We start from the raw sequence: 53,294 nt of genomic DNA, 5'->3' as shown, positions 1-53,294 counted from the left end.
CATCCGGTCAGTTTCTGGCTGATGCGGCGGGCGGCGCGGATCGACACGGTGACGCTGGTCAATCTGGTGTCCGAAACGCGGGCGGTGCCAGAGTTTCTGGGGCCGGATTGCACGGCCGGGCGCATTGCGCCGGCGCTGCTCGATCTGCTGGCACCGGGGCCGAAGCGCGCGGCGCAAGAGGTGGCAATGGCGCTGACGATGCAGCGTCTGGGCCAGGGGGGCACCCCGCCGGGCCTGCGCGCGGCGGCCTCGGTTCTGGCGGCGCTGTAGCGATTTTTCGACGAAAAATCGGGCGCCGGGGTCAGCGGCCGCGCCAGATCCAGCCGCCGCCCAGGATGCGGCTGCCTTCGGGGGCGTAGAAGACGCAGGCCTGACCGGCGCTGATCCCGTCTTCGGGATCGAGCAGTTCGACCTCTGCCTCGGTGGCCGAGATCGGCCGGATCACCGCCGGGCGTGGCGGCCGGGTGGAGCGGACCTTGACCTTGACCTGCCATTCGCCCTGGCTGTCAAACGCAGCGTCGCCCAGCCAGTTCACCTCGCGCAGCGGCACGGTGCGGGTGGAAAGCGCCTCTTTCGGGCCGACGATGACCTGCCGGCTTTCGGGGTCGAGCCGCACGACATAGATCGGTTCGCCCAGACCGCCGATGCCCAGCCCCTTGCGCTGGCCGATCGTGTAATGGATCACGCCGCGATGCGTGCCGACGACCTGGCCCGCCAGATCGACGATCTCGCCCGGTTCCGCCGCGCCGGGGCGCAGCTTTTCGATCACCGCGGCGTAATTTCCGTTCGGGACAAAGCAGATGTCCTGGCTGTCGGGCTTGTCGGCCACCGGCAGCCCGTATTTGGCGGCCAGTGCCCGGGTCTCGGCCTTGGACACCAGGTGGCCCAGCGGAAAGCGCAGGTAATCGAGCTGTTCCGGCGTGGTGGAGAACAGGAAATAGCTCTGGTCGCGGTTGGGATCGGCCGCGCAATGCAGTTCCGCCCCCGCAGCCCCCATCTTGCGCTGGATGTAATGGCCCGTCGCCATGCAATCGGCGTCCAGATCGCGGGCGGTGGCCAGCAGGTCCTTGAACTTCACCCGCTCATTGCAGCGGATGCAGGGCACCGGGGTCGCGCCCGCCAGATAGGCATCGGCGAATTCCTCGATCACCGCCTCGCGGAAGGTGTTTTCGTAATCCAGCACATAATGCGGAAAGCCCATGGTTTCGGCCACGCGGCGGGCATCGTGAATGTCGCGGCCCGCGCAGCAGGCGCCCTTTTTCGCCAGTGCCGCGCCGTGATCATAGAGCTGGAGCGTGACGCCCACCACGTCATAGCCCTCGTCCTTCAGCACCGCCGCCACGACGGAACTGTCCACGCCGCCCGACATGGCGACGACAACGCGGGTTTCGGACGGGGGCTTGGGCAGCCCCAGCGAGTTCAATGGCCGGTCGAGCATGATCTGGATCCAGGGCCGCGCGCTGCGGCAATTCTCCGGCAATATAGGAAAATGCTGCGCACTCTCAAGATGCGGCTTCACCCTTGCTTAAGCCAGATTGCCGAAACTTCACGAGGAAACGCAGGGGTCGGACAGCCGACGAAAGGGGTGGTGATGTATCTCAAACGTGTGGATGGGCCGCGGCAGGTGACCTTGCCGGACGGTTCGGTGCTGAGCCGGGCGGATTTGCCGCCCGAGGATACGACCCGATGGGTCGCCTCGCGCAAGGCGGTGGTGGTCAAGGCGGTGATCCATGGCCTGATCACCGAAAGCGAGGCGATGGAGCGCTATGCGCTGTCGGAGGAGGAGTTCACGCTGTGGCGCGCCGCGGTGGAGCGTCATGGCGAAAAAGCCCTGAAAGTGACGGCAATTCAGAAGTATCGACAACTTTAGATTGTTTTCCGCGTTCGCTATGCCACAGTAACCTGTGGTTAACCATTGGCCGCCAGTATGATTAACGACATGGGCGCTGAAGCGGAGACCTGGAATGCGCATTCTGCTGGTGGAGGATGATCCCACGACCTCGCGCAGTATCGAACTGATGCTGACGCATGCCAATCTGAACGTCTATTGCACCGATCTGGGCGAGGACGGGATCGACCTGGCAAAGCTGTATGATTACGACCTGATCCTGCTCGATCTCAATCTGCCGGACATGAGCGGGCATGAGGTGTTGCGGCAGTTGCGCCTGGCGCGGATCGACACGCCGATCCTGATCCTGTCCGGGTCCGACGATACCGACAGCAAGCTGAAGGGATTCGGTTTTGGTGCGGATGATTACCTGACCAAGCCCTTCCACCGCGAGGAACTGGTCGCGCGCATCCATGCGATCATCCGCCGGTCCAAGGGGCATTCGCAATCGGTGATCCGCACGGGGCGGGTATGCGTCAATCTGGATGCCAAGACGGTGGATGTGGATGGCAAGACCGTGCATCTGACCGGCAAGGAATATCAGATGCTGGAACTGCTGAGCCTGCGCAAGGGCACCACGCTGACCAAGGAGATGTTTCTCAATCACCTTTACGGCGGAATGGATGAGCCGGAACTGAAGATCATCGACGTCTTCATCTGCAAGCTGCGCAAGAAGCTGGCCGAGGCGACGGGCGGCCAGAACCATATCGAGACGGTCTGGGGCCGTGGCTATGTGTTGCGTGACCCGACTCCGGCCGATCTGGACCGCCGTCTCGCCATGGGGGCGTGATCGCTTTACCTCTTGCCCCGCCTCTCCTACATCTGGGGCAAAGGGGAGGGGCGCATGACCGAGACGACGCCGGTGACCGAGCTGACCGAGACCGAGGCGCAGGCCGAGCTGGCGCGCCTTGCGGCTGCGATCGCGCGCGCCAATATCGCCTATCACCGCGATGATGCGCCCGAGATCAGCGACGCCGCCTATGATGCGCTGAAACAGCGCAATGCCGCGATCGAGGCGCGGTTTCCGGGGCTGAAGCGGGGCGACAGCCCGACCGAACAGGTCGGTGCGGCGGTGGCCGAAGGTTTTGGCAAGATCCGCCACGAACAGCGGATGCTGAGCCTGGAAAACGGCTTTGACGACAGCGATGTGACCGATTTCGTGGCCCGCATCCGCAGCTATCTGGGCCATGAGGGCGATCTGGCCTTCACGGCAGAGCCCAAGATCGACGGCCTGTCGCTGTCGCTGCGCTATGAGGATGGATTTCTGGTGCAGGCCGCGACTCGCGGCGATGGCGAAACCGGCGAGAATGTGACCGAGAATGCCCGCACCATCGCGGATATTCCCCAGACCCTGACCGGCGCGCCCGCGCTGCTGGAGGTGCGGGGCGAGGTTTTCATGAGCCATGCCGATTTCGCCGCGATCAACAGTCGCGCGTCGGCGGCGGGCGACAAGACCTTTGCCAATCCGCGCAATGCCGCGGCCGGCAGCTTGCGGCAGCTGGACCCGGCGATCACCCGCGCCCGCCCGCTGCGCTTCTTTGCCTATGCCTGGGGCGCGCTGTCCGAACCGCTGGCCGCGACGCAATTCGAGGCCATCGCCCGGCTTGGCGCGCTTGGTTTCCAGACCAACCCCTTGACCCGGCTTTGTGCCAATGTGACCGAATTGCTCGATCAGTATCGCCGAATCGAGGCGCAGCGTGCCACGCTGGGCTATGATATCGACGGCGTGGTCTACAAGGTGAACGACCTTGGCCTGCAACGCCGGCTTGGTTTCCGCGCGGCTACGCCCCGCTGGGCAATCGCGCACAAGTTTCCGGCCGAACTGGCCTGGACGCGGCTGGAGGCGATCGACATTCAGGTGGGGCGCACCGGCGCGCTCAGCCCGGTGGCGCGGCTGGCCCCGGTGACGGTGGGCGGCGTCGTCGTCTCCAACGCGACGCTGCATAACGAGGATTACATCGCAGGCCGCGATTCCGCCGGCGCGCCGATCCGCGACGGCAAGGATATCCGCGTCGGTGACTGGGTGCAGGTCTATCGCGCCGGCGACGTGATCCCAAAGGTGGCCGATGTCGATCTGGCTCGCCGCCCGCCAGAGGCCGCGCGCTATGTTTTTCCCGAAACCTGCCCCGAATGCGGCAGCCCGGCCATCCGCGAGCCGGGCGATTCGGTGCGCCTTTGCACGGGCGGCTTGATCTGCCCGGCGCAGGCTATTGAAAAGTTGAAACATTTTGTCAGTCGCGGCGCCTTCGACATCGAAGGGCTGGGCGTGAAACAGATCGAGATGTTCTTCGCCGACAGCCTGCTGCCCGTGCGCGCGCCCGCAGACATCTTCACGCTTCAGGCGCGCGATGCGGGGAACCTCGCAAAACTCGCCAACCGCGACGGCTTTGGCAAACGCAGCGCCGAAAAGCTGTTTGCGGCCATTCATGACCGGCGCCGGATCGGGTTTGAACGCTTTCTGTTCAGCCTCGGCATCCGCCATCTGGGCGAGGTCGCGGCCAAGGATCTGGCGCGGCATTATGGCAGTTGGACAGCGCTGGCGGCGGCCATCGATGCGGCGCATCCAGCCGCGCTCTTGCATCTGAGGGCCGACGCGGCCGAGGCCGCCGAACGCGCTGCGGCGGCGCAGGCCGGGCGGCGCGCGGAGGTGGCGAAAACCCGCATGCAGATCATGGCGGAGGCCGCGCCGGAGGCGCGCGCGGCATGGGAAGAAATGCTGTCGATCGAAGGGGTTGGTGCGGTTTTGGCCTCGTCGCTGGTCACCACGCTGGGCGCCGGCGGGCATGAACGTCAGGCGGTTGAGGATCTGGTGGCGCAATTGACCGAGATCACGCCGCCCGAGGCGCGGGCGACGCAAAGCCCGGTCGCCGGCCTGACCGTGGTCTTTACCGGCACGCTGGAAAAGATGACCCGGGCCGAGGCCAAGGCGCGGGCCGAGGCGCTTGGTGCCAAGGTCGCGGGCTCGGTCAGTGCCAAGACCGATCTGGTGGTTGCGGGGCCGGGGGCGGGCTCCAAGGCGAAACAGGCCGAGGCGCTTGGTGTGCGGATCATCGACGAAGACGCCTGGATCGCGCTGGCGGGCGAGGCCTGATGAGCCGCCCGTCCGCGCTGTTCTCGCTGTTTGCCGATCTGGAAACGCTGGAAGGCGTGGGGCCCAAGACCGCGCGGGCCATGGCGGGGCTGGGGGTGGAGCGGCCGCGCGACCTGTTGTTTTTGTTGCCACATTCCGGCATCGACCGGAGCCGCCGTGCCTCGCTGCGCGAGGTGACGCCGCCCTGTGTGGCGACGGTAGAGGTGGTGGTGGGCGGTCATTTTCCGCCGAAATCGCGCGGACGGCCCTATCGCATCGCGGTGCGCGATGCGGCGCTGGAATTTCACCTCGTATTTTTTCACGCGCGCGGCGATTACCTGACCAAGCTGTTGCCGACGGGCGCGCGGCGGGTGGTGTCCGGCAAGGTGGAGCTGTTCGACGGCGTGGCGCAGATGGTCCATCCCGATCATGTCCTGCCGCCCGATGAGGCCGCCGACCTGCCGGATTACGAGCCGGTCTATCCGCTGGTGGCCGGCGTCACGCAGCGCGGGCTGGGCAAGGCGGTGCAGGGCGCACTGGCGCGGCTGCCCGATCTGGCGGAGTGGATCGACGGGCCGCTGAAGGCGCGTGAGGGCTGGCCCGACTGGGCCGAGGCGCTGCGCGCCGCGCATGCGCCGCAGGGCGCGGTCGATCTGGCGCCGACCGCGCCGGCGCGGCAGCGGCTGGCCTATGACGAGCTGTTCGCGCATCAGATCACGCTGGCGCTTGCCCGGCGCAATACCCGGCGCGGCAAGGGTCGGCCGAGTGTCGGGACCGGAGTCCTGCAAGGTCTGGTGTTGTCTGCACTGCCCTATGCGGCGACCGGCGCGCAGCGCCGCGCGGTGGCCGAGATCGCCGCCGACATGGCCGGGCCGCAGCGGATGAACCGGCTGCTTCAGGGCGATGTCGGTGCCGGCAAGACGCTGGTTGCCTTTCTGGCGCTGCTGGTCGCGGTGGAGGCGGGCGGGCAGGGCGTGATGATGGCGCCGACCGAGATATTGGCGCGACAGCATCTGGAGGGGCTGCGGCCGCTGGCCGAAACCGCCGGCATCCGGCTGGAGATCCTGACCGGGCGCGACAAGGGGGCCGACCGCGCTGCCAAGCTTGCGGCGCTGGCCGAGGGGCGGATCGACGTTTTGGTGGGCACCCATGCGGTGTTCCAGAAAGACGTGCTTTTCAATGACTTGCGCCTAGCCGTCGTGGATGAGCAGCACCGTTTCGGCGTGGCGCAGCGGATGGAGCTGGGCGCCAAGGGGGCGGCGGCGGATGTGCTGGTGATGACGGCGACGCCGATCCCGCGCAGTCTGGCGCTGGCCAGCTATGGCGACATGGATGTTTCGGTGCTGGACGAAAAGCCCCCCGGGCGCAAGCCGGTGAAAACGGTCCTGGTCACCACGCAGCGCATCGACGAGGTGGTGGCCCATCTGCGCAAGGCGCTGGCCGAGGGACGGCAGGCCTATTGGGTCTGCCCGCTGGTGGAGGAGAGCGAAACGCTTGATCTGGCCAGTGCCGAGGCGCGGTTCCAGCATCTGCGCGCGGCCCTGGGCGACCGGGTCGGGCTCGTGCATGGCCAGATGCCGCCCGCCGAAAAGGATGCCGCCATGGCGCGTTTCGTGGCGGGCGAGACGGCGGTTCTTGTGGCGACCACGGTGATCGAGGTGGGGGTGAACGTGCCCAATGCCTCGATCATGGTGATCGAGCGGGCCGAGATTTTCGGCCTTGCGCAATTGCACCAGCTGCGTGGCCGGGTCGGGCGTGGCGCGGCGCAATCGACCTGTCTGCTGATGTATCAGGCCCCCCTGAACGAGGGGGGCGAGCGGCGGCTGACCACGCTGCGCGACACCGAAGACGGTTTCCGTATCGCCGAGGAGGATCTGGCGATGCGCGGGGCGGGCGATCTGATCGGCACCGCGCAATCGGGCCTGCCGCGATTCCGAATCGCGGATCTGGAACGTCAGGCCGCCTTGATGGACATCGCGCAGTCCGACGCGCGGCGCCTGCTGGCCGATGACCCGGACCTGACTGGCCCGCGCGGGCAGGCGGTGCGCAATCTGCTATGGCTGCTGGATCAGGACCGGGCGATCCGGCTGATCTCGGTCGGCTAGGAAATTCAATCACTTGTGAACCTTGCTCTGAGGGAACCCCGGCGGCAGTTCGGGCGTTGTTCTCATGTGTTCCGAAATGTTCTGCAAAAGTTCTTTACATATCGTGAACGATATGAGAACAATGAGGCAACAAACACAGAGGAGGTTGCGATGCTGAAGGAAGTGAAAGCCATCTTCGCCCGGTCGTCCACGCTGCTGGAAGATGCCGTCGGCACCGCTGCCATCTTTGCGCTTTTGATCATCGGGCTGCATCTTCTGCCCGCATCTGTCTGATTTTGCCCGAGTTTCTGCCTGCGGTCTGACTTCGGCCCGCATCGACCCCAAGCGATGCCGCATCGCGTCACTGTCCCGACGCCGCCTGCCTTTCAGACACGCCACTGCCGCCGCGAGCCTGCTCGCGGCGGTTTTTTCATGCCGCGCCGGCGGCCTCCATCGCGGCGATCAGCGCATCGAGCGCCAGCAGGATCGAGGCATGGCGGTTGCGATAGTCGCGCGCCGCGATCAGCACCGCATAGCCGTCAAACGGTGCGTCAGGGGGGGGGCCGTTTTCGGCCAGCATGTCGGCCAGGGCTGCGCGGGCGGTGACCAGTTCCGCCCGGCTGCGGCCCGGTGCGACGGCGCCCAGCACGGCGGCCGAGGCCTGGCCAAGCGCGCAGGCGCGCACCTCTTGGGCGAATTCGGCCACGCGGCCATCACGCAGCACCACATCGGCGGTGATGGTCGAGCCGCAAAGCGGCGAGCGGCGGCTGGCGCTGCCTTGCGGGGCGGGCAGGCGGCCCAGATGCGGGATCTGCGCGGCCAGGGCCAGAAGCTGCCCGGAATAGAGTTTCACCAGATCGTCGCTCATGCTTTCCTCCGGGCGCGCAAGGGCCTAGATAAGCTGCCAAGCCGCGCTTTGCAAAGGAGCCGATCATGGCCTTCGACCCGACCCGCCTGAAATTCGATGCCAATGGCCTGATTCCGGCCATTGCGCAGGATCATGCCTCGGGCGAGGTGCTGATGATGGCCTGGATGAATGCCGAAAGCATCGCGCGCACGCTGGAGACCGGCAATGTGACCTATTGGTCGCGGTCGCGTCAGGCCTTCTGGGCCAAGGGCGAGACCTCGGGCCATGTGCAGCGGCTGGTGGAGTTGCGGATTGATTGCGACCGCGACTGCCTGCTGCTGAAGGTCACGCAGGAAGGCCCAGCCTGCCACACCAACCGGCGGTCCTGTTTCTACACGCTGGTCCAGGGCGATGCCGAAGTGATCACAGCCGATCCAATCTGCTGAGCCGGTCGGCCGTCGCGGGCATCCGCGCCAGGCTGCGGCCAAGATGGTCGCGCCATTTCGGGCCGCGCGACAGGGCGTCGGCATAGGCCTCGGCCAGCTCATCGGGGCGGTCTTCGGCCAGGGCCTCGATCAGGAAGGCGGCCTGACGGCGGTCTTTTTCGGACTTCAGCGCATCGGGCCCGCCGCGCCGCCGGTCGGCCACGATCAGCTTGTGGATGGCAAAGGCCTCGGGGCGCGGGATCTGGATCAGGATGCCGGAGCGATAGAGCAGCGCGGCGGGAATGGGATTTGCAATCAGATAGTTAAGGAAATGCAGCGACTGCGCCGAAATGCCGAGCGCGGGCAGGGGGCGGATGTCTTCGTCAGGGCGGAAGGACGGGGTGAGGAATTCGACCAGCGTATCCGAACGGGTCTGCTGCCAGCGCCAGACCGCATCGCGGTGCAGGCTCGGCACCGGGGCAAAATCCAGCTCCTGAAAGGTTTGCGCCAGTTGATCCTCGACCTGATCGCCAAGCGCCAGCGACAGGCGTTCGAACTGGGCGATATCCAGATCGCCGGTCTGCGCCGTATCGTCAAAGCTGTAGCGCAGCCCCAACTCTCCCTCATAGAGCCGGAAGGCATGGGTGCCGACAATCGTGCCACCCAGGCGGAACACACCAAGATCCGCCATGGCCTTGAGAATCGCGCCGAAACGCGCCTCGACCGGCAGGAAATCTTCGCCGCGCAGCAGCCGCACCAGGCGGGTGCGATGCGCGGCGCGGGCTTTTGCCTCAGCCTGCAAACGGGCGCGTTCGGCTAGGTCGGCGGCAAGTTCGGGGCTGTCCTCGCCGATATAGCGGCGGCGCACGGTGGTGCCGGTGCGGCGCGTCTCATACCAATAGGCGCGGCCATTGGCGCGGGATTCGCGCATCACCGACCCGCGGATTTCGGTGACGCGATCCGATTTCAGGCTGCGCAGCAGATCGTGATAGGCGCTGTGGGCGAGGGTGGAGTGACGCTCTGGCATGGCTCTGTACTACGTTTCAGGAAAGTGTAGTCCAGAATTTGTGTACTACACAAATTTATTTTGTAGTACACGGCGACCGCAAAGAAAAACCGCGCGAGGGTTGCCCCCCGCGCGGTCCTTGTCGGATCGGAAGATCACTCGTCCGAAGCGGCGGCGCCGACTTCGTCGAAGAGTTCCGCGATCTCGAACTCGGCCGCGGCTTCGGCTTCGGCCGCGAGTTCCTGGATCGACTTGCCCGAAGCTTGCAGTTCGGCTTCTTCGACCGAACGGGCGACGTTGATCGTGACGCGCACCGAAACCTCGGGGTGCAGCACGACGGTCACCGAATGCAGGCCCAGATCCTTGATCGGACGGTCCAGCACGACCTGGCCACGCGCCACGGTGAAACCGCCCTCGGTCGCGGCTTCCGCCACGTCACGGGTGGTGACCGAACCGTAGAGAGCGCCAGCGTCAGAAGCCGAGCGGATGACGATGAAGGCCTGACCGTCGAGCTTGGCGCCCACGGCTTCGGCTTCTTTCTTCGTCTCCAGGTTCTGGACTTCCAGCTGGGCCTTGCGGGCCTCGAAGCCTTTGATATTGGCTTCGGTGGCGCGCAGCGCCTTGCCTTGCGGCAGCAGGAAGTTGCGGCCGTAGCCGTCCTTCACCTTCACCACATCGCCCATCTGGCCCAGCTTGGCCACGCGCTCAAGAAGGATCACTTGCATGTCAGCTCTCCTTATTTCACGGCATAGGGCAGCAGGGCGAGGAAGCGGGCGCGCTTGATGGCCTGAGCCAGTTCACGCTGCTTCTTGGCCGAGACGGCGGTGATGCGCGACGGCACGATCTTGCCGCGCTCGCTGATGTAGCGTTGCAGCAGACGCACGTCCTTGTAGTCGATCGCCGGGGCATTGTCGCCCGAGAAGGGGCAAACCTTGCGGCGGCGGAAGAAGGGTTTGTTCGCCATGATGATGGTCCTTTCCCTGTCAGATCAACGACGACGGTCGCCGCCGAAGCTGCGCTCACGGCGTTCGCCGCGCTCGCCTTCCGGGCGGTCACCACGGTCGCCACGATCACGCTCGTCGCGCTTCTGCATCTGCACCGACGGGCCTTCGGCATGCGCATCGACCTTGATGGTCAGCACGCGCATCACGTCGTCATGCAGGCGCATCAGGCGTTCCATCTCCTGCACGGCAGCGGCGGGCGCGTCCGATTTCAGGAAGGCGTAATGGCCCTTGCGGTTCTTGTTGATCTTGTAGGCCATCGTCTTGACGCCCCAGTATTCGTGTTCAACGACCTTGCCGCCGTTGTCCGCGAGGACCGTGGTGAAATGTTCGATGAGACCTTCGGCCTGCGCGTTGGACAGATCCTGACGCGCGATCATGACATGCTCGTAAAGCGGCATGTAAGCTCCGTATCACAGGGCGCATTTCATAGGGCGGGCCTTTTCGCCTTCCGCGGCCCGTCCACGAGAGGCTGCGCCGGTTCATGGGTCATGCGGAAGGATGGGCGTCCTTAGACGAAAAGCCGCGGCCGGGCAAGGCATCATGCGGGGGCGGGGCGCAGGGCGTGGCCGATCTGCCGCTGAAATCGCCTGACAGGGCGATGTTATCGCTTATCCGCGCGGATTAGGGCTTCTGAGGGAACCAGACCGCCGCTGTGCGTTGTCTTGCATGATTCGCGAAAAGGAGCGGAAATGAGACGGATTTTCATCACCACGACGGCGCTGTCGATCGCGCTGACCTCCATCCCGCTGCCGCCGGCCAATGCGCAGGAGCGGGTGAGGATCGAGGGGCAGTCCGTGCTGTGTCTGCCCGACAAGACCACGAAATGCCCCAAGGGCGAGATCTGCGTCGTCGCCATTGACCCGAAGAATTGCGAGCGCAATGCCAAGCGCAAGCTGAACGCGCTGGAGGAAGCCCGCGCCGCCAAGGCTGCCGGCAAGGCCGCCGAGGAAAAACCCGCGAAACCCGCGAAACCGGCCAAGCCCGCCGCCAAACCCGCGGCCAAGCCGGTTGCGCCTCCGGGCGGGGGGCACTCGGATCAGCCCGATGCGGTGCAGCCCGCCGAAAAGCCCGTCCAGCCCTGGGCGCAGCCGGCTGCGAAACCCGCCAAGCCCGCGAAACCCGCCAAGCCGGCGGAAACGGCCAAGCCCGGCTTCTCGACCGATCAGCTTGTGGTCAAGGGCGGCATGCCGGTCGTCGTGCCGGCCGAGGGCGAGGCCCCGCCGCCGAAAGAGGCGGTCGATGCGCTCAGCGATCTGCTGACCACAGACAAGCCGTCGGCCAAGCCGGGGGCCAAACCCGGCGCGCAGACCGATCTTCAGTCGGGTGACCAGCCCGCCACGCCGCGCAAGCGCAAGAAGCCCGCGGCGGGCGATGTGCGCGCCGGCAAGACCGGCGATGGCGGGCAGGTGACCGAACGGGTGGTCACGAAATCCGACAGCCGCAGCTCGGACGAGGATTTCGACACCGCCGCCGCGACCTCGCAATCCGAAACGCAGGCCCGCAAGAAGCGCGGCGGTCTTTCGGATCTGGAAAAGGCCGGGCTGGTCGCGCTTGGCGCGCTGGCCGTGGGGGCGCTGCTCAAGAACGGCAATCGTGTCGTGTCGAACAGCGGCGACCGCGTCGTCGTCGATCAGGGCAACGGCAATCTGGTGGTCTACAAGGACGATGACACCCTGCTGCGCCAGCCGGGCAGCACGGTGCGCACCGAAACCTTCGCCGACGGGTCCAGCCGCAATATCGTCACCCGCGAGGATGGCGTGCAGATCATCACCGTGCGCGATGCCGCCGGGCGGGTGCTGCAACGGCTGCGCGTCGATCCGAACGGCCGCCAGACGCTGCTGATCGACGATCTCAGCCGCGAGGAGGAAGTGCCGGTCGATGTCAGCCGCCTGCCCGTTGCGCCGGAGGGGGGCTATACCGTCTCCACCTCGGGCAGCGATGCGGCGCTGCGGGCCGAGATGGCCAAGCTGCGCGCGGCCGAGGCGGGCCGGGCCTTCAGCCTGTCGCAGATCCGCGATCTGCAACGGGTGCGGGCGCTGGCGCCCACGATCGACGTGGCGCCGATCATGTTCGAGACCGGCTCGGCCGCGATCCAGCCCAGCGAGGCGCGCAAGCTTGACGAACTGGGGCGCTTCATGGCCGATCTGGTCGGGCAGAACCCGAGCGAGCTGTTCCTGATCGAGGGCCATACCGATGCCGTGGGCGGCGATGCCTACAACCTCGCGCTGTCGGACCGCCGGGCCGAAAGCGTGGCGCTGGCGCTGACCGAATATTTCGGCGTGCCGCCGGAAAACATGGTGGTGCAGGGCTATGGCGAAAGCGAGCTGCGCATCGCGACCGAGGCGGAAGAGCCGCGCAATCGCCGCGCCATGGTGCGGATGATCTCGCCGCTGATGGGGCAGTTGTCGATGAACTGACCCCGGGCGACGACCGGAACCTGAAATGCGAACGGGGGCCGCTGGCCCCCGTTTTCGTCTGTCTGTGATCTGGCGCTGTTATTTCGGCGCGATCATCATCACCATCTGCCGGCCTTCCAGCTTGGGCATGGATTCGACCTTGCCGGCTTCGGTCACATCGCCGGCGACACGGTTGAGCAGTTCAAGCCCGAGTTCCTGGTGCGCCATCTCGCGGCCGCGGAAGCGCAGGGTGATCTTCACCTTGTCGCCTTCGCCCAGGAATTTCAGCACGGCCTTCATCTTGACGTTGTAGTCATGATCGTCGGTGCCAGGGCGGAACTTGATTTCCTTGATCTCGATGATCTTCTGTTTCTTGCGGGCTTCGGCCTCGCGCTTCTGCTGTTCATACTTGAACTTGCCGAAGTCCATGATCTTGCAGACCGGCGGCTCCGCATTGGGCGAGATCTCGACCAGATCGAGCCCGGCCTCCTCGGCCATGGCCATCGCGCGCGACGGGGTCACGATGCCCACATTCTCGCCATCGGCGCCGATCAGGCGGATTTCAGGTGCGCGGATACGATCGTTCACACGGGGGCCCGTCTCGCGCTGCGGCGGGGCGTTGTGGGGTCTGCGGGCTATGGCCTTGATCCTTCTGCCATTGGAAACTGCGGGCGCAAAATAAGGCCCGCGGGCGCGCAGTTCAACCGGATTCGCCATGGCGCCGGCATTCGCGTGCCGGCTGATGCAGACTGCGGCAATTTCCCCGCGGGAAAATCGGTCTTGCCCCTTTCAATCGCCGGTTCGGCCTGCCATTTCAAGGCCAGCGCGTGTTGAGACGCGGCAGGTAAGGAGTTTTCCCATGAACAGCAAGGTCATCATCGGCGGTGTCGTGATCGCGGCGGCGGCTGCCGGCTATTATCTCTTTGGCCAGAACGGCGCCGAAGTCGCGAAAGAGGCGACCGAGGCCGCGACCCAGGCTGCGGATACCGCGACCCAGGCCGCCGAAACCGCCGTGACCCAGGCCGCCACCGCGACCGAGGCCGCCGCCGATGCCGCCGCCGGCGCGGGTGAGGCTGCCGTTCAGGCCGCGACCGAGGCGACCGCCGCCGCCGGTGCCGCCGCGACCGAGGCCGCCCAGGCCGCGACCGAGGCCGCCGGCGCCGCCACCGAAGCCGCCACGCAAGCGGTGGAGCAGGCGGCCAGCACCGCCACCGCCGCCGCGACCGAGGCGGTGACCGATGCCGCCGCCGCCGCGACCGAAGCCGCGCAGACCGCCGGTGACGCGGCCTCTGCCGCCGCCGATGCCGCCGGCGATGCCGCCGTGGCCGCGACCGAGGCTGCCGGCGACGCCGCCGCCCAGGTGACGGCCGATGTGACCCAGGCCGCGACCGAGGCCGCCAATACCGCCACCGAAGCCGCGGGCGATGCCGCGACCGCCGCCGCCGATACCGCCGCCGCGGTGACCGAAGCCGCCTCCGACACCATGTCGGCGCTGGATCCGGCGCATTTCGACCCGGCCAAGATCACCGGCCTGATCGACGCCTCGGCGCTGGACGATGGCACCAAGGCCGCGCTGAAAGCCGCGGTCGATGGCGCGGCCAAGAACCCCTCGCTGGTCGAGGCCGCGGTCAAGCAGGTGAAAGCCGCGCTTGGCATGTAAGGCGTGAAACAGGAAACGCCGCGAGGAAACTCGCGGCGTTTTCTTTTGTATCAGGCTCTTGCGGGGCGATCTTGATGTAACGGATCAGACGCCGTCGCCGACAAAGGCCTTTTCCACCACATATTCGCGCGGTTCGGAATTGGCGCCTTCACGCAGGCCGAAGCTTTCCAGCACCGCCATCACATCCTTGTTGAAGGCCAGGCTGCCGCAGACCATGGCGCGGTCATGTACCGGGTCCATCGGCGCCAGGCCCAGATCGGCAAAGACCTTGCCCGAAGTCAGGTTGTCGGTGATCCGGCCGGTGTGATGGAACTCTTCGCGCGTGGTCGTGGGGTAGTATTTCAGCTTGCCCGCCACCATCTCGCCGATCAGCGGATCGTCCTGCAACCCTCCCACCAGTTGCCGGCCATATTCCAGCTCGGCCACGGTGCGACAGGTGTGCATCATCACCACCTCGTCGTATTTCTCATAGGTCTCCGGGTCGCGCATCAGGCTGGCAAAGGGCGCGATGCCGGTGCCGGTGGCCAGGAACCACACCCGCTTGCCCGGCAGCAGCGCGTCATGCACCAGCGTGCCCACGGGTTTCGGGCGCAGGATGATCTCGTCGCCCGGCTGGATATGTTGCAGCCGCGAGGTCAGCGGGCCGTCCGGCACCTTGATCGAATAGAATTCCAGCTCCTCGTCCCAATTGGGCGAGGCGATGGAATAGGCGCGCAGCAGGGGTTTGCCATTGTCGCCCAGCAGGCCGATCATCACAAACTCGCCCGAGCGGAAGCGCAGGGTCTGCGGGCGGCTCACGCGGAAGGAAAACAGGGCATCGGTCCAGTGCTTCACCGACAGCACGGTTTGCGCATCGGGCAGGTGGACCTTGGTCGCGGCGGTATCGGACACGGGTTTTTGCTCGGTCATGGAATATCGATTCCTGAATATGTCACGCAGAGGGGCAGGGAAAGCCCGAAATCAGGCGCGCAGCCGCGACTGATAGTCATGGGCACGCCAGTCGGCGCGGAATTTCCACTGCTCTTCGGGCTGGCGGGCGGCCAGGGCATCGGGGATCTCGACCGAATCGAACCCCACCCGGCGGGCCATGCCGTATTGATCGGCGATGACAGGGCCAAGCGCGCGCAATTCGCCCGCATAGCCCATCATCCGCAGCCGCCGCGCCACGGTAAAGGCGCGGCCGTCGTTGAAGGCCGGAAAGGAAACCCGGATCAGTGCGATGCCATCCAGCTGGCCCTCCAGCACCGACGGGTCGTCGGTATGGGCGATGTCCAGTGCGGTGGCGCCGGCGCGGGCGTCGAGGCCGGGGTTCTGGCTGTCGGCGACGGGGGTGAAGCCGGTATCGGTGACGATCACGCTCATGCCGCGTTCTCCTCGGAAATCGGGCCGCGCACGGCCTTGCCGTTGATGAAATGGATGCCGCATTCGGTCTTGGCGCTGCCACGCCAGCGACCGGCACGCGGATCCTCGCCGGGTTTCACCGGGCTGGTGCAGGGGGCGCATCCGATGGAAGGATAGCCCTTGGCCACCAGCGGATGCCGGGGCAGGCGGTTGTTGACGATATATTCCTCAAGATCCTCGCGGCCCCAATGGGCCAGCGGATTGACCTTGATGCGCGTCTCGCCCTCGGCCTCGAAGAAGTCCACCTCTTGCCGCGTGGCCCCCTGATAGCGCTTGCGCCCGGTGATCCAGCCGTCGAAATCCTTCAGCGCGCGTTCCAGCGGTTCCACCTTGCGGATGGCGCAGCAGGCATCGGTGTTGAACTGATGCAGCGTGCCGTCGGGATCGTCGAATTCGACCTTTTTCGGATGCGCCCGGATGGTGCGGATATCGCAGAGCGCCAGCTTTTCGGCCAGCTCGCGCTGATAGTCGAGGGTTTCCTGAAACAGCATCCGCGTATCGACGAACAGCACCGGGGTTTCCGGCGCGATGACCGAAACGAGGTGCAACAGCACCACCGATTCCGCCCCGAACGACGACACCAGCGCCACGCGTCCCAGATCGGGGTCGCTCAGTGCGCGTTCCAGCACGGCGGTCGCGCCGTGATGGCGATAGCGGGCATTCAGCGCGGCGACCCGTTCGGCCACCGTGCCGATCGGCCCGGATGTGTCACGCGGCATCCCGTGTTCCTTCCGCCGGATATAGGGCCGCCTTGAAGGGCGGCAGGCCGACCCGGCGATAGGCCTGAAGGAAGGTTTCCTCCGGTCCCTCGCGCAGCGCCAGATAGGCCGCGACGATGCGCTCGATCGCGGGCACGATCTCGTCATAGGCAAAGCCGGGGCCGGCGCGTTCGCCGATCACCGCATCTTCGGTGCCATCGCCGCCCAGGGTGATCTGGTAATTCTCCACCCCGGCGCGGTCCAGCCCCAGAATGCCGATATGGCCGACATGATGATGGCCGCAGGCATTGATGCAGCCCGAGATCTTGATCTTGAGCGGCCCGACATCGTGTTCCAGCTTCAGGTCGTTGAAGCGACTGGCGATTTCCTGCGCGACGGGGATCGCGCGGGCGGTGGCCAGCGCGCAGTAATCCATGCCGGGGCAGGCGATGATGTCAGAGATCAGCCCGACATTGGCGGTGCCAAGCCCGGCCTGCATCAGCGCGGCATGCACCGCCGGCAGGTCCGATTTGTGGACATGCGGCAGGATGACGTTCTGTTCGTGGCTCACGCGCAGCTCGTCATGGCCGTAACGCTCGGCCAGATCGGCCATGACGCGCATCTGGTCGGCGGTGGCGTCGCCCGGGGTCTGGCCATGTGCCTTGAGGCTGATGGTGACGATGGCATATTGATCGTTGCGATGCGCCGCCAGGTTGGTATCGGCCCAGGCGCGGAACACCGGATCGGCCTTGTAGAAGGCGTCATAGGCATCGACCGGCGCATTGCGGAAGGCGGGCGGCGCGAAAGCGGCGCGGATATCGGCCAGCAGCGCCTGATCGTTGCCGCCAAACAGCGGCCGCAGCTCGGCAAAGCGGGCCTCGATCATCTCGGTGATCGCCTCCTTGCCGGTCTCGTGCAGGGTGATCTTGATGCGCGCCTTGTATTTGTTGTCGCGCCGGCCCAGCGTGTTGTAGACGCTCAGCACCGCCTCGACATAGGGCAGCAGATCCTCGACCGGCAGGAAGTCGCGGACGGTCATCGCCACCATCGGAGTGCGGCCCAGACCGCCGCCCACCAGCACCTGAAAGCCGGTCTCGCCCGCAGCATTCTTCACGATGCGCAGCCCGATATCATGCGCGGCCGTCACGGCACGGTCATTCGGCGCGCCGGTGATGGCGATCTTGAACTTGCGCGGCAGGAACTGGAATTCCGGGTGGTCGGTGGACCATTGGCGCAGCAGTTCCGCATAGGGGCGCGGATCCTCGATCTCGTCCGCCGCGGCGGCTGCGAAATGATCCGAGGTCACGTTGCGCACGCAATTGCCGCTGGTCTGGATCGCGTGCATCCCCACATCGGCCAGCGCCGCCAGCATCCTGGGCACGTCGGGCAGTTTGGGCCAGTTGAACTGGATGTTCTGCCGCGTGGTGAAGTGGCCATAGCCCTTGTCCCAGGTCTGGGCGATATGGGCCAGTTGCCGCATCTGGCGCGGGTTCAGCGTGCCATAGGGAATGGCCACGCGCAGCATATAGGCGTGCAGTTGCAGATAGAGCCCGTTCATCAGCCGCAGCGGACGGAATTCGTCCTCGGTCAGGCTGCCGTCGATGCGGCGCGCGACCTGCTGGGTGAATTGCGCCACGCGGGCGCGCACGAAGGCTTCGTCGAATTCGGAATAGCTGTACATGCCTGGCTCTGCGCTGCGCGGTGGTTCAGATCAGCTCGGCCTGCTTGCCGAGAAAATAGTTCGACGGGCCACGGGTGCGGAACACCTCGCGGAAATGGGTGGGCTCGGGGCCGGCCTGGCCGGTCTGCGCATCGGCGAGATAGGCGCCGACCACGATATTGCCCTGCGCCACCGCATGCGCGAGCCGCATCTGGGCCTGCGCCTCGTCGGCGATCAGCTCCGCCTCGTCATGGCGGCGGGTCCAGCGGTTGTCGGCGGTCAGATAGACGACATCGCCCTCGATGAGCGCGTTGGCGGTCACGACTTTGGGGGTGAAGCGGGCCATGGCAACTCCTGCGGCTTTTTCCGGCGGAAATTCTGCCTATCATATAGGACATTTTCCCGGATTCTGACCAGATACCCCTTGCAGATAAGGAAATATGTTCCATTCTGCCGGGGAAGTGGAACAGGGTTCCCGAGTGAGAGGGGAAAACGGAATGACGGCCCGGCTGGACGAGATGGATCGGAAAATCCTTGCGGAACTGCAAGAGGATTCTGCCCAATCGCTCGATGAAATCGCCCGCAAGGTGGGGTCGTCCAAGACCCCGGTCTGGAATCGGATCAAGCGGATGAAGGAAACCGGGGTGATCACCCGGCAGACCGCGGTGCTGGACCCCGAGGCGCTTGGGCTGGAGGCGTGTTTCTTCGTGCTGATCCGCACCTCGGAACACGAGGCCGACTGGCAGCGCCGCTTTTTGCAAACCCTGCGCGACCGGCCCGAAGTGCTGGAGGCGCACCGCCTGGCGGGCGATATCGACTATATCCTGAAGGTGCGGGTCAAGAACGCCCGCGCCTATGACCAGTTCTATCAGGCGCTGATCGCGCAGGTGAAGATCCACAATGTGACGGCGCTTCTGTCGATGGAGGAGATCAAATCCACCACGGCGCTGCCGCTGTAGACCGGGCAGGGGGGCTGTCTGCCCCCCAAGGCCCTGCGGGCCTTCCCCCCGAGGATATTTTTGAACAGATGAAAGGGGCGCAAGCGCTTTTGCCCTTCAGCTGTTCCCAAATATCCTCAGGGGGTGAATGGCCGTGAGGCCAGAGGGGGCGCGAGCGCCCCCTAGCCGGCGCGCACCATCAGGCGGGTCAGCCCGTGGAAGTGATAGACATCGCCATAGGCGGGAGCTTCGGCAAGGCGGAGGCCGGGCAGGCGGTCGAACAGGATCGGCAGGGCGACCTGCATCTCCATGCGCGCGAGCGGGGCGCCGACGCAGAAATGCGCGCCGGCGCCAAAGCTCGCATGGGGGCGGATCGGCCGGTCGGGGCGAAAGCGGCCGGGCTCGTCCCACTGGGCGGGGTCGCGATTGGCGGCGGCGAGCAGCAGTTGCACCTCGGTCCCCCTGGCGATGGTGGTGCCCATCACCTCCACCTCCTCATAGGCCCAGCGGGTGAAGATGTGCAGCGGCGGGTCGTAGCGCAGACATTCCTCGACCGTTGCCTCGATGGCCCCGGGGGCGAGGGCGCTGCGGGGCGTGGCGGTTTCCAGCAGGGTCTTCACCGCATTGCCCAGGCTGTGCACCGTCGCCTCATGCCCGGCATTCAGCAGCAGGATGCAGGTGGTGATGAGCTCATCGGTGGAAAGCTTTTCGCCCGCCTGTTCCGCCGCGATCAGCGCTGTGATCAGGTCGTCGCGCGGGCTGTCGCGGCGATCCGCGATATAGGCGCGCAGGAAGCTGACAAAGGCCTCGGTCGCGGCGACGGCGGCATCTTCGCGCGCGCGGGTGCGGCCGGCCATATACATGCCGACCATGGCATTCGACCAGCGCAGCAGGTCATCGGCCATCGTCTCGGGCACGCCGAGCAGCCGGGCGATCACGGTCACCGGCAGGCGTTGGCCGAAATGGCGCAGCAGGTCGAATTCGCCTGCGGGCAGGCTGTCGATCAGATCGTGGCAAAGTTGCGTGATCTCGGGCGCGAGGGCGGCGATGCGGCGCGAGGTGAAGGCGCGCAGCACCAGTGCGCGCAGGCGGGTATGGCGCGGCGCCTCCAGTTCCAGCATGGAATGCGCCTCGACCGCGTAAAAGGGCGCCAGATGGTCGGGGATCGGGGGGCGCTTGTCGGCGGGGATCTCGCGGCCAAAGCGGCGGTCGCGGAAAATGGCGTTCACCGCCGCCGCGTTGCCGGTGGCGATCCGGTCGTAATCGGCCCAGAGGAAGAACGGCCCCGCCGCGCGGGCGCGTTCGTAGAAAGGGTAGGGGTTCTGCACGAAGGCGGGGTCGGTGGGCGATTGGGTCAGGCGTTGCATGGTCAATCCGTCGAAAGGGCGCGGCGCGCGGCGGGTGGTCTGCTTTGGGCCACCAGCACGCCAAGCGCCACGATGAGCGCGCCAAGTGCCTGGAGCCAGTTCCACGGCTGGCCCAGCAGGAACAGGAAGACCATCACATAAAAGGGCGCGGCATTGATGTGCAAGGCGCCGACGCCCACGCCCAGCGATCCGATCGAGGCGATCCACAGGAGTTGCGACAATGCCATGGCGCAAAGCCCGTAGACCGCCAGCGCGCCCCATTCCACCGCGCCCATGGCGGCCAGGTCGGGGGCGGGGCCGCCGACGGCCAGGCTGATCGCGGCGACGATGGCGCTGGCCAGTGCCGCGCCGCCGATGGTGAGCGCGGTCTGGCCCAGCGGGCTCAGCCCCGGAAGCACCGTGACCGACCAGCGTGAACCGAGCGTATAGAGCGTGATCGAGCCGAGTGCCGCCAGCGCCCCGGCCCCGAGATCGAGCGCACCCATGGCGGCGCCATAGGTCACCAGCCCGCCGACCAGCGACAGCGCCACCCCGGCCAGCATCGCGGCGGTCAGGCGGCGGCCCTCGGTCACGGCCTCGATCGTCAGGCCGACAACCGGCATCGCGGCGGAGACGACCGCGACGGTGACCGCGTCGGTCCGGGCCTGCGCCACGACCAGCAGCACCGCCCCCGCCGCCAGCACGCCGCCGATCCACAGCCCGTGCCCCCAGGGCGCGCGCCGCGCCGCACCGCGTTCCACCAGCAGCCAGAGCGGCAGCAGGACCAGCGCGGCCACCCCCATGCGCGCCGCAGTTAGGACCAGCGGCGGCAGTGGGCCGATCAGGAAATCGGCGGCCGGCAGGCCCATGGCCCAGACCAGCATCGACAAGAGGCAGAGAAGATTGGCGGTGGCGGGGCGCAAGGGGCACCTATGGCAGGAAACCCCGGCAAGATGCCGCCCGCGCCGGGCGCGGGCTGATCTGTTTGCGACCTGCGATGTCGTGCCGTGGCTCAGGCCGCCGCGAGTGCCGCGACGATCTCGCCGAAATCGGCGGCTTTCAGGCTGGCGCCACCGACCAGCGCGCCATCCACATTGGCCAGCGCAAAGATCTCGGCCGCGTTGGAGGGCTTGACCGATCCGCCATACAGCAGGCGCACGCCGGCCGCCTCGACACCGATCCGCGCGGTCAGGTCGGCGCGCAGCGCGGCATGAACCTCGGCGATTTCGGCCAGCGTCGGGGTGCGGCCGGTGCCGATGGCCCAGACGGGTTCATAGGCCAGCACCAGATTGGCGGCGGTCGATCCGCTGGGGACCGAGCCACGCAACTGTGCGCCAACCACCGCGAGGGTCTGCCCGGCATCGCGTTGCGCCTCGGTCTCGCCCAGGCAGACCACGGCGACCAGACCGGCCGCCTGGGCGGCCTCGGCCTTGGCGCGCACCAGCTCGTCGCTTTCGCCATGATCGGCGCGGCGCTCGCTATGGCCCAGGATCACATGATCGGCGCCGGCCTCGCGCAGCATCTCGGCTGCGATGTCGCCGGTATGCGCGCCGGAGGTCTTGGGGTGGCAATCCTGCCCGCCGACATGCAGCGCCGTGCCCTCGGCCAGGGCCGCCATGCGGGCGATCAGCGTGGCGGGGGGGCAGAGCAGCATGTCGCAACCCGGCGCGGGATGGGCGGCCAGCAGCGCCGTCACCTCGGACAGCGCGGGGCCGGTGCCGTTCATCTTCCAGTTGCCTGCCGCCAGTTTCCGCATGATCCGCCCCTCCGCTTGCTGTGCCCGCGTTATAACAGGGCGCGCGGCGCGAGGGAAGCGAAAGCTGCCGCGGTCAGGCGGCGGGATCGTCCTTGAACTTGATCGATTCGCCGCAGCCGCAGGCCTCGGCCACATTGGGATTGTTGAAGCGGAAGGCCGATTCCAGCGCGGAAACCTGATAGTCGATTTCGGTGCCGATCAGGAACATCTGGGCCATGGGTGCGATCATCACCCGCGCGCCATCCTGTTCCACGACCTCGTCCAGCGGGTTCACCTCGGTCACATAATCCATGGTGTATTCCATGCCGGCGCAGCCGCCCTTCTTGACGCCGATGCGCAGCCCTTGCGAGCCCTGGCGCGCCATCAGCCGCGCGATCTGGGTCGCGGCGGCGGGGGTGAGGGTGACGGCCTGCTTGCCGGGAATGCCGAACATGAGGGGATCCTTATGCTATGGCAGAAAGATAGGTTTTCGTGCGGCCCACCTCAAGGGGGGGTCACATGAAACCCAGTTCCAGCCGCGCCTCGTCGGACATCATCTCCATCCCCCAGGGCGGGTCGAAGGTCATGGCCACCTGCACCGATTTCACGCCCGGCACGGCCTCCACGGCATCGGCGACCCAGCCGGGCATCTCGCCCGCCACGGGGCAGCCGGGCGCGGTCAGGGTCATCACGATGTTCACGTCGCTTTCCGGCGCGATTTCAACGGTATAGACCAGACCGAGGTCAAAGATGTTGACCGGAATCTCCGGGTCGAACACGGTGCGGCAGGCCTCGACCACGCTTTCATAGAGCGGGTGATCGGTGGTGGAGGGCTTGATCAGCGGGGCGCCTTCCAGCGGCGGGGCTTGCTCGGTCATCTCGATCTCGCGTTTAGTTGACCGATTATATAGGAAATCCGGCGGCCAAGGTCCAGTGCCTGCGGCATCAGAGCAGTTTCGCCGCCCAGCCGCGCCGCCGCAGCGCCCAGACCACAAGGCAGGAACCCGCCACCGCCAGCGTCCAGACCAGCGGGCGCCAGCTGGGATCCTTGAGGAAAGTGTGGCGCAGCATCAGCGCGACAAAGGCCACATGCACGAAATAGATGCCGCTGGCGTAATCGCCGATGCGGCGATCGGCCACCGCACCGGGCCATTGCAGCGCCGCGATCATCAGCGCCGGCGCCGCGATGGCCAGCGCGATCAGCGTGTCATGCGGCAGGCCGCGCGGCGCGGTATAGGCGACGGCGACCGATTCCAGCGGCACCATGAGGCTGGCCAGCAGCGCCACGATCAGAACCGGCCCGCGGGGCAGGGTCTCGGCCAGCCGCAGCCGCCAGATCAGCGCGCCGATCAGCATATAGGGCAGGCACAGCACCAGCGCGTTGCGATGCGCGGGCAGGGGGTCTTGCAGAAAGGCGATGTCGATGCGGAACCAGTCCCAGGCCTGGCCATAGAACAGGACCAGCCCCGCCCCCAGCGTCAGCGCGGCCAGCCCCGCCAGCCGCCGCGCCGGCCAATGCGCGATCGGCAGGATCAGCGCCGCCGCCATCGCCATGCCCGACAGATACCACAGATGCCAATAACCGAAGACCAGCATCCGCAGGTTCTGCCACCAGTTCTGGTTGATCAGCGCCGACCAGTAGATCGGCAGGTACAGCAGCATCCAGATCAGATAGAGCGTGACCGCCCGCCGCAGATAGGCGCCGCCGCGGCCCTTTTCGACCGCGGCTTGCAGGAAATAGCCGTTGAACAGCAGAAAGACCGGCACGCCAAGGCGATAGATGCCGTCGCCGGTGAGCAGGAGCGCGGTGCGCCCCAGCTCGCGGAAGGGGTTGGCATGGATGCCCACCACCATCAATGCCAGCGCAAGCTTCAGCAGGTCAACGGCGCGGCTGCGCCCCGGCGCGGTCATCTCAGGCTCCGGTCAGATCCTCAGAACGGGATTTCGTCATCCATGTCGTTGCGGCTGCCGCCACCGCCCGAGCCGCCGCCGAAGCCGCCCTGATTGCCGCCGCCATAACCGCCGCCGCCACCGCTGCGCCCGCCGCCATAGCTGCCGCCCCGGCCGCCGCCGCCCGAGCCGCCCTCGTAATCGCCGCCGCCCTGATCGTAATCGACGCTGCCACCGCCGCCTTCGCCGCGCCCGTCAAGCAGCGTCAGTTCCCCGCGATAGGGGCGCAGCACGATTTCGGTCGTGTAGCGGTCCTGGCCCGACTGATCCTGCCATTTGCGGGTTTCCAAGGCGCCCTCGATATAGACTTTGGAGCCCTTTTTCAGATAGCGCTCGGCGATATTGGCCAGCGGTTCGGAAAAGATCGCCACCGAATGCCATTCGGTGCGTTCCTTGCGCTCGCCCGAGTTGCGGTCGCGCCAGGTCTCGCTGGTGGCGATGCGCAGGTTCACCACCTTGCCGCCGTTCTGGAAGCTGCGCACCTCGGGGTCGCGCCCCAGATTGCCCACGATGATGACCTTGTTGACCGAACCTGCCATGCGCAGCGCCCCCCGATTCTCTTGTCCGGCCAGTCTGGCCCGACCCGGTTAACCATTGGTGTATTCCTCTAGCAGCGGTCGGCGGCGCTGACAACGCGGCGTGGGGCATGGCGGGACTTTGCCACGCCGCCGGCCGAGCGGGCAAAACCGCTGGCAGCGGCCCGCAGATCGGTTATAGTCGCGCGCAAGAAACCGCTTTCGGGGGACGGATGCGTCGGACGGCTGTGACGATTGCCTTGCTTGTGTCGCTGATCGCGGCCCCGGCCATGGCGGAAGGGCTGCGCCTTTCGGGGTCGAGCAAATCGCGCGCGACGCTGTTCCGGTCGCAGACCGCGCTGCTCGACGGGCGGCTGGCGAAACAGTATTCCGGTTCGACCCGGCTCAAGCCCAATGCGCCCAAGCTGGAAGAGGCCGCCGCCCCCACGGCGACGCCGGCCTATCGCGGCGCCTACAAGGGACAGTATCTGGAGATCGCCAAGGCCGCCGCCCGCAAGCATGGCGTGCCCGAGGATCTGTTCCTGCGGCTGGTGCAGCAGGAAAGCGGCTGGAACCCCAATGCGGTCTCGCCCAAGGGCGCGACGGGCCTTGCGCAACTGATGCCGCAGACCGCGCGCCTGTTGCGGGTCGATATTAACGACCCCAATCAGAACCTTGAGGGCGGGGCGCGCTATCTATCCATGATGTATGGGAAATTCGGCAATTGGCGGCATGCGCTGGCCGCCTATAATGCCGGGCCGCTGGCGGTGGAAAAGCATGGCGGCATCCCGCCCTATGCCGAGACCAAGAATTACGTCAAGGTGATCTACGGTAGCTGATCCACGCCGGCAGAGGCGGGAAAAAGGGGCCTTGCGGCCCCTTTTGTCATGCCAGAACGCCGTCGGCGCCGATGCGGGTCTTGCCGCCCAGATAGGGGTGCAGCACCGCGGGCAGATCGACAGAACCATCGGCCTGCTGGCCGTTTTCCAGCACCGCGATCAGGCAGCGCCCGACCGCAAGGCCCGAACCGTTCAGCGTATGGACGAAGTCCGGCTTGCCGCCCGCCGCACGATAGCGCGCATTCATCCGCCGCGCCTGGAAATCGCCGCAGACCGAAACCGAGCTGATCTCGCGATAGGTGTTCTGGCCCGGCAGCCAGACCTCGAGGTCATGGGTTTTCGTCGCGCCGAATCCCATATCGCCGGTGCACAGCACGATGGTCCGATAGGGCAGGCCCAGCTTTTCCAGAATCGCCTCGGCGCAGCGGGTCATGCGTTCATGTTCGGCAAGGCTGGTCTCGGGGGTGGTGATCGACACCATCTCCACCTTCTCGAACTGGTGCTGGCGCAGCATGCCGGTCGTGTCCTTGCCGGCCGAGCCGGCCTCGGAGCGGAAGCACTGGGTATGCGCGGTCATGCGGATCGGCAGCGCGCTTTCCTCCAGGATGTCGCCGGCCACGGTATTGGTCAGCGTCACTTCCGACGTGGGCACCAGCCACCAGCCATTCGTGGTCTGATAGCTGTCTTCGGCGAATTTCGGCAGCTGGTTGGTGCCATACATCGCCTCTTCCTTGACCAGAACCGGGGTCCAGGTCTCGGTCAGGCCATGTTCGTTCACATGGGTATCGAGCATGAATTGCGCCAGCGCGCGATGCACGCGGATCACCGCGCCGCGCAGCACCACGAAACGCGCGCCCGACAGTTTGGCGGCGGTGGCGAAATCCATCCCCGGCTTTACCCCGGCGATGTCGAAATGTTCCTTGGGCGCGAAATCGAGCGTGCGAGGTGTGCCCCAGCGGCGCAGTTCCACATTGCCGGCCTCGTCGGCACCCTCGGGCACTTCGGGCAGCGGGCTGTTGGGAATGCGCATCAGCATGTCGCGCAGTTCCGCATCCTTTTCGCCCGCCCGCGCCGTCATCGCGGCGACCTCGGCCTTTTTCTCGGCCACCAGGGCGCGGAGGCGTTCGAATTCGGCATCGTCGCCGCGCGCCTTGGCGGCACCGACCTCTTTCGAGGCGGCGTTCTGCGCGGCCTGCGCGGTTTCAGCGGCCAGGATCGCGGCGCGGCGCGCCTCGTCCAGCGCCAGCACCTCGGACGACAGCGGCGACAGGCCCCGGCGTGCCAGAGCGGCATCGAACTGGTCAGGGTTTTCGCGGATCGCGCGGATGTCGTGCATGATGTCACCTTTGAATTGCAGGTGCCCTTCCATGCAACATCGGCCGCGCCATGTGAAGCGGAAAGCGGCCGTTCAGGCGGCGTGCGGCTTGCCGTAAAGCCCCAGATGCGCGTCGCCCCAGACCTTCAGCGCCTGCAAGACCGGCTCCATGCTGCGGCCCAGCGGCGAGAGCGCGTAATCCACCCGCGGCGGCACTACGGCAAAGACGGTGCGGGTGATCAGCCCGTCTTCCTCCAGTTCCCGCAACTGGTTGGTCAGCATGCGCGGGGTGACATTGGGGATCAGGCGGCGGATCTCGCCAAAGCGCAGGGTGCCGTCCAGCAGGTGATACAGGATGATCGACTTCCATTTGCCGTCGATCAGGCCGATCGCGGCTTCGACCGCGCAGCCCGGCGCGCAATCGAAGCGGGAATGGCGGGCCTTGGCCATGACAGTATCCTTTTCGATAGTATGGGCTGCATTTGTGCGTATTGCCGAATTCGCATGTTAGGCGCAGTTTCGCTGCCGGACAACATCAGAAGGAGCGCGGCCATGAAAGCCGTCGGTTATCAGACGCCCGGTGCCCTGGACCGGCCCGAAGCCTTGATCGACATCGACCTGCCGATGCCCGCGCCGGGGCCGCAGGATCTGCTGGTCCGGGTGGCGGCGGTGTCGGTCAATCCGGTCGATACCAAGGTGCGCAAACGTGCGACCCCTGCGCCGGGCCAGTGGCAGGTGCTGGGCTATGATGCGGTCGGCACCGTCACCGCGACCGGCGCGGCGGTGCAGGGCTTCGCGCCGGGGGACCGGGTGTTTTACGCGGGCGACATCACCCGGCCCGGCGCGAACAGCGAATTTCATCTGGTCGATGCCCGCATTGCCGCCCGCGCGCCGCAGCGCCTGTCGGATGCCGAGGCGGCGGCGCTGCCGCTGACCGCGATCACCGCCTGGGAAATGCTGTTCGACCGGCTGGAGATCGCGCGCCCGGTGCCGGGGGCGGCGCGGGCGGTCGTGATCATCGGCGCGGCGGGGGGCGTGGGCTCGGTCGCGGTGCAACTGGCGCGCGCGCTGAGCGACGTCACCGTCATCGCCACCGCCTCGCGCCCCGAAACGGCGGATTGGGTGCGCGATCTGGGCGCGCATCATGTGCTGGATCACAGCCAGCCGCTTGCGCCGCAGGTCGCGGCGCTTGGTCTGGGCGCGCCGGGCCATGTGTTTTCGATCACCCAGACCCATCAGCACCTGGCCGATGTGGTGGAGTTCATCGCGCCGCAGGGCCGGTTCGGCCTGATCGACGATCCCGATCAGCTGGATATCCTGCCGTTCAAGCGCAAATCCGTCTCGGTCCATTGGGAATCGATGTTCACGCGCTCCACCTTCCGCACGCCCGACATGGGGGAACAGGGCCGGCTGCTGGCCGAGGTGGCGGGGCTGATCGACAGCGGGCGCCTGCGCTCGACCCTGGCGGAGCGGATGGCGCCGCTGAACGCCGCCACCCTGCGCGCCGCGCATGAACGGATCGAATCCGGCCGCACCCGGGGCAAGATCGTGATCGAGGGCTTCTGACCGCGCGCTTCACATCCCGGTCAGGCGACCCGGGCCGCGCCTTGCCAAGCTGGCAGGGCGCGGATAGGGTGCGCCGCAATCTGGCCACCCCGCCCGCGGGCGGCCTTGTCGCGCAGTCCACGAGTCGCGCAGTCAACGACCGGAAGGAAGATCCATGTTCATCACCCCCGCCTTCGCCCAGGCTGCCGGAAATGCCGGCGCCGCCTCTGCCTTTACCAGCTTCGTGCCGCTGATCCTGATCTTCGGGATCATGTATTTCCTGATGATCCGCCCGCAGCAGAAAAAGATGAAGGAACATCGCGCCATGGTCGAGGCGCTGCGCCGTGGCGACCAGGTGCTGACCCAGGGCGGCATCATCGGCAAGGTCGTCAAGGTGCATGACGATGGCGTGCTGGAGGTCGAGATCGCCCCGAATGTGGTGGTGAAGACCCCGCGCTCGACCATCGCCCAGGTGATGAACAAGACGGAACCGGCGGCCTGATCCGCCGCCCTACGGGACATCCGCGATGACCGACACGCCGATCTGGAAGACGCTTCTGGTCTGGGCCATCGTGGCCCTCAGCCTCGCCTTTGCGGCGCCCAACCTGTTCTATGACCGGGTGGAGCAGCATAATGACGCGGCTGCCGCGATCGAAAAGGCCGGCGGCAGCGCCACGCCCGATCAGGCCGCCGCTCTGGCGCAATGGCCGGATTGGGCGCCCTCGGGCATCGTGGCGCTTGGCCTCGACCTGCGGGGCGGCGCGCATCTTCTGGCCGAGGTGAAGGTCGCCGATGTCTATGCCGCGCGGATCGACGCGCTCTGGCCCGAGGTGCGCGATGCGCTGCGCGATCTGCGCGACCAGGTCGGCAATGTGCGCCGCCAGCCCTCGCCCGAAGGGGTGCTGCGGGTGGCGATCTCCAACCCTGCCGGGCTTCAGGCCGCGGTGGAAAAGGTGCGCACGCTGGCCACGCCCGTGGTCAGCCTGACCGGGCTTGGTTCCAACGATATCGAGGTCAGTTCCGACAATGGCGAGATCGTCGTGCAGCTGTCGGAGGCCGAGCGTGTGGCCACCGACCAGCGCACGATCCAGCAAAGCCTCGAGATCATTCGCCGCCGGGTGGATGAGGTCGGCACGCGCGAACCCACGATCCAGCGTCAGGGCGAGGATCGCATCCTGATCCAGGTGCCGGGCATCGGATCGGCGGCGGAACTGAAGACGCTGATCGGCACCACCGCCAAACTGACGTTCCATCCGGTGGCCCGCGTCACCGCCGATGCCGGCGCACGCCCCGGCCCGCGCGAGATGCTGCTGCCGGCGATGGACGAGCCGAACACCTATTACCTGGTGGAAAAGACCCCGGTCGTCACCGGCGAGGATCTGACCAATGCGCAGCCCGCCTTCGACCAGAACGGCCGCCCGGCGGTGGAATTCCAGTTCGACCCGACCGGTGCGCGCAAGTTCGGCGACTATACCGCCAACAATATCGGCAAACCCTTTGCCATCGTGCTGGACGATCAGGTGATCTCTGCCCCGGTGATCCAGAGCCACATCCCCGGCGGGCGCGGCATCATCACCGGCAGCTTCACCGTCGAGGAAAGCACCGAACTGGCCGTTCTGCTGCGTGCAGGCGCCCTGCCGGCCGAGATGACCTTCCTTGAGGAACGCACCATCGGCCCCGAACTGGGCGCGGATTCGATCCGGGCGGGCGAGGTGGCGGCGCTGGTGGCGACCGCGCTGGTCGCGGCCTACATGATCGCAAGCTACGGCCTGTTCGGCACCTTCGCGGTGCTGGCGCTGGCGGTGAACATCGCGATGATCTTCGCCATCCTCTCGACCCTCGGCGCCACGCTGACCCTGCCGGGCATTGCCGGCATCGTGCTGACCATGGGCATGGCGGTGGATGCCAACGTGCTGATCTATGAACGCATCCGCGAGGAATTGCGGGCCGGCCGGTCGCCCGGCGCGGCCATCGACGAGGGCTTTGGCAAGGCGCTGTCGGCCATCGTCGATTCGCAGCTCACCGGGCTTTTGACCGCGGTCATCATGTTCTTTGTCGGCACCGGCCCCGTGCGCGGCTTTGCCGTGACGACCGGGATCGGCATCCTGACCTCGATGTTCACCGCCGTCTATGTGACGCGGGCCATCGTCGCGCTCTATATCGGGTGGCGCCACCCGAAGACCATCATCGTCTGAGGAGGGCGCAGCATGGCCTTTCGTCTGAAACTGGTTCCGACCGAAACCAAGATCGACTTCTTCCGCTGGCAATACATCACCTTCGGGGTGTCGGTGGCGGCGGTGATCCTCTCGCTGCTGTCGGTGCTGTTCATCGGGCTGAATTTCGGCATCGACTTCAAGGGCGGCACCACGATCCGCACCGAAAGCACGCAGGTCGTGGATGTCGGCGCATATCGCGGTGCATTGTCCGATCTCGGCTTGGGCGATGTCTCGATCACCGAAGTCTTCGACCCCTCGTTCCGCCCCGATCAGCATGTCGCCATGCTCCGCATCGCCCCGCAAGAGGGCTATGAGGCCGTGACCCCCGAGGTCATCGCCCAGGTGGAGGCCGCGCTTCTGGCCGTGGACCCGGCGATCACCTTCCCCTCGGTCGAAAGCGTCGGGCCGAAAGTTTCGAATGAACTGATCTGGAAGGCGCTGCTGGCGGTCTTTGCCGGTTCGACCGGGATCTGGATCTATGTCTGGCTGCGCTTTGAATGGCAATTCGCCGTGGGCTGCGTGGCCGCGCTGATCCATGACGTTGTGGTCACCGTCGGGGTGTTCTCGATCTTTCAGCTCAAGTTCGATCTGACCATCGTCGCGGCGCTGCTGACGATCCTGGGCTATTCGGTGAACGATACGGTGGTGATTTTCGACCGGCTGCGCGAGAATCTGCAAAAATACAAGCAGATGCCGCTACGCGACCTGATGAACCTCACCACGAACGAGACGCTGTCGCGCACCATCATGACGGCGACGACGACCTTCCTCGCGCTGACCGCGCTCATCATCTTTGGCGGTGACGTGATCCGGGGCTTTGTCTTCGCCATGCTGTTCGGGGTGGTGATCGGCACCTATTCCACGCTCTATGTCGCCAAGAACATCGTGCTGATGCTGGGCCTCGACCGCACCGAGAAGACCAGGAAGGAACGCGCCAAGGGCGATCACGAATTCGCCAATATCGACGCCTGACGGGGAACGCGGGCGATGCGGCTGACCGAGATCGAATATGGCGCGGCCCTGCCGGTGGAAAGCTATGGCCCCGGCTTTTTCCGCATCGGGGGCAAGGTGTTGCGCGGCCCGGTGATCATCACGCCGCGCGATGCCGGCCCCTGGGGCGGGCTGGACGATCTGGCGGCGCTGCTGGCGCTGGCGGGCGATGTGGATGTGCTGTTTCTGGGTATGGGGGCCGAAATCGCCCATGCGCCGGCCGATCTGCGCGCCGGACTGGAACAGGCCGGCATCGGGGTGGAGGTCATGTCCTCGCCCGCCGCCTGCCGCACCTATAACGTGCTGCTGAGCGAGGGGCGGCGCGTCGCCCTCGCGCTGCTGCCGGTCTGACAGGCGCGCATTGTCGCAGGGCCGGGCTTTGCCTCGGCCCGGCGGATCGGCTAGGGAAGGGCATGGAGTTCATCGTTTCCGATCTGGCGGTGGCGCGCGGCGGCATCTGCGTGCTGGAGGGGGTCAGCCTGCGGCTGGCGCCCGGGCAGGCGCTGGTGCTGCGCGGGCCGAACGGCATCGGCAAGACCACGCTGATGCGCACACTGGCCGGGCTGCAACCGGCGCTGCGCGGCACGATCTCTGCCCCGCCCGAAAGCATCGCCTATGCCGCCCATGCCGACGGGCTGAAATCGACGCTGAGCGTGGCCGAGAATCTGGGCTTCTGGGCGGCGGTGCATGGCATGGCCGGGGTCGAGGCTGCGATGGCGCGGATGAACCTCACCGATCTGGCCGATCGCCGGGCCGCCAATCTGTCGGCCGGGCAGAAGCGGCGGCTGGGGCTGGCGCGGCTGCTGGTCTCGGGGCGGCCGTTCTGGCTGCTGGATGAACCGACGGTCAGCCTCGACACCGCGTCGGTCGCACTTTTCGCCGAGGTGGTGCGCGCGCATCTGGCCAGCGGCGGCGCCGCGCTGATGGCAACCCATATCGACCTTGGCCTGGCAGAGGCGGGCCTGCTGGACCTCACGCCCTTCAAGGCGACGGGGGCGGTGCAGGCCGCGCAGGGCTTTGACGAGGCCTTTGCATGATCGCCCTTCTGCTGCGCGACCTGCGCATCGCCTTTCGCGCCGGGGGCGGCTTTGGCCTCGGGCTCGCATTTTTCCTGCTGGTGGCGGTGCTGGTGCCGCTGGGCGTCGGCCCCGAAGGCGGCACGCTGGCGCGCATCGCGCCCGGCATCCTGTGGGTGGGGGCGCTGCTGGCCTGCCTGCTCAGCCTCGACCGCATCTTCGCGCTGGATTTCGAGGATGGCTCGCTCGATCTGCTGGCCACCGCGCCGATCCCGCTGGAGGGGGTGGTGGCGGTGAAGGCACTGGCGCATTGGCTGGTGACGGGGCTGCCGCTAGTCATCGCGGCGCCGGTGCTGGGGGTGCTGCTGCACCTGCCGGAGGCCGGCTATGGCTGGCTGGTGGTCTCGCTGCTCCTCGGCACGCCCGGCCTGTCGGCGATCGGCGCCTTTGGCGCGGCGCTGACCGTGGGGCTGAAGCGCGGCGGGCTCTTGCTCAGCCTGCTGGTGCTGCCGCTTTATGTGCCGACACTGATCTTCGGCGCCGAGCTGGTCAAACGCGGCGCGGCGGGCATGGCGGTGCAGGTGCCGCTGCTGCTGCTGGCGGGCATCACGCTGGGGGCGGCGGCGCTGCTGCCCTTTGCCTCGGCGCTTGCGCTGCGCATCAATCTGCGGTGAGGTCATTGACCACGCCGCCCCGACACATCTAACGAGGGCCCATGTCGCTCTGGGAATATGCCAATCCGAAGAAATTCACCGAGACCACCGCGCGGGTGCTGCCGGTGGTGGTGCCGCTGGCCGGGGCCTGCCTGCTGGCCGGGCTGATCTGGGGCTTTTTCTTCACGCCTGAGGATTACAAGCAGGGCAGCACGGTCAAAATTCTGTTTCTGCATGTGCCGGCCGCGATGATGGCGGTGAATGCCTGGATCATGATGCTGGTCGCCTCGCTGGTCTGGATCGTGCGGCGGCACCATGTCTCGGCGCTGGCGGCCAAGGCGGCGGCGCCGGTGGGCATGACCTTTACCCTGGTCGCGCTGGTGACCGGCGCGCTTTGGGGCCAACCGATGTGGGGCACCTGGTGGGAATGGGATCCGCGGCTGACCTCGTTCCTGATCCTGTTCCTGTTCTATCTGGGCTATATCGCGCTCTGGCAGGCGGTGGAGAACCCCGATACCGCGGCCGACCTGACCGGCGTCCTCTGCGTGGTCGGATCGGTCTTCGCGGTGCTGAGCCGCTATGCGGTCAAGTTCTGGAACCAGGGGCTGCATCAGGATTCGACCATCATGAAAGTGGGCGAGAAAGACCCGCTCGACCCCGCCTATTACTGGCCGCTGATCTTTTGTCTGGCGGGGGTGGTGCTGATGTTCGTGGCGCTGGTCCTGCTGCGCACCGTGACCGAAATTCGCCTGCGCCGCCTTGCGGTGATCGAGGCGCGGGAGAAATTCGAATGATGCCCGAACTGGGGAAATATGCCTTTGCGGTGCTGTCCTCCTATGCCGTGTCGCTTGGGCTGATCGGCGGGTTGGTGGCGCTGTCGGTCTGGCGGTATGCCCGGGTGAAACGGGCGCTGACGGCGGCCGAGGCGCGGTTGGCAAAGGGGAAACGGGCATGAGCGGGCGCCTTCTGTTCTTTGTGCCGCTGGCGGTGATCGCGCTGTTTCTGGGGGCCATTGCGCTGCCCAAGCTGCTGCAACTGGCAGGCAGCCCGGAATCCAATCAGGAACTGCCCTCGACCTTCATCGGGCGTCCGGCGCCGGTATTGCCGGAAACCGGGCTCGCCGGTATTCCACTGTTGAAGCCGGAGGATCTGCGCAGTGGTCAGGTCACCGTGGTCAATTTCTGGGCCAGCTGGTGCCCGCCCTGCCGCGCCGAACATCCGGTGCTGAAGCAGATGGCGGCCGATGGGGTGCGGGTGGCCGGGCTCAACATGATGGATCGCGACGATGACGCGCTGAAATACCTGACCGAGGAGGGCAACCCCTTCTTTGCCATCGCGACCGACCCCAAGGGCCGCAACCGGGTGGAATGGGGTGTCACCAACCCGCCAGAGACCTTCATCATCGGTGGCGACGGCACGATCCTGTTCAAGTTCATCGGCCCGCTGGTCGGCACCGATTACGAACGGCGCTTCAAGCCCGCGCTGGCCGAAGCCCTGGCTCAGACCCAGAGGTAAAGCAGACCGACCGCAACGATCAGCGCCGCCTCGACCGGGCCGGGCCAGAGTGTGACCCGCGGCAGGGGGCGCGGTCGCTGGTCCAGGCTGCGCTGATCGGGGATATGGGGCAGGGCGGTCGGCATCTCGATCTCCTTTTGTTCCCATTCACCTTGCGTGATTCCCATGAACGGGAACTTAACGGGAACACGGCAGCGTCTTGCCTCGCCCCGCACCGGCATGAGAGATTGATCCATCTCGACAGGATGGGGGCACGCGATGGGGGCCTATCACGACAGCTTCCGCCCGGCGGACAAGGCGATGGAATCTGCCTTTATCGCGGTGCTGGCGGCGGGCGGGGCGGGATGGCTGGGCTGGAAATTGTCCTGGCCGTGGATCCTCGACCTCGATCACCCGGATTTCAACCCGCTGGTCCTGCTGGAAGGGCTGCTGATCGGCGTCGCGCTGTATCAGGCGGGCAAGGCGCTGCGCTGGTTCCTGCGCGCGCGACGCTTTGGCACGGCGGACCTGCATCTTGCGGGGCAGAGCCCGGCGCCGATGGGCGGGGCCTTGCGCGGTGAGGTGCGGCTGGGCCGCCCGGTTGCTGTGGAGGGCGACTGGACGGTGACGCTGACCTGTTTCGACCTGCATGAAAGCGGCGATTCCGACAGCGATGGCGGCAGAACGGCGCGCGACAGCTTTCCGGTCTGGTCACGCAGCCAGACCGTCGCGGCGGGGGACGGGCCGACCCGGGCGGTGGCCTTTGATTTCACCTTGCCCGGCTCTGTCGGGCCAAAGCCGCAAAGCCGCAGCCGGCCGGGTGCGAGCTTGCGCGCCTCGGTGCATCTGCCGGGGTTCAAACGGGGGATTGCCGTCAATGCCCCGCCGGTGGCGCGCTACTGGGTGCTGCGCCTGTCGGCGCCGACCCGGGGCGCCGATTTTCAGGCCGAGTTCACGGTGCCGGTGCAGGACTGACCGCGCCATGAAAAAAGGCCCCGGATTGCGCCGGGGCCTTTTGCTTGTCTGGGGGCTGATCAGCCCTGCGCGAGGTTGCGCAGGACGTAATGCAGCACGCCGCCATTCTCGACATATTCGATCTCGATCGCGGTATCGATGCGGCACTTGATCTGGATCGTCTTTTCGCTGCCATCGGCGTAGCGGATGGTGCAGGGCACCAGCGAGAGCGGCTTCAGATCGCCTTCCAGCCCGCCGATCGACACGACCTCATTGCCGGTCAGGCCCAGCGACTTGCGGGTGTCGCCATTGGTGAACTCGAAGGGGATCACGCCCATGCCGACGAGGTTCGACCGGTGGATCCGCTCGAAGGATTCCGCGATCACGGCCTTGACGCCCAGAAGTGCGGTGCCCTTGGCCGCCCAGTCGCGCGAGGAGCCGGCGCCGTATTCGATGCCGCCAAAGATGACCAGCGGGGTGCCCTCGGCCTGATAGGCCATCGAGGCGTCATAGATCGAGGTCTGCGCCCCGTCCGGCCCTTTGGTATAGCCGCCCTCGACGCCATCCAGCATCTCGTTCTTGATGCGGATATTGGCGAAGGTGCCGCGCATCATCACTTCGTGATTGCCGCGACGCGCGCCGTAGGAGTTGAACTCCGACACCGGCACCTGACGGTCGGTCAGGTATTTGCCGGCCGGGGTGGTGGCCTTGAACGAACCCGCGGGGCTGATGTGGTCGGTGGTGATCATGTCGCCCAGAAGCGCCAGAACGCGGGCGCCAGAGATGTTCTTGATCACGCCCGGGGTCTTGGACATGCCCTGGAAATAGGGCGGGTTCTGGATATAGGTCGAGGAGGCGGGCCAGTCATAGGTCTCGCGCTCGGTGACCTTCACCGCCTGCCACTTTTCGTCGCCCTTGAAGACATCGGCATATTTGGCCTGGAACGCCTCGCGCGTCACGACCTGATGCACGATATCGGCGATTTCCTTGTTGGTCGGCCAGATGTCCTTGAGATAGACCGGCTTGCCGTCTTTCGACGTGCCGATCGGCTCCGACGTGATGTCGATATTCATGTCGCCGGCGATGGCATAGGCCACGCAGAGCGGCGGCGAGGCCAGGTAGTTGGCGCGCACGTCGGGGGAGATACGGCCCTCGAAGTTGCGGTTGCCCGACAGGACAGCGGTCGCGACCAGATCGCCCTCGGCAATGGCCTTGGAGATCTCGGGTTGCAGCGGGCCGGAATTGCCGATGCAGGTGGTGCAGCCATAGCCCGCCAGGTTGAAGCCGACATAGTCGAGATCTTCCTGAAGGCCGGCGGCATTGAGGTATTCCGACACGACCTGCGACCCGGGGGCGAGCGAGGTCTTCACCCAGGGCTTGCGGGTCAGGCCCAGGGCGCGCGCCTTGCGTGCCACAAGCCCGGCGCCGATCAGCACATAGGGGTTCGACGTGTTGGTGCAGGAGGTGATGGCGGCGATCACGACCTTGCCCGAGGACAGTTTGTAATCCTGCCCGTCCACCGCGACCTCGACGCCCATCGGACGCTTGAAGCTGGCTTCCATTTCCTTGGCGAAGCCGGATTTGGCATCGGTCAGCGGCAGGTAATCCTGCGGGCGTTTCGGGCCCGAGATCGCCGGCACGATGCTGCCCATGTCGAGTTCCAGCGTCGAGGTATAGACCGGATTGTAATCCGCGCCGCGCCACATGCCGTTTTCCTTGGCATAGGCTTCGACCAGGGCGATGCGGCTTTCCTCGCGGCCGGTGTTGCGCATGTAGCGCAGGGTCTCATTGTCGATCGGGAAGAAGCCGCAGGTGGCGCCGTATTCGGGGGCCATGTTGGCGATGGTCGCGCGGTCGGCCAGCGGCAGGTGATCCAGCCCCTCGCCGTAGAATTCGACGAACTTGTTCACCACGCCATGCTTGCGCAGCATCTGCACGACCTTCAGCACGAGGTCGGTGGCGGTGGTGCCTTCGACCATCTGGCCGGTCAACTTGAAGCCCACGACTTCGGGGATCAGCATCGAAACCGGCTGGCCCAGCATCGCGGCCTCGGCCTCGATCCCGCCGACGCCCCAGCCCAGAACGGCCATGCCATTGACCATGGTCGTGTGGCTGTCGGTGCCGACCAGCGTATCCGGGTAGGCCACTTCGTCACCGTTCTGGTCCTTGTCGGTCCAGACGGTCTGCGCCAGATATTCCAGGTTCACCTGATGGCAGATGCCGGTGCCGGGCGGCACGACGCGGAAATTGTTGAACGCCTTCTGACCCCATTTCAGGAAGACGTAACGCTCCATGTTGCGTTCGTATTCGCGGTCCACGTTCATCTGGAAGGCGCGGGGATGGCCGAATTCGTCGATCATGACCGAGTGGTCGATGACCAGATCAACCGGGTTCAGCGGGTTGATCTTCTGCGCGTCGCCGCCCAGGCCGATGATGCCGTCGCGCATCGCGGCCAGATCGACCACGGCCGGCACGCCGGTGAAATCCTGCATCAGCACGCGGGCCGGGCGATAGGCGATCTCGCGCGGGTTCTTGCCGCCCATCTTGCCCCAGTCGGAGAAGGCCTTGATGTCGTCAACGGTGACGGTCTTGCCGTCCTCGAAGCGCAGCATGTTTTCCAGCACCACCTTCAGCGCGGCGGGCAGGTTCGCGAAATCGCCCAGACCGGCGGCTTCGGCGGCGGGGATCGAGTAATAGGCAACCGACTGACCGCCGGCGGTCAGGGTCTTTCTCGTTTTGCTGCTGTCGTGTCCGACGGTGACGGTCATCTGTCGCCTCCTGGCTGTGGCTCGGAAATTCGGGCTCGGAAATCTGGGCTCGCGGGAAACCCCCATAGCGGTGTGCCGCATTGCGGCGCGCCCTGCAAGGGAATCTCTGCGTGCTTTGTATGCAATTGTATGCCGAAAATCCAGCACCTTTTGTGCCCGCGCGCGAAGGATCGCCTGTGCCGGCCGCGCCACCCTGTCCAAAGGGGCGGGTTGATCACTGCCCGGTGCCGGGCTATCGCAAAACCTTGATTGGTTCCCCCGTGCCGGGGCGGTTAGAAGGGATGGGCAGTAGGGGATATGACAGCATGACGTTCTCGCCGATCGGCGCAGCCTGCGGGCTTTGCATCACCTTTGCCGCCGCCGCCTCGGGCGTGCAGGCGCAGGAGCAGGCGATGGATGCCAGCCTGCCATCGCCGGTGGTGTTGGAGCTTTATACCTCGCAGGGCTGTTCGTCCTGTCCGCCCGCCGACGCGCTGCTGGCCGAACTGACGGGCGATCCCGGGCTGATCCCGCTGGCGCTGCATGTCGATTACTGGGATTACATCGGCTGGGCCGACAACTTCGCCAACCCGCATTACACCGAACGGCAAAAGGCCTATGCGCGGGCGGCAGGCAGCCGGATGATCTATACGCCGCAAATGATTGTCGCGGGCACCCGCCAGGTCGAGGGCAATGACCCCGAGGCCGTGGCCTCGGCCATCGCCGAGGCGCGGCGCACGCCGTCGGGCATCGCGCTCAAGGTGGTGCGGCAGGGCGACGGGCTGCATGTCCGGGCCGAGGCCGCGCCGGGCAGCGGGCCGCTCAAGCTGCAACTGGTGCGCTACAAGCCCGAGGCGACCATCGACATCGCGCATGGCGAAAATGCCGGGCGCAGCGTCACCTATCGCAATATCGTGACCGAATGGCAGGCGGTCGCCGACTGGCCGGGCACGCCGCCGCTCGACATGGTGCTGCCCGCACCCGGCGATGCGCCGACGGTGGTTCTGCTACAGGGCGCGGCGCCGCTGGGCGGGCCGGGGGCCATCGTCGCGGCGGCGCGGGTCGAATAGGTCAGACTTTCCAGCGTTTGTGGATCCAGAACCACTGGTCCATGTGCTGCCGCACATGCGCCTCCAGATGGTCGTTCAGCGCCTGGGTCATCGCCTCGGCGGTGCTGTGCGGCACCGGCGCATCCACCAGGATGTCAAAGCTCAGCCCGTCGGGCTGGCGCGTGGCATAAGAGGGGATCAGCAGCGCGTCATATTTCAGCGCCAGCTCCGCCGCCGACAGCGCGGTCAGCGCGTCATGGCCAAAGAATTTCAGCCGCACCCCCAGCTTCATGTGCTGGTCCTGCACGATGCCCAGCATGCCGCCCTTGCGCAGATAGCGGATCATCTCGGCCATGCCCTGCCGGCCACGGGCGAAAAGCGGCGTGCCGATGCGCGAGATCGCGGCGACGTAATGGCGGTTGAAGTAACGGTTGGTCATCGGGCGATACAGCCCGCCGATCTGAAAGCCGCGCGCGATCAGGGCGGCGCGGCTGGCATCGTAATTGCCGAAATGCCCGGTCACCAGCACCACGGGGCGCCCCTCGGCCCGGGCCTGTTCCAGCGCGGCCAGACCCGCCCCATGGATCGGCATCGTCTTGGCGCGTTCCAGGAATTCCTGGCCCGAATACATCTCGATGATGCTGCGGCCGACATTGTCGGGCACGGCGCGGCAGAGGCGCGCGACCTCGGCCGCGGGCATGTCGGGAAAGATGCGGTGCAGATTGTCGCGGATGCGCCGGGTATAGCCCGCCAGCGGTGCCACGATCCGCGCGAAGACCCAGCCGCAAATCGGCACCCGCCGTTCATAGGGCAGGAACAGCAGCACGCCGATCAGCCCGCGCAGAACCAGGTTCTGCACCCAATGCGACAGGTGAAAGGCGGGGCGGGTCGAAGGTTTCATGCTGTTGCGGCGCGTTGCGCCCTGGTTTCGCGGTGCCAGACATAGACACCCGCCCCCGCGATCACAAGGGCGCCGAGCAGGGTATAACGGTCGGGCCATTCGTCGAAGATCAGGATGCCCCAGGCCGTCGCGAACAGGATGCCGACATAGCCGAAAGGCGCGATGGCCGAGGCCTCGGCCAAGGTAAAGGCACGGATCAGGAAGAATTGCGCGACCGAACCCAGCCCGCCGATCACCAGAAAGCCCCAGAGATCGGACAGCGCGACCGGGGTGAACACCGCCGGCATCAGCGCCGAGGTGGCGACCGTGCCGAACAGCGCCGCATAGACCAGCGAGGTCGCCGGCGCCTCGGTCGCGCCGACGCGGCGGGTGGCCAGCGCGAAACCGGCATAGCAGATCGCGCAGCACAGCGGCAGCAGCGCCGCGGGCTGGAAGACGCCGGCGCCGGGGCGGATGATGATCAAGGCCCCGATCAGCGCCATGGCTACCCCCGCCAGCCGCCGGGGCCCCAGACGCTCGCCCAGGAACAGCGCGGCGCCCAGGGTGATCAGCACCGGATTGATGTCGGTGATCGCCGTCGCCTCGGCCAGGCCGATATGACCGAGCGACAGGAAAAAGAACGCGGTCGCCCCGAACTGGAAGACCGAGCGCAGCGCCTGAAGCCCGGGCGCCCGGGTGCGCAGCACCTGGCCCAGCCGGGGCAGGAAGACCAGCGCCACGATCACCGTCTGCCCGGTATAGCGCGCCCAGATCACCTGCATGGCGGGATAGCCCGACTGGATCAGGTGCTTGGCCAGCGCATCCATGCTGGTGAAGGTGGCGATGGCGGCCAGCATCATCAGGATGCCGCGCCCGGTCTGGTGGCCCGACGGATGCCCGGTCGGCAGCGCGCTCATGCCCCGCCCCCCCCGAGGCGCGACGCGCGCGGCGCGGGATCGCAGGCCGGGCCGCGGCGGAACGACGGGCCCGAAAGCGCGGCAAGGGGGAAGGCGGGGCAGGGCAAGGGCACACTCCTGGATCGGCCGGATCGCGGCGGACCCTAGGCATGGCCCGGCGCAAGGGCAAGCGGTTATCCGTCGTCCTCCTCCTCCTCGCGCAGCAGGGTCAGCTCTCCCGCCGCCTCCAGATCGCGGATGGCGTTGATGACGCTGGTCTGGGCGGCCTCGGCCTCCTTTTCCTTTATGCGGCCGCGTTCGCCCATTTCCTCGCGCAGGGTCTGGGCCATGCGCTGCGACAGGTTCGCCAGGATGAATTCCGCCGCCGCCGCCCGGTCGGGCACCGATTGCGCTCCGGCCAGCGCGGTGACCAGTGTCGGCTGATCGACGGCGCGGGTAATCTTGGGCACGTCGCGCGGACCCAGCCGGGCGGGGATATGCACGAAGGTAAAGATCGCCTTGCGCACCTGTTCGGCGAAATCCTGATCGGCCTCGTCCAGCCCGCGCAACACATCCTCGCGCGTGAGTTCGGGCGAGATGTTGAGGATGGCGCCGACCCGCTCCACCGGGCCGGTCTCGAAGGCGCGAGGGGGCGTGCTGTCAAGCTGGGTCAGGAGCGCGATGCCGATGCGCCGCACCGTGGCCGGATCGACCTGCGCGGTGCGCGACATCGCAAAGGCCACGCGGCGCGCCTTGTCGCCCGCCAGCTTGCCCAGCAGGGCGGCCGCCTTTTGCACCGGCAGTTTTGACAGCAGGATCGCCGCGACCTCGGTGCTTTCCTCATCCAGCACGGGGCGCAGCGCCTCGGGCGGCAGGGCGGCGATGCGGTCCCAGGGGTCCATGTCGGGGCGGATGCCGACCATGCGGCGCAGCCGGCTGGCAGTCGCGCTGGACAGATGCCCGTCCATCAGCGTCAGCGCCCCTTCCAGCCCGCCGGGGAAGGACAGGCCGACCTGTTCCAGTTCATCCAGAAATTCGGCCACGACCTGTTCCACCGTGCCGCGATCGACCAGCCGCATCTGGCCGATCTGCTGCGCCAGATCGGCCTGCATCGCATCGGGCAGGGCCGAGATCGGCAAGGGCGAACCTTCGGCCAGCATCAGCCGCACGATGATGGCGGCCTTTTGCCGGCGGCTGAGCGCCGTGGCGGCGCGCGGCGCGGGCCGGGCCGGCACAACCGGCACCGCGACCTGCACAGGTTTGATCTGCGCCAGAGCCTGACTTGCCATGGAACCTCCTGATTCGCTGTCATGATCAGGCTGGCACGGGCGCGGTTAACGCGGGCTTAGCTCGAGACCGGCTCGCAGCGCGCTGTATCGGGGTTCCATTCGGTGCCCTCGGTGCAGGCGCGGCTGCGGTCGCAGTCTTGCGCAAGCGCCGGCCCAGAAAGGGCCAGCAGCAGGATCAAGGTCAGTCGGATCGGCGGCATGGCAATCCTTTCCCGGTTGGATCAATAGCTTTCGGTGACCCCGGTCACGATGGCGCGGTCCAGGGCGCGGAAGGCCCAGCTTTCGGTCGCACCACGGGCGGCGATGGCGTGGAGCTGCGCCTTGGCCATGGTGAATTCGCCTTGTTCCACAAGGGCCTGGCCGTAATAGCTGCGCGCGAGGATATTGCCGGGGTTGCGGCGCAAGGCAGCCTCATAGACCTGAAGGCCCGCCTCGATCTGGCCGGATTTGCGCAGGGTGAAGGCGTCATAGGTCATCACCCGGTCGGTCGCGCCCTCGGTCATGGCTGCCAGCACGCGGCGGGCATCGTCGGGGCGGCCGGCCCAGGCAAGTTCCCGCACCGCGCGAAAGCGGCTGTCATCGTCCAGCCGGGCGTCCTCGGGGTTCACGCAGGTCTGGCTTTTCGGCTCCCATACCTGACCATCCTTGCAGGTCTGCGAAGTTTCGGTGGCGGGCGGCGGTTCGGTATCGTCCGATCCGGCGGCCCGGGCGGCAAACGGCAGCAGGGGCAGGGTGACAAGACACAAGGCAGGGATCAGGCGCATGGCGGCTCTCCGGTTGGGGGAAAGGATAGCACGGTTCGGGGCAGGGCGGGGGAGGAACCCGACCCCGTCGGACCTTGGTCCGAAACCGGCGCCTTTCGAGGGCAAAAAGGGGCAGGCCAAGCGGCCCGCCCCCCTTCATGCCCTGCGATGCCTGCACGCGCTGTTACGCGCGGAACACCCGGGCAAAGATCGTGTCCACATGTTTGGTGTGATAGCCAAGGTCGAATTTCTCCTCGATCTCGGCGGGGGAAAGCGCGGCGGTCACCTCGGCATCGGCCAGCAGCTCGGTCTTGAAATCGGCGCCCTTTTCCCAGACCTTCATCGCGTTGCGCTGCACCAGACGATAGGCATCCTCGCGGCTGACACCGGCCTGGGTCAGCGCCAGCAGCACGCGCTGCGACATGACCAGACCTTTGAACTTGTTCATGTTGCGCAGCATGTTCTCGGGGTAGATCACCAGCTTTTCGATGACGCCGGCCAGACGGTTCAGCGCGAAATCGAGCGTGATCGTAGTATCGGGGCCGATGGCGCGTTCCACGCTGGAATGGCTGATGTCGCGCTCATGCCAGAGCGCCACGTTTTCCAGCGCCGGCACCACCGACATGCGCACCAGACGCGCAAGGCCGGTCAGGTTTTCGGTCAGCACCGGATTGCGCTTGTGCGGCATCGCGGAGGAACCCTTTTGCCCGGGCGAGAAATATTCCTCGGCCTCCAGCACCTCGGTGCGCTGCATGTGGCGGATCTCGATGGCGATATTCTCGATCGAGCTGGCGATGACGCCCAGCGTGGCAAAGAACATCGCGTGGCGGTCGCGCGGGATGACCTGGGTCGAGACCGGCTCGGGCTCCAGGCCCAGCTTCTCGCAGACATATTCCTCGACCCGCGGGTCGATATTGGCAAAGGTGCCGACCGCGCCGGAAATCGCGCCGGTGCGGATCTCGTCGCGCGCGGCGACCAGACGGCGGCGGCCGCGATCCATTTCCGCGTAGAAGCGGGCGAAGGTCAGGCCCATCGTGGTGGGTTCGGCATGGATGCCGTGGCTGCGGCCGATGCGCACCGTATCCTTGTGCTCATAGGCGCGGGTTTTCAGCGCGGCCAGCACCCGGTCCATATCGGCCAGCAGGATGTCGGCGGCGCGTACCAGCTGGATGTTCAGCGTGGTGTCCAGCACGTCCGAGGAGGTCATGCCCTGATGGACAAAGCGCGCCTCGTCATTGCCGATGATCTCGGCCAGATGGGTCAGGAAGGCGATCACGTCATGCTTGGTCACGGCCTCGATCTCGTCGATGCGGGCCACGTCAAAGGTCACGTCCCGGGCCTTCCACACCGCCTCGGCATTGGCCTTGGGGATCACGCCAAGGGCGGCCTGCGCGTCACAGGCATGGGCCTCGATCTCGTACCAGATGCGAAAGCGGGTCTGCGGGTCCCAGATGGCGACCATCTCGGGGCGGGAATAGCGCGGGATCATCGGCGGGCCTTTCCTGACGGGGATACGGGGTTGCGCCCCCTTAATCCGCCGATGTCGGGCTGGCAAGGTGGCGGGGGCGTTTATCCGAAGGCCGCGCGCCATTCGGCGGGCACCTCATAGGGATGGAGCAGCCCGGCCATCAGCGCGACCATTGCAAGGCCAAGCGCCAGCCCGGCAAGGGTCAACGCCGGGAACAGGGCGCGCGCGCCGGTCATCCGCGCCGCCGCCAGCCCCAGATGCGCGCCAAGCGCGGTCAGGGCGGCGGTGTAATAGGGCGCGAAGAACAGCGCCCAGGCCCCGGATTGCAGCCCGGCTGCCGCGAAATGGAGGCTGGTGTCGGTGCCCATGGCGCGGGCGCCCAGAACCGCCCCGACATGGATGCACAGAAACCCCGCCAGCACCGCGCCCGACAGCGCCTGCCAGCGCCGCACCCCCCGCCAGCGCCAGGCCCGCCCACGCCAGAGCAGCCCGAGCCCGCTGGCGACCTGCACCGCCAGCGCGGCCAGCAACAGCGCCTCGACCACCGGCTGCCGCCAGAGCGCGCGAAACGGGGCCGATAGCGCCAGATGCGCCGCGGGCCCCATGATCAGCCCGATCAGGTGATGGGCCAGATGGCTGGCCAGAAAGGCCGCCAGCAGCAGGGCGGTCAGGCGATGCAGGCGCAGCGGGGTCATGGCACTCTCCATACGGTGTCGTATGGTTTCTTGCACGGGGGCTTGTGACTTGTCCATACGCTATCGTATGGTTCGGGCATGACACCGACCGCCCTGCCGCAAGACCGCACCCGCCTGACCCCGCGCGACTGGATCGCGGCGGGGTTCCGTGCCCTGGTGGCCGGGGGCGAGGGCGCCTTGCGGGTGGAGCCGCTGGCGCGCGGCCTTGGTGCCAGCAAGGGGTCGTTCTACTGGCATTTCACCGATCTGGCGGCGCTGAAGGCGCAGATGATCGCGCTGTGGGAACGGCTGGCCGAGCAGGAGATCACCGCCACGCTGCGGGCAAGCGGCGCCGAGGGGCGGGGGGCGCTTCGGGCGCTGATCGGGCGGATTTCGGTCATCCCGCCCGAGGGCTATGGCGGTGCCGGGATCGAACCCGCCTTGCGTGCCTGGGCGCGCAGCGATGCGACGGTCGCGCGGGCCGTGCAGGCGATGGATGCGCGGCGGCTGGCGGTGCTGGAGGGGTTCTTTGCCCAAGGCCATCACCCCGCGCCCGCGCAGGCGGCCGCGCTGTTCTACGCCGCGACCCTGGGCCTGATGGAACTGCGCCTGACCACCGGCGCCGACATGCGCGCGGGGCTGGAGGCGCAGCTGGACGCCCTGCTGCACTGATCCGTCAAAGCGCGTTCTTGCCGCGATAAAGCTGCCATTCCTCGACCACCGATCCGTCGGGCATATGGCAATAGCCGGCCTCGCCCGCCTGCTCCTGCCGTGTCTCCAGCCGCCCCCCCAGTTCGGCGCAATATTGCGAGGCGGGGTTCGACATGCTGGCCCAGCGGCCCGGCGCGGGTTTGGACGCGCCGCCACCGCCGCCACCGCCGCAGGCAGCCAGAAGCGGAATGAGGGTCAGCAAAAGCACAGGGCGGATCATCGGGCGGGCTCCGGTTGCGGTTGGGCGATTGTTTCGCGATCCGCGCGATTCCGCAAGGCGTGGGGCAGGGAATGGGGCAGGGTCCGTTGCCCTTGCCGTGGCGACGGGCGCTCGGCTAGGGTCGCGCCATGATGCCGCCAATCCTGCAATCCCGCCTGCCCTTCGCCCCCTGGATGGACCCGCGCACCGCGCGCCTGCCCGGTATCCTGCCGGTGGAGGGCGATGACTGGCTGCGCGTCGATGATGCCTTTGCCGGCCAGATGGCCGAACGCGATCACCGCATCGCCACGCAAGAGGGCGCGGTCCATGCCCTGCTGCCCGAGGCGCTGCCGGCGGCGCGGGAATTGCTCGATGCGGTGCTGGCCCGGATCGCGACGCAGCCGGGCTATGCGATCGGCGCCGATGCGGTGACGCGGCCCGACGGGGTGACGGTGCCGCTGGACCATGACCGCCCGCTGATCACCGCCGGGCGGCTGGTGCAGGAGGATCTGTGCCTGCTGGCCAATGACGGTGCCGAACACCGCCTGACCGGCGCGATCCTGTGCTTTCCCGCCAGCTGGACGCTGGCGCAAAAGATCGGCCGCCCGATGACCGCGATCCATGTGCCGGTCACGCCTTATACCGAGGATGTGGCGCGCCGGGTGCAGCGGCTGTTCGACGCGATCCGGCCGGAACAGGCGCTGTGGCGGATGAACTGGCTGCTCTATGACGACCCCAGCCTGTTCCAGCCCCGGCAAGAGGGCGAGGCACGGCCCCGGCCGGTCGATCTGACCTATATCCGCTGCGAACGGCAATGCCTGCTGCGGCTGCCGGTCAGCCGGGCGGTGGTGTTCTCGATCCATACTTATGTGGTGCGCGTGGCCGATCTGGACCCGGCGGCGCAGGCCGGCCTCGCGGGGGCGGGGCATTGACCCGTGTTCTGGTGGTCAGCGCGCATCCCTTGCCCGACAGCCTGACCGCGCATCTGGCGCGGCGGCTGGTCGCGCAGGCCCAGGCCGCCGGGGCCGAGGTCGAATGGCTGGATCTGAGTGCTGCCGGCTTCGACCCGGTGCTGACCGGGGCAGAGCGCGCCACCACCTATGCGCCGCCCTATGACGGTCGCGCCGTGGCCGAGGAGATGGCGCAACTGGCCCGGGCCGAGCTGCTGGTGCTGGTCTTTCCGACCTGGTGGTTCGGGCTGCCTGCGCAGATGAAAGGCTGGCTCGATCGGGTCTGGGCACCGGGGCTGGCCTATGATCACAGGGCCGATCTGGGGCGCATCGTCGGGCGACTGACCGGGCTGCGCGGGGTGATGGTGGCGACCACGCTGGGGGCGGCGACCTGGGTCGATTGGCTGGTGATGCGCCAGCCGCTGCGCCGGGTGCTGAAATGGGGTGTGGTGCGGTTCTGCGCCCCCCGCGCGCGCTTTGTCTACCATGCGCTGCACAGCGCCGAGGCAGCGAGCCCGGCCCGCATCGCCCGGCATGAGGCGCGGCTGATGCGCAGCCTGACCACACTGCTTTCTTCATGCAAAGCATGAAGTTTTGCCTGCATCCGTATGAAAAGAGGGCGCTTTCGCGCCCTCATTCATTCAGTCCAGCACCAGATGCGGCACCCCGTCAGAGGTGGCGGTGACCGACCGCCCTTCGGGGCCGATCGTGCTGCGGATGCGCCGGCGCAGCGCCTCGAACAGGGCCGAGCGCGATACGTTCACCGGCTGATCGAGCTGGATCTCGATCTCCTGATGGCGGGGGCCCTTGCGGCGCAGGGCGTGGATGCGGCCGGTAAAGGCCTGGCCCAGGTAACGCCCGCTGACCCGGTCGCCCAGGCTGCGCGCGCGTTCCTCCTGCGCGGGGGCGCTTAGTGCCGCGGCCGTATTCCAGTCGGCAAGGCCATGGCTTTGCGCGACCAGTTCCAGCGCGGCAGAGTGGCTGACGGGCCTGCCTTGCCCCTCCAGTGCCAAGCGAAGCCGCCGGGCCTGCGCCTTCAGCGCCCCGGTTTGGTGCAGTTCATGCGACATGATCCGATCCTTTCAGAAGGCCATATCTCGGACGGTCAGAGGTGCCCGCATTCCACTGCGCGATGACCTTTTCGGAAAAGGAAGGATCGCCCGGGCAGGATTCACCATGGCTTGCGCCTGCGGGCGGCGGGGCCTGCTTCCCCCGGCGCCTGATATGGGATCCGGCGCCGGGAATGCAAGGGGTCAGGTCAGCGAGGGCAGCAGGTCGCCCAGATGCGCCAGATGCAGCCCGGCGGCCAGCACGCCGGTCAGGGCGGTGGTGCGCGCGCTCAGCGCGAAATCGCTGCCGCCGCGCAAGACGCTGTGGGCGGCCAGCGCGGTGCCGATGGGCAGCGCGGTCGCAATCAGAGCGATGTTCAGAAGCTGCGCGCCCGTGCGGTCATGGTGCAGCACGAACAGGCCCGGCGCCGGGTCGGCCGGCGTCGCCGCAGCCTCGGCGGCCTCGGCCGTCATCGCGTCGCGCATCTGGCGCAGGCAGACCAGGTCACGGTCGGGCGCCTCGACCGCTTCGGGCTCATCCGGCGCGTCCGGATCGTGATCCAGCGCGCCGGTCAGCACCTCCAGCATGCCGAGATCAAGTGCCACCTCGGCCTCGTGCCAGATCACCGTCGCCTCGGGTTGCAGAAGCTGGATATGCGCCACCGCCGCCCTCAGCGCCGCACAAAGCGATGCGCGCGTGGCATCCCCGGCCGGGCAATCCCCCTCGCTGGCCGGTCCCGCCGCCAGCGCGATGCAGGCGGCATGGCCGTGAACCGGCCCGTCGCTTTGCGCCAGCAACAGCCGCCAGGGCCCGCAATCGAAGAACACCGCGTCCTCGCTAGGCCAGCTGGTCTGCGGCGGCCCGGCCTCATGTTCGCGGATCAGCCGATCTGTCTCGCCCACCAGATGCGCGAAGTTCAGATCGGGATCGGTTACAAATAGAAGAAGGGCAATCGTACTGCTCGGATATTTGGTCATGGTTCTGCCCCACAGTTTCCTGTTCTGACACCATGACCGGGGATAGGGGCGCTTTCGTGCTGGGATCGTGGTAAATCAAAGATGATACGCGGGCGGCTTCCCCCGTCTTCGCCACAATCCGTTGCCGATGCGGCAACAACCCATGCAAAAGGGCGCCCTTGCGGGGCGCCCTCTCTCCAGACCGATCGTGCGATCAGCAGGAATAGTACATCGCGTATTCCACCGGGTGCGGCGTGTGTTCGTAGGCATAGACCTCTTCCCACTTCAGCCCGATATAGGCCTCCAGCTGCTCCTTGGTGAACACGTCGCCGGCCAGCAGGAAGTCCATGTCCTTCTCCAGCTCTTCCAGCGCTTCGCGCAGGCTGCCGCAGACGGTCGGGATCGCGGCCAGTTCTTCCGGCGGCAGATCATAGAGATCCTTGTCCGAAGCCGGGCCCGGGTCGATCTTGTTGCGGATGCCGTCCAGGCCGGCCATCAGCAGGGCGGCGAAAGCCAGGTAGGGGTTCGCGGCCGGATCGGGGAAACGGGCCTCGACGCGCTTGGCTTTCGGCGATTCGGTCCACGGAATACGGACGCAACCCGAGCGGTTGCGGGCCGAATAGGCGCGCAGCACCGGCGCCTCGAAGCCCGGGATCAGACGCTTGTAGCTGTTGGTCGAGGGGTTGGTCAGCGCATTCAGCGCCTTGGCATGTTTCAGGATGCCACCGATGAAATACAGCGCCTCTTGCGAGAGATCGGCGTATTTGTCGCCGGCGAAGAGCGGCTTGCCGTCCTTCCAGATCGACATGTTGACGTGCATCCCGCTGCCGTTGTCGCCCTTCATGGGCTTGGGCATGAAGGTCACGGTCTTGCCATAGGCGGCCGCGACGTTGTGGATGACGTATTTGTATTTCTGGATGTTGTCGGCCTGTTCGACCAGACCGCCGAAGATCATGCCCAGCTCGTGCTGGCAGGTCGCGACCTCGTGGTGGTGCTTGTCCACCTTCATGCCCATGCGCTTCATGGTCGAGAGCATCTCGCCGCGCAGATCCTGGGCCTCATCCACCGGGTTGACCGGGAAATAGCCGCCCTTGTGGGCCGCGCGATGCGCGAGGTTGCCGCCCTCGATGGCCGCATCGGTGTTCCAGGCCGCGGCTTCCGCGTCGATCTGGTAGGACACTTTTTGCGGCGTGACCGAATAGCGCACGTCGTCGAAGATGAAGAATTCGGCTTCGGGGCCGAAATAGGCGGCATCGCCGACGCCCGAAGACTTCATGTAGGCTTCGGCTTTCTTGGCGATCTGGCGCGGGCAGCGGTCATAGGCCTCGCCGGTGTCGGGCTCGACCACGTCGCAATGCACGCAGAGGGTTTTCTCGGCATAGAAGGGGTCGATATAGACCGAGGTCGCATCCGGGATCAGCTTCATGTCCGACTGGTCGATCGACTTCCAGCCCGCGATGGAAGAGCCGTCGAACATGAAGCCTTCTTCGAAGAAGTCCTCGTCGATCAGATCCACCACGATGGTGACGTGCTGAAGTTTGCCTTTCGGGTCGGTGAAGCGAACGTCAACGTATTCGACTTCCTCGTCCTTGATCAGTTTCAGAGCATTCTTGATCGCGCTCATCATGCTGCCTTTCGGTTGGGGTGTTGCGGGATGGGCCGTTGCCGGCCCGGTGTTCCTGTGGCGAGGCGCGCGAATTTTCGTCGAAAATTCGCGGCTGCCGGAATGGTTCAGATCGCGTCGTCGCCGGTTTCGCCGGTGCGGATGCGGATCGCCTGTTCGACGGGGCTGACAAAGATCTTGCCGTCGCCGATCTTGTCGGTGCGGGCGGCGCTGATGATCGCCTCGATCGCGGCATCGACCATCTCGTCGGACAGGACGACCTCGATCTTCACCTTGGGCAGGAAATCGACCACATATTCGGCGCCGCGATACAGTTCGGTATGGCCTTTCTGCCGGCCAAAGCCCTTGACTTCGGTGACGCTCAGACCCTGGATTCCGGCCTCTTGCAGAGCTTCCTTCACCTCGTCCAGCTTGAACGGTTTGATGATCGCCTCGATCTTTTTCACTGGCCGACTCCCCCGTGGAACTGCTGTCGCGGTTCAGTGACCACTTCCCCGCGCGGGGAACAATCGGCTAGGCTTTCGGCTGCCCCGGATGGCACGGGAAAAACCGCCATATGCCCAAAATTTGTGCATGTTGCGCGAAGTCTGGGCGCATTGAGAATGGAAACTCTGCCAAAATGACCGAATTGCTGACCTCTGCCCAAATGCGCGCCGTCGAGCGGGCGGCCATCGAGTCCGGCGCCGTGACCGGGTTGGCGCTGATGGAGCGGGCCGGCGCCGGGGTGGTGGCGGCGATTCTGGCGCAATGGCCCGCCTTGCTGGAGGGGGGGCGCCGTGCCGTCGTCTTCTGTGGTCCCGGCAATAATGGCGGCGACGGATTCGTCGTGGCGCGGTTGCTGAAGGATCGCGGCTGGGAGGTGGAGCTGTTCCTCTACGGCGATGCCGAACGGCTGCCGCCGGATGCGCGGGTGAACCACGACCGCTGGGCGGTGATGGGGGCGGTGCGGGCCTGGTCGCCGGACGAAATCGTCGCCTGCGCCGCCGATCTGTTTGTCGATGCCTTGTTCGGGGCCGGTCTGGCGCGCGCGCTGCCCGAGGCCGCGATCGCGCCGCTGACCGCACTTTACGCCGCGGGGCGGACCTTTGACCGGCTGGTGGCGATCGACGCGCCCTCTGGTCTCTGTCTCGACAGTGGCCGGCAACTGGGTGAGGAGGGCGTATATGCCTTTCTGACGGTCAGCTTCCATCGCCCGCGCCCGGGGCATTATCTGGCCGAGGGCCCGTTCCGGTGTGGGCATTTGCGTCTTGTTGATCTGGGGTTGGAGGCCGTTCCACCGTCCGGGGCTGTTGCAGAGATGGTCGTGCCCGATAGTCATTGGCTGCTCAAAAGCGGGCAGGATCACAAGTTCGCCCACGGCCATGCCCTTGTCCTGTCGGGTCCGGCCGGGCGGGGCGGCGCGGCGCGGTTGGCGGCGCGCGGGGCGCTGCGTGTGGGCGCCGGGCTGGTCACGGTGGGGGCGCCGGCGGAGGCGATGGCCGAACATGCGGCGCGGCTGGATGCCGTGATGCTGCGCGAGGTGGGGACGGCGGGCACGCTGGCGGCGATGCTGGAAGACGGGCGGATCACGGCGCTCTGCCTCGGGCCGGGCCTGGGTCTGGGGTCGCGGCAGGCGGGCTTGGTGGCGCAGGCGCTGCGCGCCGGGCTGCCTTGCGTGCTGGATGCCGATGCTTTGACGCTGATCGCCCGCGACCCGGCGCTGTTTGCCGCCCTGCACCCGCGCTGCGTGCTGACACCGCATGCCGGGGAATTCGGCCGCTTGTTTCCCGATCTCGCGGCACGGCTGGCTGCGCCGGTGACCCGGGGGCCGGCCTATTCCAAGGTGGATGCCACGGGCGAGGCGGCAGCGCGGGCTGGCTGTATCGTGCTGTTCAAGGGCGCCGATACGGTGATCGCCGATCCGGCGGGGCGCTGCCGGCTGCATGCGGCAGCGTATGAACGCGCGGCGCCCTGGCTGGCCACGGCCGGGTCGGGCGATGTTCTGGCGGGCATCCTTGCCGGGCTGCTGGCCCGCGGCGTGCCGGGGCTGGACGCGGCCTGCACCGCCGCATGGCTGCATGTGGAGGCGGCACGGGCCTTTGGCCCCGGGCTGATTGCCGAAGATCTGCCCGAGGCGCTGCCGGGCGTGTTCCGCGGGCTGGGGCTCTGATCCGGCGTTGCGCGGGGGGGGCGGGCGCCGGAGGGGTTTTGCACCCCTCCGGACTGAACCGCGCCGGGTTTGCCGGAGGCTGATTGATCTTAGTTACGCGGCCATGGCTTCAGTTTCCAGAGCTGCGTAGAAATTGGCCTCTGCTTCTGCGGGCGGGATGTTCCCGATTGGCTCAAGCAGGCGGCGGTTGTTGAACCAGTCCACCCATTCGAGGGTTGCGTATTCCACCGCCTCGAAGCTGCGCCACGGGCCACGGCGGTGGAT

The 53,294-nt window shown here is 66.8% G+C and carries 62 protein-coding genes and 1 pseudogene (1 of these 63 running past the window's edge); 27 read left to right on the top strand and 36 right to left on the bottom strand.

Going from position 1 to position 53,294, the window contains the following annotated elements; genetic code table 11:
* On the top strand, window positions 1-270 hold the 3' portion of the coding sequence (lpxB, locus tag FOA17_RS15825) for a lipid-A-disaccharide synthase (RefSeq protein ID WP_149142477.1). It extends 855 nt beyond the left edge of the window; the window shows 270 of its 1,125 coding nt (coding positions 856-1,125); the start codon falls outside the window, past its left edge; the stop codon is at window positions 268-270.
* 31 nt (window positions 271-301) lie between these two features.
* Here lpxB and mnmA read toward each other — a convergent pair whose 3' ends face one another.
* Window positions 302-1,438: a tRNA 2-thiouridine(34) synthase MnmA gene (gene mnmA / locus FOA17_RS15820; protein WP_149142476.1), complete on the bottom strand. Its 1,137-nt coding sequence runs from the start codon at window positions 1,436-1,438 to the stop codon at window positions 302-304.
* 153 nt (window positions 1,439-1,591) lie between these two features.
* Between mnmA and sciP the strand changes: the two genes are divergently transcribed.
* From sciP to FOA17_RS20330, 5 genes are all read left to right on the top strand, one after another.
* Window positions 1,592-1,870 carry a CtrA inhibitor SciP gene (gene sciP / locus FOA17_RS15815; protein ID WP_149142475.1) on the top strand — a complete coding sequence of 93 codons (279 nt, stop codon included), beginning with the start codon at window positions 1,592-1,594 and terminating at the stop codon, window positions 1,868-1,870.
* A gap of 94 nt (window positions 1,871-1,964) precedes the next feature.
* Window positions 1,965-2,678: a response regulator transcription factor CtrA gene (gene ctrA, locus FOA17_RS15810; RefSeq protein WP_149142474.1), complete on the top strand. Its 714-nt coding sequence runs from the start codon at window positions 1,965-1,967 to the stop codon at window positions 2,676-2,678.
* 54 nt (window positions 2,679-2,732) lie between these two features.
* Window positions 2,733-4,979, top strand: coding sequence for an NAD-dependent DNA ligase LigA (gene ligA, locus FOA17_RS15805; protein ID WP_149142473.1), 2,247 nt, complete (start codon window positions 2,733-2,735; stop codon window positions 4,977-4,979).
* On the top strand, window positions 4,979-7,063 hold the full coding sequence (gene recG / locus FOA17_RS15800) for an ATP-dependent DNA helicase RecG (RefSeq protein WP_149142472.1): 2,085 nt from the start codon (window positions 4,979-4,981) through the stop codon (window positions 7,061-7,063). The genes ligA and recG overlap by 1 nt, the downstream gene beginning before the upstream one ends.
* A 150-nt stretch (window positions 7,064-7,213) precedes the next feature.
* Window positions 7,214-7,336 carry a hypothetical protein gene (locus FOA17_RS20330; protein WP_275260147.1) on the top strand — a complete coding sequence of 41 codons (123 nt, stop codon included), beginning with the start codon at window positions 7,214-7,216 and terminating at the stop codon, window positions 7,334-7,336.
* A gap of 136 nt (window positions 7,337-7,472) precedes the next feature.
* Here FOA17_RS20330 and FOA17_RS15795 read toward each other — a convergent pair whose 3' ends face one another.
* The gene (locus FOA17_RS15795; protein WP_149142471.1) at window positions 7,473-7,910 is read right to left on the bottom strand and encodes an iron-sulfur cluster assembly scaffold protein; all 438 of its coding nucleotides are present in this window, start codon (window positions 7,908-7,910) and stop codon (window positions 7,473-7,475) included.
* A 65-nt stretch (window positions 7,911-7,975) separates the two neighbouring features.
* On the opposite strand from FOA17_RS15795, the gene hisI reads away from it, so the two are divergent.
* Window positions 7,976-8,335 carry a phosphoribosyl-AMP cyclohydrolase gene (gene hisI / locus FOA17_RS15790; protein ID WP_149142470.1) on the top strand — a complete coding sequence of 120 codons (360 nt, stop codon included), beginning with the start codon at window positions 7,976-7,978 and terminating at the stop codon, window positions 8,333-8,335.
* Here the strand turns inward: hisI and FOA17_RS15785 are convergent.
* The 4 genes from FOA17_RS15785 to rpsF all read right to left on the bottom strand — a co-directional run bounded on the left by FOA17_RS15785 (window position 8,313) and on the right by rpsF (window position 10,722).
* Complete coding sequence (locus tag FOA17_RS15785) at window positions 8,313-9,341, bottom strand: nucleotidyltransferase family protein (protein ID WP_149142469.1); 1,029 nt, start codon at window positions 9,339-9,341, stop codon at window positions 8,313-8,315. The genes hisI and FOA17_RS15785 overlap by 23 nt on opposite strands.
* 134 nt (window positions 9,342-9,475) lie before the next feature.
* Window positions 9,476-10,045 (bottom strand): 50S ribosomal protein L9, encoded by a 570-nt coding sequence (gene rplI / locus FOA17_RS15780; RefSeq protein WP_149142468.1) that lies wholly within the window; start codon window positions 10,043-10,045, stop codon window positions 9,476-9,478.
* Window positions 10,046-10,056: 11 nt separating this feature from the next.
* Window positions 10,057-10,284 (bottom strand): 30S ribosomal protein S18, encoded by a 228-nt coding sequence (gene rpsR / locus FOA17_RS15775; RefSeq protein ID WP_023666208.1) that lies wholly within the window; start codon window positions 10,282-10,284, stop codon window positions 10,057-10,059.
* A 24-nt stretch (window positions 10,285-10,308) separates the two neighbouring features.
* Complete coding sequence (gene rpsF / locus FOA17_RS15770) at window positions 10,309-10,722, bottom strand: 30S ribosomal protein S6 (RefSeq protein WP_149142467.1); 414 nt, start codon at window positions 10,720-10,722, stop codon at window positions 10,309-10,311.
* 291 nt (window positions 10,723-11,013) lie between these two features.
* On the opposite strand from rpsF, the gene FOA17_RS15765 reads away from it, so the two are divergent.
* Entirely contained in the window at window positions 11,014-12,741 is a 1,728-nt protein-coding gene (locus FOA17_RS15765; protein WP_149142466.1) for an OmpA family protein, read from the top strand.
* A 78-nt stretch (window positions 12,742-12,819) separates the two neighbouring features.
* On the opposite strand, the gene infC is transcribed toward FOA17_RS15765, so the two are convergent.
* Window positions 12,820-13,308, bottom strand: coding sequence for a translation initiation factor IF-3 (gene infC / locus FOA17_RS15760; RefSeq protein WP_238991850.1), 489 nt, complete (start codon window positions 13,306-13,308; stop codon window positions 12,820-12,822).
* 271 nt (window positions 13,309-13,579) lie between these two features.
* Between infC and FOA17_RS19780 the strand changes: the two genes are divergently transcribed.
* Window positions 13,580-14,380, top strand: a complete 801-nt coding sequence (locus tag FOA17_RS19780) for a translation initiation factor 3 (protein WP_162528280.1) — start codon at window positions 13,580-13,582, stop codon at window positions 14,378-14,380.
* Between the two features lie 84 nt (window positions 14,381-14,464).
* Here FOA17_RS19780 and FOA17_RS15750 read toward each other — a convergent pair whose 3' ends face one another.
* The 5 genes from FOA17_RS15750 to FOA17_RS15730 are packed head-to-tail and all read right to left on the bottom strand — an operon-like array spanning window position 14,465 to window position 18,485.
* Window positions 14,465-15,289: a ferredoxin--NADP reductase gene (locus FOA17_RS15750; protein WP_149142465.1), complete on the bottom strand. Its 825-nt coding sequence runs from the start codon at window positions 15,287-15,289 to the stop codon at window positions 14,465-14,467.
* Between the two features lie 51 nt (window positions 15,290-15,340).
* A complete protein-coding gene (locus FOA17_RS15745) occupies window positions 15,341-15,742 on the bottom strand; it encodes a DUF934 domain-containing protein (RefSeq protein ID WP_149142464.1) in 402 nt (133 codons plus the stop codon).
* Window positions 15,739-16,500 carry a phosphoadenylyl-sulfate reductase gene (locus FOA17_RS15740; RefSeq protein WP_149142463.1) on the bottom strand — a complete coding sequence of 254 codons (762 nt, stop codon included), beginning with the start codon at window positions 16,498-16,500 and terminating at the stop codon, window positions 15,739-15,741. Before FOA17_RS15740 ends, FOA17_RS15745 begins: the two co-directional genes overlap by 4 nt.
* Window positions 16,490-18,160, bottom strand: a complete 1,671-nt coding sequence (locus FOA17_RS15735) for a nitrite/sulfite reductase (RefSeq protein WP_149142462.1) — start codon at window positions 18,158-18,160, stop codon at window positions 16,490-16,492. Before FOA17_RS15735 ends, FOA17_RS15740 begins: the two co-directional genes overlap by 11 nt.
* Before the next feature lie 25 nt (window positions 18,161-18,185).
* Window positions 18,186-18,485, bottom strand: a complete 300-nt coding sequence (locus FOA17_RS15730) for a DUF2849 domain-containing protein (RefSeq protein ID WP_149142461.1) — start codon at window positions 18,483-18,485, stop codon at window positions 18,186-18,188.
* 151 nt (window positions 18,486-18,636) lie between these two features.
* Between FOA17_RS15730 and FOA17_RS15725 the strand changes: the two genes are divergently transcribed.
* Window positions 18,637-19,098, top strand: coding sequence for an Lrp/AsnC family transcriptional regulator (locus FOA17_RS15725; RefSeq protein WP_149142460.1), 462 nt, complete (start codon window positions 18,637-18,639; stop codon window positions 19,096-19,098).
* A gap of 161 nt (window positions 19,099-19,259) precedes the next feature.
* On the opposite strand, the gene FOA17_RS15720 is transcribed toward FOA17_RS15725, so the two are convergent.
* From FOA17_RS15720 to ssb, 7 genes are all read right to left on the bottom strand, one after another.
* Window positions 19,260-20,444, bottom strand: coding sequence for a cytochrome P450 (locus FOA17_RS15720; RefSeq protein WP_149142459.1), 1,185 nt, complete (start codon window positions 20,442-20,444; stop codon window positions 19,260-19,262).
* Window positions 20,445-20,446: 2 nt separating this feature from the next.
* Window positions 20,447-21,346 carry a DMT family transporter gene (locus FOA17_RS15715; protein ID WP_149142458.1) on the bottom strand — a complete coding sequence of 300 codons (900 nt, stop codon included), beginning with the start codon at window positions 21,344-21,346 and terminating at the stop codon, window positions 20,447-20,449.
* An 89-nt stretch (window positions 21,347-21,435) separates the two neighbouring features.
* Window positions 21,436-22,179, bottom strand: a complete 744-nt coding sequence (gene tpiA / locus FOA17_RS15710) for a triose-phosphate isomerase (RefSeq protein ID WP_149142457.1) — start codon at window positions 22,177-22,179, stop codon at window positions 21,436-21,438.
* Window positions 22,180-22,252: 73 nt separating this feature from the next.
* Window positions 22,253-22,612: a HesB/IscA family protein gene (locus FOA17_RS15705; RefSeq protein ID WP_149142456.1), complete on the bottom strand. Its 360-nt coding sequence runs from the start codon at window positions 22,610-22,612 to the stop codon at window positions 22,253-22,255.
* 61 nt (window positions 22,613-22,673) lie between these two features.
* Complete coding sequence (locus FOA17_RS15700; protein WP_149142455.1) at window positions 22,674-23,036, bottom strand: SUF system Fe-S cluster assembly protein; 363 nt, start codon at window positions 23,034-23,036, stop codon at window positions 22,674-22,676.
* A 67-nt stretch (window positions 23,037-23,103) separates the two neighbouring features.
* A complete protein-coding gene (locus FOA17_RS15695) occupies window positions 23,104-24,069 on the bottom strand; it encodes an acyltransferase family protein (protein WP_149142454.1) in 966 nt (321 codons plus the stop codon).
* A 20-nt stretch (window positions 24,070-24,089) separates the two neighbouring features.
* The gene (gene ssb / locus FOA17_RS15690) at window positions 24,090-24,647 is read right to left on the bottom strand and encodes a single-stranded DNA-binding protein (protein ID WP_149142453.1); all 558 of its coding nucleotides are present in this window, start codon (window positions 24,645-24,647) and stop codon (window positions 24,090-24,092) included.
* A 209-nt stretch (window positions 24,648-24,856) separates the two neighbouring features.
* Between ssb and FOA17_RS15685 the strand changes: the two genes are divergently transcribed.
* The gene (locus tag FOA17_RS15685; protein WP_149142452.1) at window positions 24,857-25,462 is read left to right on the top strand and encodes a lytic transglycosylase domain-containing protein; all 606 of its coding nucleotides are present in this window, start codon (window positions 24,857-24,859) and stop codon (window positions 25,460-25,462) included.
* A gap of 46 nt (window positions 25,463-25,508) precedes the next feature.
* Here the strand turns inward: FOA17_RS15685 and serS are convergent, their stop codons facing one another.
* Window positions 25,509-26,798, bottom strand: a complete 1,290-nt coding sequence (gene serS, locus FOA17_RS15680; RefSeq protein ID WP_149142451.1) for a serine--tRNA ligase — start codon at window positions 26,796-26,798, stop codon at window positions 25,509-25,511.
* A 72-nt stretch (window positions 26,799-26,870) separates the two neighbouring features.
* On the bottom strand, window positions 26,871-27,227 hold the full coding sequence (locus FOA17_RS15675; protein ID WP_149142450.1) for a winged helix-turn-helix transcriptional regulator: 357 nt from the start codon (window positions 27,225-27,227) through the stop codon (window positions 26,871-26,873).
* Between the two features lie 102 nt (window positions 27,228-27,329).
* Here FOA17_RS15675 and FOA17_RS15670 point away from each other — a divergent pair, with 102 nt between their 5' ends.
* The 10 genes from FOA17_RS15670 (at window position 27,330) to FOA17_RS15625 (ending at window position 34,712) form a co-directional block, all read left to right on the top strand.
* Complete coding sequence (locus FOA17_RS15670) at window positions 27,330-28,343, top strand: zinc-binding alcohol dehydrogenase family protein (protein WP_149142449.1); 1,014 nt, start codon at window positions 27,330-27,332, stop codon at window positions 28,341-28,343.
* 154 nt (window positions 28,344-28,497) lie between these two features.
* Window positions 28,498-28,824 (top strand): preprotein translocase subunit YajC, encoded by a 327-nt coding sequence (gene yajC / locus FOA17_RS15665; protein ID WP_149142448.1) that lies wholly within the window; start codon window positions 28,498-28,500, stop codon window positions 28,822-28,824.
* A gap of 25 nt (window positions 28,825-28,849) precedes the next feature.
* On the top strand, window positions 28,850-30,517 hold the full coding sequence (gene secD, locus FOA17_RS15660; protein ID WP_149142447.1) for a protein translocase subunit SecD: 1,668 nt from the start codon (window positions 28,850-28,852) through the stop codon (window positions 30,515-30,517).
* 12 nt (window positions 30,518-30,529) lie between these two features.
* Complete coding sequence (gene secF, locus FOA17_RS15655) at window positions 30,530-31,510, top strand: protein translocase subunit SecF (RefSeq protein ID WP_149142446.1); 981 nt, start codon at window positions 30,530-30,532, stop codon at window positions 31,508-31,510.
* 15 nt (window positions 31,511-31,525) lie between these two features.
* On the top strand, window positions 31,526-31,879 hold the full coding sequence (locus FOA17_RS15650) for an Mth938-like domain-containing protein (protein WP_149142445.1): 354 nt from the start codon (window positions 31,526-31,528) through the stop codon (window positions 31,877-31,879).
* A gap of 62 nt (window positions 31,880-31,941) precedes the next feature.
* Entirely contained in the window at window positions 31,942-32,565 is a 624-nt protein-coding gene (ccmA, locus tag FOA17_RS15645) for a heme ABC exporter ATP-binding protein CcmA (RefSeq protein WP_149142444.1), read from the top strand.
* Window positions 32,562-33,218 carry a heme exporter protein CcmB gene (gene ccmB, locus FOA17_RS15640; protein ID WP_149142443.1) on the top strand — a complete coding sequence of 219 codons (657 nt, stop codon included), beginning with the start codon at window positions 32,562-32,564 and terminating at the stop codon, window positions 33,216-33,218. Before ccmA ends, ccmB begins: the two co-directional genes overlap by 4 nt.
* 41 nt (window positions 33,219-33,259) lie before the next feature.
* Window positions 33,260-33,991 carry a heme ABC transporter permease gene (locus tag FOA17_RS15635; RefSeq protein ID WP_149142442.1) on the top strand — a complete coding sequence of 244 codons (732 nt, stop codon included), beginning with the start codon at window positions 33,260-33,262 and terminating at the stop codon, window positions 33,989-33,991.
* Complete coding sequence (gene ccmD / locus FOA17_RS15630) at window positions 33,988-34,152, top strand: heme exporter protein CcmD (RefSeq protein ID WP_149142441.1); 165 nt, start codon at window positions 33,988-33,990, stop codon at window positions 34,150-34,152. Before FOA17_RS15635 ends, ccmD begins: the two co-directional genes overlap by 4 nt.
* Window positions 34,149-34,712, top strand: coding sequence for a DsbE family thiol:disulfide interchange protein (locus FOA17_RS15625; RefSeq protein ID WP_149142440.1), 564 nt, complete (start codon window positions 34,149-34,151; stop codon window positions 34,710-34,712). Before ccmD ends, FOA17_RS15625 begins: the two co-directional genes overlap by 4 nt.
* On the opposite strand, the gene FOA17_RS19775 is transcribed toward FOA17_RS15625, so the two are convergent.
* Window positions 34,697-34,837 (bottom strand): hypothetical protein, encoded by a 141-nt coding sequence (locus FOA17_RS19775; RefSeq protein WP_162528279.1) that lies wholly within the window; start codon window positions 34,835-34,837, stop codon window positions 34,697-34,699. The two genes, FOA17_RS15625 and FOA17_RS19775, sit on opposite strands and share 16 nt — an antisense overlap.
* Before the next feature lie 133 nt (window positions 34,838-34,970).
* Between FOA17_RS19775 and FOA17_RS15620 the strand changes: the two genes are divergently transcribed.
* A complete protein-coding gene (locus FOA17_RS15620) occupies window positions 34,971-35,666 on the top strand; it encodes a hypothetical protein (protein ID WP_149142439.1) in 696 nt (231 codons plus the stop codon).
* 59 nt (window positions 35,667-35,725) lie between these two features.
* Here FOA17_RS15620 and acnA read toward each other — a convergent pair whose 3' ends face one another.
* On the bottom strand, window positions 35,726-38,413 hold the full coding sequence (gene acnA, locus FOA17_RS15615) for an aconitate hydratase AcnA (RefSeq protein ID WP_149142438.1): 2,688 nt from the start codon (window positions 38,411-38,413) through the stop codon (window positions 35,726-35,728).
* A 305-nt stretch (window positions 38,414-38,718) separates the two neighbouring features.
* On the opposite strand from acnA, the gene FOA17_RS15610 reads away from it, so the two are divergent.
* Window positions 38,719-39,462, top strand: coding sequence for a DUF1223 domain-containing protein (locus FOA17_RS15610; protein WP_149142437.1), 744 nt, complete (start codon window positions 38,719-38,721; stop codon window positions 39,460-39,462).
* Window position 39,463: 1 nt separating this feature from the next.
* On the opposite strand, the gene FOA17_RS15605 is transcribed toward FOA17_RS15610, so the two are convergent.
* The 7 genes from FOA17_RS15605 to FOA17_RS15580 all read right to left on the bottom strand — a co-directional run bounded on the left by FOA17_RS15605 (window position 39,464) and on the right by FOA17_RS15580 (window position 45,412).
* Entirely contained in the window at window positions 39,464-40,342 is an 879-nt protein-coding gene (locus FOA17_RS15605; RefSeq protein ID WP_149142436.1) for a lysophospholipid acyltransferase family protein, read from the bottom strand.
* Window positions 40,339-41,238 (bottom strand): DMT family transporter, encoded by a 900-nt coding sequence (locus FOA17_RS15600; RefSeq protein ID WP_149142435.1) that lies wholly within the window; start codon window positions 41,236-41,238, stop codon window positions 40,339-40,341. Before FOA17_RS15600 ends, FOA17_RS15605 begins: the two co-directional genes overlap by 4 nt.
* A 173-nt stretch (window positions 41,239-41,411) precedes the next feature.
* The gene (locus FOA17_RS15595) at window positions 41,412-42,506 is read right to left on the bottom strand and encodes a flagellar motor switch protein FliG (protein WP_149142434.1); all 1,095 of its coding nucleotides are present in this window, start codon (window positions 42,504-42,506) and stop codon (window positions 41,412-41,414) included.
* A gap of 56 nt (window positions 42,507-42,562) precedes the next feature.
* A complete protein-coding gene (locus FOA17_RS19770; RefSeq protein WP_162528278.1) occupies window positions 42,563-42,706 on the bottom strand; it encodes a hypothetical protein in 144 nt (47 codons plus the stop codon).
* Window positions 42,707-42,727: 21 nt separating this feature from the next.
* Window positions 42,728-43,270, bottom strand: coding sequence for a tetratricopeptide repeat protein (locus tag FOA17_RS15590; protein ID WP_149142433.1), 543 nt, complete (start codon window positions 43,268-43,270; stop codon window positions 42,728-42,730).
* 163 nt (window positions 43,271-43,433) lie between these two features.
* Window positions 43,434-44,738, bottom strand: coding sequence for an adenylosuccinate lyase (gene purB, locus FOA17_RS15585; RefSeq protein ID WP_149142432.1), 1,305 nt, complete (start codon window positions 44,736-44,738; stop codon window positions 43,434-43,436).
* Between the two features lie 80 nt (window positions 44,739-44,818).
* Window positions 44,819-45,412, bottom strand: a complete 594-nt coding sequence (locus tag FOA17_RS15580; protein ID WP_149142431.1) for a hypothetical protein — start codon at window positions 45,410-45,412, stop codon at window positions 44,819-44,821.
* 78 nt (window positions 45,413-45,490) lie between these two features.
* Here FOA17_RS15580 and FOA17_RS15575 point away from each other — a divergent pair, with 78 nt between their 5' ends.
* Window positions 45,491-46,063, top strand: a complete 573-nt coding sequence (locus tag FOA17_RS15575; protein WP_149142430.1) for a TetR/AcrR family transcriptional regulator — start codon at window positions 45,491-45,493, stop codon at window positions 46,061-46,063.
* Window positions 46,064-46,067: 4 nt separating this feature from the next.
* On the opposite strand, the gene FOA17_RS15570 is transcribed toward FOA17_RS15575, so the two are convergent.
* Window positions 46,068-46,322, bottom strand: a complete 255-nt coding sequence (locus tag FOA17_RS15570; RefSeq protein ID WP_149142429.1) for a putative hemolysin — start codon at window positions 46,320-46,322, stop codon at window positions 46,068-46,070.
* A gap of 128 nt (window positions 46,323-46,450) precedes the next feature.
* Here FOA17_RS15570 and FOA17_RS15565 point away from each other — a divergent pair, with 128 nt between their 5' ends.
* Together FOA17_RS15565 and FOA17_RS15560 are read left to right on the top strand one after the other, a co-directional pair.
* The gene (locus FOA17_RS15565) at window positions 46,451-47,233 is read left to right on the top strand and encodes a heme-dependent oxidative N-demethylase family protein (protein ID WP_338029123.1); all 783 of its coding nucleotides are present in this window, start codon (window positions 46,451-46,453) and stop codon (window positions 47,231-47,233) included.
* Window positions 47,230-47,841: an NAD(P)H-dependent oxidoreductase gene (locus tag FOA17_RS15560; protein WP_203232342.1), complete on the top strand. Its 612-nt coding sequence runs from the start codon at window positions 47,230-47,232 to the stop codon at window positions 47,839-47,841. Before FOA17_RS15565 ends, FOA17_RS15560 begins: the two co-directional genes overlap by 4 nt.
* Window positions 47,842-47,892: 51 nt before the next feature.
* Here FOA17_RS15560 and FOA17_RS15555 read toward each other — a convergent pair whose 3' ends face one another.
* From FOA17_RS15555 to FOA17_RS15540, 4 genes are all read right to left on the bottom strand, one after another.
* Window positions 47,893-48,321, bottom strand: a complete 429-nt coding sequence (locus tag FOA17_RS15555) for a glyoxalase superfamily protein (protein ID WP_149142427.1) — start codon at window positions 48,319-48,321, stop codon at window positions 47,893-47,895.
* Between the two features lie 183 nt (window positions 48,322-48,504).
* Window positions 48,505-49,278 carry a hypothetical protein gene (locus FOA17_RS15550; protein WP_149142426.1) on the bottom strand — a complete coding sequence of 258 codons (774 nt, stop codon included), beginning with the start codon at window positions 49,276-49,278 and terminating at the stop codon, window positions 48,505-48,507.
* A 193-nt stretch (window positions 49,279-49,471) separates the two neighbouring features.
* Complete coding sequence (gene glnA / locus FOA17_RS15545; RefSeq protein WP_149142425.1) at window positions 49,472-50,881, bottom strand: type I glutamate--ammonia ligase; 1,410 nt, start codon at window positions 50,879-50,881, stop codon at window positions 49,472-49,474.
* A 107-nt stretch (window positions 50,882-50,988) separates the two neighbouring features.
* Window positions 50,989-51,327, bottom strand: a complete 339-nt coding sequence (locus FOA17_RS15540; RefSeq protein ID WP_149142424.1) for a P-II family nitrogen regulator — start codon at window positions 51,325-51,327, stop codon at window positions 50,989-50,991.
* Between the two features lie 173 nt (window positions 51,328-51,500).
* Between FOA17_RS15540 and FOA17_RS15535 the strand changes: the two genes are divergently transcribed.
* The gene (locus FOA17_RS15535; protein ID WP_149142423.1) at window positions 51,501-53,030 is read left to right on the top strand and encodes an NAD(P)H-hydrate dehydratase; all 1,530 of its coding nucleotides are present in this window, start codon (window positions 51,501-51,503) and stop codon (window positions 53,028-53,030) included.
* Window positions 53,031-53,123: 93 nt separating this feature from the next.
* Here FOA17_RS15535 and FOA17_RS15530 read toward each other — a convergent pair.
* Window positions 53,124-53,294, bottom strand: a pseudogene (locus tag FOA17_RS15530) (IS3 family transposase); the annotation flags it as partial.

This window comes from Gemmobacter caeruleus (genome assembly GCF_008271655.1).
In the GTDB taxonomy this organism is placed as follows: Bacteria; Pseudomonadota; Alphaproteobacteria; order Rhodobacterales; family Rhodobacteraceae; genus Gemmobacter; species Gemmobacter caeruleus.
This window is presented reverse-complemented; position numbering and strand designations above follow the sequence as displayed.

Coding starts and splice junctions, on each gene's coding strand:
- mnmA (WP_149142476.1), bottom strand. CDS start 1,438: ATGCTCGACCGGCCATTGAACTCGCTGGGGCTGCCCAAGCCCCCGTCC.
- sciP (WP_149142475.1), top strand. CDS start 1,592: ATGTATCTCAAACGTGTGGATGGGCCGCGGCAGGTGACCTTGCCGGAC.
- ctrA (WP_149142474.1), top strand. CDS start 1,965: ATGCGCATTCTGCTGGTGGAGGATGATCCCACGACCTCGCGCAGTATC.
- ligA (WP_149142473.1), top strand. CDS start 2,733: ATGACCGAGACGACGCCGGTGACCGAGCTGACCGAGACCGAGGCGCAG.
- recG (WP_149142472.1), top strand. CDS start 4,979: ATGAGCCGCCCGTCCGCGCTGTTCTCGCTGTTTGCCGATCTGGAAACG.
- FOA17_RS20330 (WP_275260147.1), top strand. CDS start 7,214: ATGCTGAAGGAAGTGAAAGCCATCTTCGCCCGGTCGTCCACGCTGCTG.
- FOA17_RS15795 (WP_149142471.1), bottom strand. CDS start 7,910: ATGAGCGACGATCTGGTGAAACTCTATTCCGGGCAGCTTCTGGCCCTG.
- hisI (WP_149142470.1), top strand. CDS start 7,976: ATGGCCTTCGACCCGACCCGCCTGAAATTCGATGCCAATGGCCTGATT.
- FOA17_RS15785 (WP_149142469.1), bottom strand. CDS start 9,341: ATGCCAGAGCGTCACTCCACCCTCGCCCACAGCGCCTATCACGATCTG.
- rplI (WP_149142468.1), bottom strand. CDS start 10,045: ATGCAAGTGATCCTTCTTGAGCGCGTGGCCAAGCTGGGCCAGATGGGC.
- rpsR (WP_023666208.1), bottom strand. CDS start 10,284: ATGGCGAACAAACCCTTCTTCCGCCGCCGCAAGGTTTGCCCCTTCTCG.
- rpsF (WP_149142467.1), bottom strand. CDS start 10,722: ATGCCGCTTTACGAGCATGTCATGATCGCGCGTCAGGATCTGTCCAAC.
- FOA17_RS15765 (WP_149142466.1), top strand. CDS start 11,014: ATGAGACGGATTTTCATCACCACGACGGCGCTGTCGATCGCGCTGACC.
- FOA17_RS19780 (WP_162528280.1), top strand. CDS start 13,580: ATGAACAGCAAGGTCATCATCGGCGGTGTCGTGATCGCGGCGGCGGCT.
- FOA17_RS15750 (WP_149142465.1), bottom strand. CDS start 15,289: ATGACCGAGCAAAAACCCGTGTCCGATACCGCCGCGACCAAGGTCCAC.
- FOA17_RS15745 (WP_149142464.1), bottom strand. CDS start 15,742: ATGAGCGTGATCGTCACCGATACCGGCTTCACCCCCGTCGCCGACAGC.
- FOA17_RS15740 (WP_149142463.1), bottom strand. CDS start 16,500: ATGCCGCGTGACACATCCGGGCCGATCGGCACGGTGGCCGAACGGGTC.
- FOA17_RS15735 (WP_149142462.1), bottom strand. CDS start 18,160: ATGTACAGCTATTCCGAATTCGACGAAGCCTTCGTGCGCGCCCGCGTG.
- FOA17_RS15730 (WP_149142461.1), bottom strand. CDS start 18,485: ATGGCCCGCTTCACCCCCAAAGTCGTGACCGCCAACGCGCTCATCGAG.
- FOA17_RS15725 (WP_149142460.1), top strand. CDS start 18,637: ATGACGGCCCGGCTGGACGAGATGGATCGGAAAATCCTTGCGGAACTG.
- FOA17_RS15720 (WP_149142459.1), bottom strand. CDS start 20,444: ATGCAACGCCTGACCCAATCGCCCACCGACCCCGCCTTCGTGCAGAAC.
- tpiA (WP_149142457.1), bottom strand. CDS start 22,179: ATGCGGAAACTGGCGGCAGGCAACTGGAAGATGAACGGCACCGGCCCC.
- FOA17_RS15705 (WP_149142456.1), bottom strand. CDS start 22,612: ATGTTCGGCATTCCCGGCAAGCAGGCCGTCACCCTCACCCCCGCCGCC.
- FOA17_RS15700 (WP_149142455.1), bottom strand. CDS start 23,036: ATGACCGAGCAAGCCCCGCCGCTGGAAGGCGCCCCGCTGATCAAGCCC.
- FOA17_RS15695 (WP_149142454.1), bottom strand. CDS start 24,069: ATGACCGCGCCGGGGCGCAGCCGCGCCGTTGACCTGCTGAAGCTTGCG.
- ssb (WP_149142453.1), bottom strand. CDS start 24,647: ATGGCAGGTTCGGTCAACAAGGTCATCATCGTGGGCAATCTGGGGCGC.
- FOA17_RS15685 (WP_149142452.1), top strand. CDS start 24,857: ATGCGTCGGACGGCTGTGACGATTGCCTTGCTTGTGTCGCTGATCGCG.
- serS (WP_149142451.1), bottom strand. CDS start 26,798: ATGCACGACATCCGCGCGATCCGCGAAAACCCTGACCAGTTCGATGCC.
- FOA17_RS15675 (WP_149142450.1), bottom strand. CDS start 27,227: ATGGCCAAGGCCCGCCATTCCCGCTTCGATTGCGCGCCGGGCTGCGCG.
- FOA17_RS15670 (WP_149142449.1), top strand. CDS start 27,330: ATGAAAGCCGTCGGTTATCAGACGCCCGGTGCCCTGGACCGGCCCGAA.
- yajC (WP_149142448.1), top strand. CDS start 28,498: ATGTTCATCACCCCCGCCTTCGCCCAGGCTGCCGGAAATGCCGGCGCC.
- secD (WP_149142447.1), top strand. CDS start 28,850: ATGACCGACACGCCGATCTGGAAGACGCTTCTGGTCTGGGCCATCGTG.
- secF (WP_149142446.1), top strand. CDS start 30,530: ATGGCCTTTCGTCTGAAACTGGTTCCGACCGAAACCAAGATCGACTTC.
- FOA17_RS15650 (WP_149142445.1), top strand. CDS start 31,526: ATGCGGCTGACCGAGATCGAATATGGCGCGGCCCTGCCGGTGGAAAGC.
- ccmA (WP_149142444.1), top strand. CDS start 31,942: ATGGAGTTCATCGTTTCCGATCTGGCGGTGGCGCGCGGCGGCATCTGC.
- ccmB (WP_149142443.1), top strand. CDS start 32,562: ATGATCGCCCTTCTGCTGCGCGACCTGCGCATCGCCTTTCGCGCCGGG.
- FOA17_RS15635 (WP_149142442.1), top strand. CDS start 33,260: ATGTCGCTCTGGGAATATGCCAATCCGAAGAAATTCACCGAGACCACC.
- ccmD (WP_149142441.1), top strand. CDS start 33,988: ATGATGCCCGAACTGGGGAAATATGCCTTTGCGGTGCTGTCCTCCTAT.
- FOA17_RS15625 (WP_149142440.1), top strand. CDS start 34,149: ATGAGCGGGCGCCTTCTGTTCTTTGTGCCGCTGGCGGTGATCGCGCTG.
- FOA17_RS19775 (WP_162528279.1), bottom strand. CDS start 34,837: ATGCCGACCGCCCTGCCCCATATCCCCGATCAGCGCAGCCTGGACCAG.
- FOA17_RS15620 (WP_149142439.1), top strand. CDS start 34,971: ATGGGGGCCTATCACGACAGCTTCCGCCCGGCGGACAAGGCGATGGAA.
- acnA (WP_149142438.1), bottom strand. CDS start 38,413: ATGACCGTCACCGTCGGACACGACAGCAGCAAAACGAGAAAGACCCTG.
- FOA17_RS15610 (WP_149142437.1), top strand. CDS start 38,719: ATGACGTTCTCGCCGATCGGCGCAGCCTGCGGGCTTTGCATCACCTTT.
- FOA17_RS15605 (WP_149142436.1), bottom strand. CDS start 40,342: ATGAAACCTTCGACCCGCCCCGCCTTTCACCTGTCGCATTGGGTGCAG.
- FOA17_RS15600 (WP_149142435.1), bottom strand. CDS start 41,238: ATGAGCGCGCTGCCGACCGGGCATCCGTCGGGCCACCAGACCGGGCGC.
- FOA17_RS15595 (WP_149142434.1), bottom strand. CDS start 42,506: ATGGCAAGTCAGGCTCTGGCGCAGATCAAACCTGTGCAGGTCGCGGTG.
- FOA17_RS19770 (WP_162528278.1), bottom strand. CDS start 42,706: ATGCCGCCGATCCGACTGACCTTGATCCTGCTGCTGGCCCTTTCTGGG.
- FOA17_RS15590 (WP_149142433.1), bottom strand. CDS start 43,270: ATGCGCCTGATCCCTGCCTTGTGTCTTGTCACCCTGCCCCTGCTGCCG.
- purB (WP_149142432.1), bottom strand. CDS start 44,738: ATGATCCCGCGCTATTCCCGCCCCGAGATGGTCGCCATCTGGGACCCG.
- FOA17_RS15580 (WP_149142431.1), bottom strand. CDS start 45,412: ATGACCCCGCTGCGCCTGCATCGCCTGACCGCCCTGCTGCTGGCGGCC.
- FOA17_RS15575 (WP_149142430.1), top strand. CDS start 45,491: ATGACACCGACCGCCCTGCCGCAAGACCGCACCCGCCTGACCCCGCGC.
- FOA17_RS15570 (WP_149142429.1), bottom strand. CDS start 46,322: ATGATCCGCCCTGTGCTTTTGCTGACCCTCATTCCGCTTCTGGCTGCC.
- FOA17_RS15565 (WP_338029123.1), top strand. CDS start 46,451: ATGATGCCGCCAATCCTGCAATCCCGCCTGCCCTTCGCCCCCTGGATG.
- FOA17_RS15555 (WP_149142427.1), bottom strand. CDS start 48,321: ATGTCGCATGAACTGCACCAAACCGGGGCGCTGAAGGCGCAGGCCCGG.
- FOA17_RS15550 (WP_149142426.1), bottom strand. CDS start 49,278: ATGACCAAATATCCGAGCAGTACGATTGCCCTTCTTCTATTTGTAACC.
- glnA (WP_149142425.1), bottom strand. CDS start 50,881: ATGAGCGCGATCAAGAATGCTCTGAAACTGATCAAGGACGAGGAAGTC.
- FOA17_RS15535 (WP_149142423.1), top strand. CDS start 51,501: ATGACCGAATTGCTGACCTCTGCCCAAATGCGCGCCGTCGAGCGGGCG.